Below are 55,524 nucleotides of genomic sequence, written 5' to 3' on the forward strand. Positions count from 1 at the left end.
CAGCAGCTGTCCCACCTCGAAGGGGATCTCGTCGTCGGCGATGTCACGGGCCGGGGAGCCCTCCGGCAGGTTGCCGATGATCATCGCGGGGCCGCGGCCTCCGAACAGGTCGTACCGCAGGTACAGGCCCTGGCAGGTGCCGTCGGGGGCGGGCAGCAGGCCGGCGTTCAGATTGCCGGGCCAGTCGCTCGGGTCCATGGCCAGGACGTCGAAGTCGGGCCCGGCGGGAGTGGCGCTGCGGCGGCGGAGGAACGACATGCCGCCATGGTACGTGGCCGCGCCCGGTCCGTGGCGTGTGGGCGGACCCTAGGTGATGTTCGTGAGGGCGGGCCACCCGGCCGTCTGTGGACCGTCGGCCCCCGCGATCACCGAGAATCGACCCGCCGGGTCGGTCCGGCGGGTCGGCTCGGCGGTCCGTCCGGCCGCGGTCCCGGCGATCAGGTGAGGTCGAACTCTCCTTCCCGCGCCCCCGACACGAACGCGCCCCACTCCGCGGGTGTGAAGATCAGGGAAGGGCTGTCCGCGCGGCCGCTGTTGCGCATCGCGATGAATCCCTCGACAAAGGCGATCTGGACATCCCCCAGGCCACGGCTGCTGGAGTGCCAGTCGGCGTTGCTGAGGTCCAGCTCGGGCTTGTCCCAGCCCATGAGCGGCTGCTGCTGGATGGTGGTCTCGGCCACGTCCGTGCTCCTCCCGATTGCGTCCGCGGTCAGCCTAGCGACCGGTTCCGGGCGCCAACAGGCCACGTGAGGGGGACCTTTCAGGAGTCGGGTGGCCGTGACCCCACCAGCCACATCGCGAAGAACTGGGATCCGCCGCCGTAGGCGTGTCCGAGTACTCTGCGCGCCCCTTCCACCTGGTGTTCCCCGGCCTGTCCGCGTACCTGGAGTGCCGCCTCGGCGAAGCGGATCATGCCGGAGGCACCGATGGGGTTGGTCGACAGGACACCGCCCGACATGTCGACGGGCAGGTCCCCGTCGAGTTCGGTCACCCCGGACTCGGTGAGTTTCCAGCCCTCGCCCTCGTCGGCGAAGCCGAGGTTCTCCAGCCACATGGGCTCGTACCAGGAGAACGGCACGTACATCTCGACGGCGTCGATCTCCCGGCGCGGGTCGGCGATCCCGGCCTGCCGGTAGACGTCGGCCGCGCAGTCCTGGCCGGCCCGCGGCGAGACGGCGTCCTTGCCGGCGAAGAGGGTGGGTTCGCTGCGCATCGCGCCGCCGTGCATCCAGGCCGGGGGGCGGGGCGCGCGGGCGGCTCCGGCGCGGTCGGTGAGGATCATCGCGCAGGCGCCGTCGGAGGAGGGGCAGGTCTCCGAGTAGCGGATGGGATCCCAGAGCATGGGCGAGGCCTGGACCTTCTCCAGGGTGATGTCGTGTTCGTGGAGGTGCGCGTAGGGGTTCTTCAGCGCGTTGCGCCGGTCCTTGTACGCGACGAGGGAACCGACCGTCTCGGGCGCGCCGCTGCGCCGCATGTACGCGCGCACATGCGGTGCGAAGAAGCCGCCGGCCCCGGCGAGCAGGGGCTGCTGGAAGGGGATCGGCAGGGACAGGCCCCACATGGCGTTCGACTCGGACTGCTTCTCGAAGGCGAGGGTGAGCACGGTGTGGTGGACGCGGGCCGCGACCAGGCTCGCGGCGACCAGGGCGGTGGACCCGCCGACGGAGCCCGCGGTGTGCACCCGCAGCATGGGCTTGCCCACCGCGCCGAGCGCGTCCGCGAGGTACAGCTCCGGCATCATCACGCCCTCGAAGAAGTCGGGCGCCTTGCCGATGACGACGGCGTCGACGTCCGCCCAGGTCAGCTCGGCGTCGTCGAGGGCGCGCCGGGCGGCCTCCCGGACCAGTCCGGCGATCGACACGTCCCGGCGCGCCGCGACGTGCTTGGTCTGGCCGATGCCTACGACGGCCACGGGTTCCTTGCTCATCGCGGATCCCCTTCGAGTACGGCGACCAGGTTCTGTTGCAGACAGGGGCCGGAGGTGGCGTGACCGAGGGCGCGGTCGGACTCGCCGCGGTGGACGCGTGCGGCGGCCTCGCCGATGCGGATGAGTCCGGCCGCCATGATCGGATGGGCGGCGAGCGCTCCTCCGGACGGGTTCACGCGCACGTCGTCGCGCAGCCTGAGCGCCTTGCGCAGGACGACCTCCTGCGCGGTGAAGGGCGCGTGCAGTTCGGCCGTGTCGACGGGCCGGTCGAAGGCGCCGGCCTTCTCGGCGGCCAGGCGGGTGGAGGGTGAGTCGGTCAGGTCCCGCACACCCAGACCGTGTGCCTCGACGCGGTGGTCGATGCCGCGGATCCAGGCGGGCCGTGCGCACAGTTCCCGGGCGCGGTCCCCGGCCGCGAGGATCACGGCGGCGGCGCCGTCACCGATGGGCGGGCAGTCGCCGGTGCGCAGCGGGCGTACCACGTACTCCCCCCGCGGCACCGCACCTCGCAGCTGGGCGTGGGAGTTGGCCGCCGCGTCCTCTCGGCTCCGGGCGGCGACGGCCGCGAGCCCGGGCTCGTCCGTGTCGCCCGCGTCGATGAGGGCCTGGGCCTGGAGGGCGGCGAGGGCGACGGAGTCGGGCCACAGGGGGGCCACGTAGTACGGGTCGAGCTGGCGGGTCAGCACGTCACGCACGGAGCCGGGCGAGGACTTGCCGTAGGAGTACACGAGCGCGGTGTCGGCGTCGCCGGTACGCAGCTTGGTCCAGGCCTCGTACAGGGCCCACGCCCCGTCCATCTCGACATGCGACTCGGAGATCGGCGGCCAGGCGCCGACGCCGTCGAGGGCGAGGGTGAAGGAGAAGGCACGCCCGGCGAGGTAGTCGCTGGAGCCGGAGCAGGTGAACTCGATGTCCGCGGTCTTCAGGCCGGTCTGCGCGAGGACGTCGTGCAGGACCGGCATCAGCATCTCGACCTCGGAGACGTCGTGCGAGGTACGCCGGTGGTCGGTCTGCGCGAAGGCGACAACCGCAATGTCTCGCGTCACAGCAGCTCCCGGTAGGTGTCGTAGTCCGCGTCGGGTTCGCCGGTCGGCCGGTAGTGGTCGGGGTAGCGGGAGTCGTCGCTCCACACGGCTTCGACGCGCAGGCCCATGCGTACCTGGTCGTAGGGAATGCCGCCGATCCGGCCGTGCAGGGCGAGGTCGGCGCCGTCGAGGGCGATGTGGGCGTAGACGTACGGCACCTCGATGTCGAGGTTCTTCGCCTTGATGTTGACGATGCAGTACGTGGTCACCGTGCCGCGCGGACCCACCTCGACCTGTTCGGATGTGGCGACACCACAGGTGGGGCACGCGCCCCTCGGAGGGACGTACACCTTGGTGCAGGACGGGCAGCGTTCGCCGACCATGCGCCGGTCGCCCAGTGCGTGGATGTAGGCGGACTGGGCGCGGCCGGGCGAGTAGGTGTAGTCGAGGCGGGCGGCGGCGACGATGCCGGTGACCGGGTTCTCGAACTCGCCGCTGTGACCGGTGGGTTCGTGCTGGTCGGTGCCGTCGTACGGCTCGAAGCAGGCGATGTCCGTGATGGCGCCGGAGCGTTCGTCGGCCCAGCGGACCCGGACCCGCATGCCGGTGTGCACGGCGTCCGGGCCGGGGGCGTCGAGGGCGTGCAGGAGGGCGGTGTCGGCGCCGTCGAGGCGGACCAGGGCCCAGGCGAACGGGGTGGCCAGGGGCTGGCCGCGGCGGGGGGCGGGGTTCCAGGCCCAGGTGGTGACCGTGCCGGTGGGGGCCACCTCGACCAGGTCGCCGATCTCCTCGGCGGTGACGGGGTCGTACTCGACGGGCGGGACGAGGACGCGGCCGTCGCCGGTGCGTACGCCCAGGACGACGCGCTCACGCAGGCCGGTCAGGAAGGCGCTCTGGACGGGGCCGAGGGAGCGGGTGAAGGGGAACTCGACGACGAGCGGGGCTTGGAGGACTTCGGGCATCCCGGATGTCTCCTTTCGAGGGAGGGTCGGGTGCGGTCCGGGCATGAGGTCAGGCGCGCTTGTACTCGGGCGGTCGCTTCTCCGCGAAAGCGCGGGCGCCTTCCTTGGCGTCGGCGGTGTCGAAGACGGGCCAGCCGCGCCCGAGTTCGGCGGCGAGGCCGTCGGTCTCGGTCAGTTCCGCGGTCTCGTACACCGAGGCTTTGACGGCCTCGACGGCGAGCGGGCCGCAGGCGTTGATCTGTTCGGCGATCTCCAGCGCCTTGGCGAGCGCGTCGCCGTCGGGGACGACATGACCGATCAGGCCGATGCCGGCGGCCTCGCGGGCGCTGTAGGGGCGGCCGGTGAGCAGCATCTCCAGCGCGTGGGTGCGGGGGATCTGGCGTTGCAGCCGGACCGTGGAGCCGCCGATCGGGAAGAGGCCGCGTCTGACCTCGAACAGGCCGAAGGTCGCGGACTCGCCCGCGACGCGGACGTCGGTGCCCTGGAGGATCTCGGTGCCGCCGGCGACGCAGTACCCCTCGACGGCGGCGATCACCGGCTTGCGTGGGCGGTGGTGGCGCAGCATCGCCTTCCAGTGCAGGTCCGGGTCGGCCTTCAGGCGGTCCCGGAGGTGCTCGCCCGCCATGCCCTTACCGGCAAGGGCCTTGAGGTCCATGCCCGCGCAGAACGCCCCGCCGGCGCCGGTGAGCACGATCGAGCGGATCTCGTCGTCGGCGTCGGCCTCGATCCAGCCGTCGTACAGACCGACCAGCATCGACAGCGAGAGCGCGTTCTTGGCGTCGGGCCTGTTGAGCGTGAGTACCAGTGTGGCGCCTTCGCGCCGCACCGTGAGGTGTTCCGTCCCAGCCATGGGCCATCTCCCCTCTGACAGAACGAGAACAGGTTGCAGGAGTGGCCGGGGCACTTCAAGGGTTTTCTGACACACAGTCAGATTTCTTCGGTGCGGGCCCTTCACAGTTGCGGCGCCCTTTGCTCTGATGACGGCGAACCGACCGAAGCCAGGCACCCGGGGTCAGGAGGAGCGGTGGAGTACAACCTTGCCGACCTGTTCGAGTCGGTCGTCGACGTGGTCCCGGACCGCGAGGCACTCGTGTACGTCGACCACCCCGGCACCGGCGCGGAGCGCCGTCTGACATACGCGGAGCTGGACGCGGCCGCCAATCGCGTCGGCCACCATCTTCTCGACAGCGGAGTGCGTCCGGGCGAGCACGTCGGGCTGCACCTGTACAACGGTGTCGAGTACCTGCAGACCGTGCTCGGCTGCCTGAAGGCGCGGATCGTGCCGGTCAACGTCAACTACCGCTATGTGGAAGACGAGTTGGTCTATCTCTACCGGGACGCCGACCTGGCGGGCCTGGTCTTCGACGCGGAGTTCACGGACCTGGTGGCGGCGGCGCTGCCGCACACGGACGCGCTGCGGCACCTGGTGCGTGTCGGAGCGCCGGCACCGGCGGCGGCCGAGGTCGCGGCGGTCACCTTCACGGACGCCGAGGCGGCGGCGTCCGCCGAGCGCGGCTTCGCGTCCCGCTCGGGAGACGACCAGTTCATCATCTACACGGGCGGCACGACCGGGATGCCCAAGGGCGTGATGTGGCGTCAGGAGGACCTGTTCTTCTCCGGGCTCGGCGGCGGCGCGCCGACCGGTGAGCCGGTGAAGCGGCCCGAGGAACTGGCCGAGCGGGTCGCGGCCGGCGGGGCGGGGATCACCTTCCTGCCCGCTCCGCCACTGATGCACGGCACCTCCACGCTGACGGCGTTCATCGGCTTCAACTTCGGCCAACGGGTGGTGCTGCACCGCAAGTTCGTGCCGGAGGAGGTGCTGCGGACGATCGAGAAGGAGAAGGTCACCAGCATGTCGCTGGTCGGCGACGCGATGCTGCGTCCGCTGATCGACGCGCTCGAAGGTCCGCTGAAGGGCGTCGACATGTCCTCGATGTTCAGCGTGTCGTCCTCCGGGGCGATCATGTCGGACACGGTCCGCCGGCAGTTCCAGGCGCTCGTCCCGAACGTGATGCTGCTCAACAACTTCGGCTCCTCGGAGTCGGGCTTCAACGGCACCGCCACGGCGGACTCCGGCCCCGAGCGGGGCTTCCGCGTCCGCGTCAACTCCCGTACGCAGGTGGTGGATCCGGCGACCCGCGAGCCGGTCGCCGTGGGCGAGATCGGGCGGGTCGCCCAGTGCGGTCATGTGCCGCTCGGCTACTACAACGACGTGCGCAAGACCGCCGAGACCTTCTTCGAGAAGGACGGCGAGCGGTGGGTGCTGCTCGGCGACATGGCCACCGTCGACGAGGAGGGTGTGGTCACCGTGCTCGGGCGGGGCTCGCAGTGCATCAACACGGGCGGGGAGAAGGTGTATCCGGAGGAGGTCGAGCAGGCGCTCAAGTCCCATCCGCACGTGTACGACGCGCTGGTGGCCGGGGTGCCGGACGCGAAGTGGGGACACCAGGTGGCGGCCGTGGTGCAGTTGCGCGGCGGTGCCCCGCGGCTGTCCCTGGAGGAGGTCCAGACGCACTGCCGTGCCCGGCTGGCCGGTTACAAGATCCCGCGTCGGCTGGTGATCACCCAGACGCTCCGGCGCTCGCCCAGCGGCAAGGCGGACTACCGGTGGGCCCGGGAGGTGGCCGCGGCGGCGGAAGAATGAATTCCGGGTCCCTCGGTTGAACCGATGACGACGTGTGGACGTACTGGTGGTGGCAGGTTCGGCCCTCGGGCCTTGTTTGCCATGCCATTGCACGACTGCACGGAAGGACCGCCGGGTGTCGCTCTTCACTCGCCATCGTCAACTGCCCGACACCGAGGGTGAGGCGGTCCCGGACGGCGGCGGCTCCGCTGTGACGGACGGGCCGAGAGAGGACGAGGCGGCCGAGAAGACGGGCGGGGACGCCGACACGGCGGAGGGGACGGCCGCCGAGACGGAAGAAGCCGCACCGGACGAGGACAAGCGGGCAGCAGCACCGGCCGACGAGGGGAAGGCGGCCACGCCGGAGGCGTCGGACGACACCGCCGCCGATCCGGCGGAAGCGGCGGAAGCGGCGGAAGCGGCGGAAGCGGCGGAAGCGGCGGAAGCGGCGGCCGAGGATCACCCCGAGGACCAGCCCGACCCCGGCGAGGCCCTCGACTCCCCGAAACCCGGCTGGTTCGGTTGGCGCCGCCGCTATCCCGGCGCGGCGCGCGGTGTGGCGGTAGGCACGAGTGTGCTGGCCGGTGCGGTGGTGCTCGCCGCGCTGCTCATGCCCAACCGGCTCGACCGGCTCTCGCTGCTCTCCTTCGTCCGTCTGCCGGTCGAGGGGATCGTCCTGGCGTGTCTGCTGCTCGCCCTTCCCGAAAAGCCGCGGCGGATCACCGCCGTGGTATCAGGCATCCTGCTCGGACTGTTCACCGTCCTGAAGTTCATGGACATGGGCTTCAACCAGTTCCTGGCCCGGCCCTTCGACCTCGTCTTCGACTGGATCCTGCTGGACGACGCCGCTGACTTCGTCAGGGAGTCGTTCGGCCGCGCGGGCGAGGTGCTCGCGGTGGTCGGGGTGATCGTCCTGCTGATCGCCGTCCTCACGCTGAGCACGCTCGCGGTGGTGCGGCTGACGAACGTCCTGGCCCGGCACCGTCCGGCGGCCGTCCCCACCACCCTTGTCCTCGGCACCGCGTGGATCACCTGCTTCACGCTGGGTGTGCAGGTCGGCGGAGTCACGATCGCGACCAAGGGCAACACCGAGTTCCTCGCCAACCGGGTGGAGAGCGTGCGCAACGGCCTGGGCGACGCCAAGGTCTTCGAGAAGCAGGCCGCCGTCGACGCCTTCGCGGCCACCCCGCCGGACCAGCTGCTGACCGGACTGCGCGGCAAGGACGTGATGTTCACGTTCATCGAGAGCTACGGCCGTGTGGCCCTCGACGACCCGGCGATGGCACCGGAGTTGGACGCGACCCTGAAGGAGGGCACGAGCCGGCTCAAGGCGGCCGGTTTCGAGTCGCGCAGCGCCTGGCTCAGGTCGCCGGTGGCGGGCGCCGGCAGCTGGCTCGCCCACTCGACGTTCCTGTCCGGCCTGTGGGTCAAGAACCAGCAGCGGTACCGCGCCCTGACCACGGGCGACCGGGCGACCCTCACCAGCTACTTCCAGAAGACCGGTGCCTGGCGCACGGTCGGCATCGTCCCCGGTGTGCGCAAGGCCTGGCCGGAGGGCAAGTACTTCGGCCTCGACCACATCTACGACTCCACCCACCTCGGCTACAACGGCCCGTACTTCAGCTGGACGCCCGTACCGGACCAGTTCAGCCTGGAGGCCTTCGAACGCCTGGAGCACGGCAAGAAGAACCGCGATCCGATCATGGCGGAGATCATCCTGGCCTCCAGTCACAACCCCTGGTCCCCCATCGCCCACATGACCGACTGGGACAAGCTCGGCGACGGATCCGTCTTCGAGCAGATCAAGAAGGAGGGCACCGACCCCACGGAGGTCTGGCAGAAGCCGGAACGTGTGCGCACCGAGTACCGGAAGGCCATCCAGTACTCCCTGCAGAGCCTGACCGAATGGGTCGAGCGCTACGGCGACAAGAACACGGTCCTGGTCTTCCTCGGCGACCACCAGCCGGTCCCCACGGTCACGGCAGGCGACAACCGCAAGGACGTGCCGATCACGATCGTCGCCCACGACAAGAAGGTGCTGGACCGGATATCGGACTGGGGCTGGAGCGACGGGCTCAAGCCTGCCGAGAACGCACCGGCCTGGGGCATGGACAAGTTCCGCGACCGCTTCATGACGACGTACGGGAAGTGACGCCCGCCTGACGCAAGGCGCGCCTCAGGCCGTCAGAAAGTCCTCCAGGACGGCCAGGAACTCCTCCGGTCGCGTCTCGTGCACCAGATGTCCGGCGTCGATGGTCACCAGCCGGGAGTCCGGGATCAGTTCGGCGAGAACGGCGATCTGATCCTGCGGGATGAGGCTGGTGGCCCCGCCCCCGATCAGCAGTGTGGGCATGGTGATCCGATCCATGTGATCCCACCACACGGGATCGGGGGCGTTGCGCTGTCCGTCGGTGGCCCGCACCATGGCCCAGTCGAACGGCAGGTCGCCGTCGGGTCGGGCGGCGGGCGGCCGGGGCGGGTCGAGCGGTATCGGCGCGGGTACGTCCTCCAGGACGAGACGTCGTACGACCTCGGGTGCGCGTTGTGCGAGCAGGTAGCCGACGGCGCCTCCCAGCGAGTGCCCGATCACGTCGACACGCTCGATACCGAGGGCGCCGAGGAAGTCCAGGACGTCGGCGCACATCGCCTCGTACGCATACGCCTCGGGGCCCGCGCCCGGTTCGGTGCCGGGCCAGTCGCTGCGGCCGTGACCGCGCAGGTCGGGGGCGTACACACGGCGGGCCGGGACACCCGCGGCCAGCCGCGCGGCGATAGGTGCCCAGTCCGCGCCGTCGGCGCCCCGGCAATGCAGCAGGAGCAGCGGCGGCGCGCCCTCAGGGCCCCAGGCACGGTACGCGAGGGTGATGCCGTTCGCCTTGACGGTGCGGGGTGCGGGGTCCATGCCGATGACCGTATCCGCGGGGCCGACGGGCCACGGCCCGTATCTGCCGACAGCAGAGGCGGCGCGCCGGCCCTGAAGGGGTGACAGTTCGGCGTGTCGGGGATCCGGGTGACCGGGCGGGAGGGCCGCTACGGGGTTGCCTGGCAGAAAGTGCGGGCCCTCCCCTTGCCCCGCCGGGGGCCGCCTGGATTACTGATCCCGAACACGTCGACCGAATGATCGGTCGTCCGGATCGTGCGGTGCGGAGGGAGAGGTCGGCATGACGGACGCGACGGACCTGCTGGACCCGGGGGAACGGCTCGACGCGCAGGCGCTGCGGACGGTGCAGCTGGAGCGGTTGCGGGCCTCGCTGCGGCACGCCTACGACCATGTGCCCTTCTACCGGCAGTCCTTCGACAAGGCCGGAATCCGCCCGGACGACTGCCGCTCGCTGGCCGACCTGGCCCGTTTTCCCTTCACCACCAAGGCGGACCTGCGGGAGAACTATCCGTACGGGATGTTCGCCGTGCCCCGGGACCGCGTCCGGCGCCTGCACGCGTCGAGCGGCACCACCGGGCGCCCCACGGTCGTCGGCTACACCGACGGCGACCTCTCCCTGTGGTCCGACATGGTGGCGCGCTCCATCCGCGCGGCGGGCGGGCGGCCCGGAGACACGGTGCATGTGGCGTACGGCTACGGGCTGTTCACCGGCGGACTCGGCGCGCACTACGGCGCCGAACGTCTCGGCTGTACGGTCATTCCCGCGTCCGGCGGCATGACGGCCCGCCAGGTCCAGCTGATCCAGGACCTCCGGCCCGAGATCATCATGGTGACGCCGTCGTACATGCTGACGATCCTCGACGAGTTCGAGCGGCAGGGCGTCGATCCGCGCGGCACCTCGCTGCGGGTCGGGGTCTTCGGTGCCGAACCGTGGACCGAGCAGATGCGGCGGGAGATCGAGGAGCGGTTCGCGATCGACGCCGTCGACATATACGGGCTGTCCGAGGTGATCGGCCCGGGGGTGGCGCAGGAGTGCGTGGAGACCAAGGACGGGCTGCACATCTGGGAGGACCACTTCTTCCCCGAGGTCGTCGATCCCCTCACCGGCGAGGTGCTGCCGGACGGCGAGCGGGGCGAGCTGGTGTTCACCTCGCTCACCAAGGAGGCCATGCCGGTGGTCCGCTACCGGACGCGGGACCTGACCCGCCTGCTGCCGGGCACGGCCCGCGTCTTCCGGCGGATGGAGAAGGTGACCGGCCGCAGCGACGACATGGTGATCCTGCGCGGGGTGAACCTGTTCCCCACCCAGATCGAGGAGATCGTGCTGCGCACGCCGGGCGTCGCACCCCACTTCCAGCTCCGGCTGACCCGCGAGGGCCGCCTGGACGCCCTCACCGTCAGGGCGGAGGCCCGCCCCGGTGCCACGCCCGAGGACCGGGAAACGGCCGCGCGGGCCATCACGGCGGCCGTGAAGGACGGTATCGGCGTGTCGGCCCTGGTCGAGATCGTCGATCCGGAGTCGCTGGAGCGGTCGGTGGGCAAGATCCGCCGGATCGAGGACCTGCGTCCACGCCAGTGACCGGCGCCTCCCTAACCGTGCGAAAACCTGTCCCTGAGCTCCCGCTTGAGGATCTTCCCGCTGGCGTTGCGAGGGAGTTCGTCCACGAACACCACCCGCTTCGGAGCCTTGAAGTGGGCGAGTTTCTCGCGCGCGTGGGCGAGGAGGTCCTCCTCGGTGACCTCGCCGCGCGGGACGACGACCGCGGTGACGGCCTCGATCCACCGGTCGTCGGGCAGACCGATCACCGCGACCTCCGCGACGGCGTCGTGGGTGTAGAGCGCGTCCTCGACCTGGCGTGAAGCCACCAGGACCCCACCGGAGTTGATGACGTCCTTCACCCGGTCGACGATGGTGAAATAGCCGTGCGCGTCCCGCACCGCGAGGTCGCCGGAGTGGAACCAGCCGTCGCGGAAGGCCTCGGCGGTCTCCTCGGGCTTGTCCCAGTAGCCCTCGCACAACTGCGGGGAACGGTAGACGACTTCGCCGGGGGTGCCGTCGGGCACCTCCTTGCCGTCCTCGTCGACCACCCGGGCGTCCACGAACAGGACGGGCCGGCCACAGGAGTCCATCCGGCCCTTGTGCTCGTCGGGCGCGAGGACGGTCGCCAGGGGGCCGATCTCGCTCTGGCCGAAGCAGTTGTAGAAGGCCAGCTTCGGGAGCCGCTCCCGCAGCCGTTCCAGGACGGGCACCGGCATGATCGACGCGCCGTAGTACGCCTTGCGCAGTCCGCCGAGGTCGCGGGTGGCGAAGTCGGGGCGGCCGGACAGGGCGATCCAGACCGTGGGCGGAGCGAACAGGCTGTCCACTCGGCCGGACTCGATCAGGTCGAACAGGCGGTCGCCGTCCGGCGCGTCGAGGATGGTGTTCGTGGCGCCGACCGCCAGGTACGGCAGCAGGAACACATGCATCTGGGCCGAGTGGTACAGCGGCAGCGAGTGCACCGGGCGGTCGCCCGCGCTGAGGTCGAGAGCGGTGATCGCGCTCAGGTACTCGTGCACCAGGGCACGGTGGGTCATCATCGCGCCCTTGGGCAGGGCCGTGGTGCCGGAGGTGTAGAGCAGCTGCACCAGGTCCTCGCCGCGCGGCTCCGGGCCGTCGTACGCGGGTGCCGAGGCCAGCCGCGCCAGCAGCGAGTCCTCGGTGTCACGCAGCGGCAACGTCCGTACGCCGTCGGGGAGTTGACCGGCGAGGCCGGGGTCGGTCAGCACCAGCGCGGTGCCCGACTGGTTCACGATGTACGCGAGGTCGTCGCCGGTCAGGTTCTGGTTGACCGGCACATGCACCAGGCCCGCGCGGGCACAGCCGAGGAAACCGATCAGGTAGGCGTCGGAGTTGTGGCCGTAGGCGCCGACCCGGTCACCGGGAACGAGTCCCTCCCCGAGGAGCAGCCCGGCCGCGCGGGAGACGGCCTGGTCCAGTTCGTCGTACGTCCAGGCGCGGTCGGCGTACTCCACCGCCACGCGCGCCGGGGTGCGTCGGGCACTGCGGCGCAGCACCCCGTCAACGGTACTGCCGTGTCCAGGCGTCATGACACATGATCCTCGGTCCGTCGCGGAAGGAGGTCAAGCACCGTCGAGCACCCCGGCTCGGGACACCTGTCACTCCGTAGGTGACAGCTCGCCGGGGCGGCCGCTGGTCACACCGGTCGGGTGCGGCCCTCCCAGTAGGGGTCCCGCAGCCGCCGCTTGTACAGCTTGCCGTTGGGGTCGCGGGGCATCTCGGCGATGAAGTCGACGCTCTTGGGCCGCTTGTACCCGGCGAGCCGCTCGGCGCAGTGGTCGAGGAGGGCGGCCGCGAGGGCGGGGCCGGGCTCGTGGCCGGGTGCCGCCTCGACGACCGCCTTGACCTCCTCGCCCCAGTCGTCGTGCGGGATGCCGAAGGCGGCGGCGTCGGCGACCGCGGGGTGGGCCAGCAGGACGGACTCGATCTCGGCGGGGTAGATGTTCACGCCGCCCGAGATGATCATGTCGATCTTGCGGTCGCGGAGGAAGAGGTAGCCGTCCTCGTCGAGGCAGCCGAGGTCGCCCACGGTGAAGAAGTCACCGATGCGGTTCTTCCGTGTCTTGGCGTCGTCCTTGTGGTACGAGAAGCCGCCGGTGTTCATCTTCAGGTAGACGGTGCCGAGTTCGCCGGGGGGCAGCCGGTTGCCGTCGTCGTCGAAGATCGCGAGCTCGCTGATGGGCCAGGCCTTGCCGACCGTGCCGGGCTTCTTCAGCCAGTCCTCGGCGGTCGCGAAGGCTCCGCCGCCCTCGCTGGCCGCGTAGTACTCCTCCACACAGTGGCCCCACCAGTCGATCATGGCCCGCTTGACGTGGTCGGGACAGGGCGCGGCGCCGTGGATGGCGTGCCGCATGGACGACACGTCGTAGCGCGCCCGTACGTCCGCCGGCAGGGCCAGCAGGCGGTGGAACTGGGTGGGGACCATGTGGGTGTGCGTGCACCGGTGGGTGTCGATCAGGCGGAGCATCTCCTCGGGCGTCCACTTGTCCATCAGGACCAGGCGGTGGCCGATGTGCAGGGACGCGCCCGCGAACTGGAGTACGGCGGTGTGGTAGAGCGGTGAGCAGACGAGGTGCACGTTGTCGTCGAACGGGCGGATGCCGAAGATGCCGAGGAAGCCGCCGAGGTACGCCTCCTCGGGTGCCTTGCCGGGCAGCGGGCGCCGGATGCCGCGCGGGCGGCCGGTGGTGCCCGAGGTGTAGTTCATGACCCAGCCGAGTGTGCGGTCGGTGGGCGCCGACTCCGGTTGTCCGTCGAGGAGTTCGGCGTACGGCCGGAAACCTTCGACCGCGCCGACCGCGTACCGGTGGGTGGCGGGAAGGCCGGCCTCGTCGGCGGCGTGGCGGGCGGGTCCGGCGAAACGTTCGTGGGCGAGGAGGACCTTGGCGCCGGAGTCGGCGACGATCCAGGCGATCTCGGGGCCGACGAGGTGGTGGTTGACGGGGACGAGGTAGAAGCCGGCCTGGCTGGCGGCCAGGTACGCGGTGAGGAACTCCGGCCCGTTGGGCAGGACCACCGCGAAGGCGTCGCCGCGTTCCAGTCCGGCCGCCCGCAGCCCGTGCACGAGGCGGTTGGTGGCGGCGTGCAGGCGTCCGGCGGTCCACGGTTCACCGTCGGGTGCGATGAGGACCGTGCGGTCCGGGTCGGCGGTGGCCTGGGCCCAGAAGCCGGTGGGGGGTGTGCTGGGGGTGGCAGCGGGAGAGGTGCTCACGACTGGCCGCTCCTTCCGGCGATGCGGTTGACGCGGTCGACGGCCCGTTCGAAACCCCGGGTGAGGTCGTCGAAGACGGCCTGAACGCTGCGTTCGCTGGTCATCCGGCCGACGATCTGACCGACCGGCGTACCCAGCAGCGGTTCGACCTCGTACGTCTGGATGCGGGAGACGGCCTCGGCGACGAGGAGTCCCTGCAGGGGCATGGGGAGGGTGCCGGGCCCGTCCGGGTCGTCCCAGGCGTCGGTCCACTCGGTGCGCAGTTGGCGGGCCGGCTTTCCGGTGAGGGCGCGGGAACGGACGGTGTCACCGGAACCGGCGGCGAGCAGCTTCCGGGTCAGCGCCGGCGAGTGCATGTCCGCCTCCGTGGTGGTCAGCCACAGGGAACCCAGCCACACTCCCTGGGCGCCGAGCGCCAGCGCGGCCGCCACCTGCTGCCCGCTGCCGATCCCCCCGGCGGCCAGCACCGGCAGTGGGTCGACGGCCTCGACGACCTCGGGCGTGAGCACCATGGAGGCGATCTCGCCGGTGTGACCGCCGGCCTCGTACCCCTGGGCGACCACGATGTCGATGCCCGCCTCCTGGTGCTTGCGGGCGTGCCGGGCGCTGCCCGCGAGTGCGGCGACGAGCACGTCCTGGTCGTGGGCGCGGTCCACCACGTCGGCGGGCGGCGAGCCGAGCGCGTTCGCCAGCAGCCGTATCGGATAGTCGAAGGCGACGTCGAGTTGGGTGCGGGCGACCTGTTCCATCCAGCCGGTGATGCGCCAGCCGGAGGCCTCACCCGCGGCGAGTTCGGGTACGCCGTGCTTGGCGAGGGTGTCCCGGACGAACTGCCGGTGCCCCTCGGGGATCATCGCCTCGACGTCGGCCTCGGTCAGTGGTTGGCCTCCCGGGGCCTCGACCTTCTTGGCGGGCATGACGACGTCGAGACCGTACGGCTTGCCGCCGATGTGTGCCTCGATCCAGTCGAGGTCGCGTTTGAGGTCGTCGGGTGCGGTGTAGCGGACCGCGCCGAGCACCCCGAGTCCGCCGGCCCGGCTGATGGCCGCGGCGACGGCGGGGAACGGCGTGAAGCCGAAGACGGCGTGCTCGACTCCCAGTGTCTTGCTCAGCTCCGTCTGCATGGGCGCAGGATGCCGCAGTCCTCCGGACGACGGAAGAGGTTTTCTGATGCTCCGTCAGTTTTCTTCGGTGGCCGCACGTCCCGTTGACACACCGCCCGCCTGACACGAAAGTTTCACCGCGCACGGTGATCCCGGAAAGATACTTTCAGTCAGCGGGAGGTTCACCCATGAAGGACGACACGGCGGACAGCGGGGCGAACGGCAGCGGACCGACCCGCCGTCAACTCGGGCGAGCGGCAGTGGCCTTGGGCGGCGCCCTCACCCTCGCCCCGTTACCGGCGGGACCGGCCGACGCCGCCGAGCCGGCCCGGCCGACCGGACGTCCCACCCTGCGGCACGGCTCCCCGCGACGCGCGGGGCTGCTTCCCGCGCACCTGCGTCAACTCGTCAGCGACGCCGAGGCCTTCCTCGGCCCCTCCCCCAGCCATCCCTGGTACGCGGGTGCCGTACTGCTCGCCGGGCGGGGCGGCACGGTGGCCCTGCACCAGCCCATCGGCATGGCGGTGCGCTACCGGTCGTACGACGAGACGACCGACACGGGCGTCGAGTTCCCGGCCGCCCAGCAGATCCCCATGGCCGAGGACACCGTCTTCGATCTGGCCTCCGTGTCGAAACTGTTCACCTCTATCCTCGCGGTGCAGCAGATCGAGCGGGGCGCGCTGGAGCTGGAGGGCCGGGTCGCGGGATACCTCCCGGAGTTCGGCCGGGCAGGCAAGCAGGACATCACGATCCGTCAACTCCTCACCCACACCTCGGGTTTCCGCGCCTGGCTGCCGCTGTACAAGGCCCCGTCGTACGAGGAGAAGCTCCGACTCATCTGGGACGAGGCGCCGCTCAACCCGCCGGGGACCGCCTACCTCTACTCGGACCTCAACCTGATCTCCCTGCACCTGGTACTGGAGAAGATCACAGGCCGCTCACTGGACGCCCTCCTCCACGACGAGGTCACCGCGCCGCTCCGCCTGCGTCACACCCGCTACAACCCGCCCGCGTCCTGGAGACCGGGGATCGCCGCGACGGAGGACGCCCGCGCCCCCTGGTCGGGGCTCGACAGAGGCCTCGTGTGGGGTGAGGTGCACGACGAGAACGCGTTCAGCCTCGGTGGCGTGGCCGGTCACGCCGGGGTGTTCTCGAACGCCTGGGACCTGGCCGTCCTCGGCCGGACGCTGCTCAACGGCGGCACCTACGGCCGTGCCCGCATCCTGCGGCCGGAGTCGGTGGAGCTGCTGTTCACCGACTTCAACACCGCCTTCCCCGGCGACGAGCACGGCCTCGGTTTCGAGCTGTACCAGCACTGGTACATGGGCGCGATGGCCACCCCGCGCACGGCGGGCCACACCGGGTTCACCGGGACCTCGCTGGTCCTCGACCCGACCACCGACTCCTTCCTGATCGTGCTCGGCAACTCGGTGCACCCGGTGCGTGGTTGGCGCTCGGGGTCCGCTCCCCGGGTGGCGGCCGGCAACGAGATGGCGCGGGCCGTCGCGGTCCGGCCCGCGCACGGACGCGCCGCCTGGTTCTCGGGCATGGCGAGCTCGACGACCGCCACGCTCAGCCTCCCCGGCCTCGACACGTCCTCGGACGCCGCGCGACTGCGCTGCGCGCTGTGGTGGGACACCGAGCCGCGGACGGATGTGCTCGTCCTGGAGGCCTCCACGGACGGCGGCGCGAGCTGGCTGCCGGTTCCGTTCACGACGAAACACCCCGGCGGCCGGCCGCTGCCCCACCCGGACGGCACGGCCACCGGCTGGTCGGGCCGCGTCTGGCACCACCTCACGGCCGACCTGCCGACCGCCCGCCACCTGGTCCTGCGCTGGCGGTACACGACCGACGGACGGTACGTCGGCCGCGGCGCCTACGTCGACGGGGTACGGGTCGAGGCGGCGACCGGTGTCCTGTTCGACGAGGCACGTCCGGCGGACGCGGCGCGCGTCGAGGCGGCCGGGTGGGTGCCGTCGGCGGACTAGAGTCCCCGAGGCGTCGGCCGTGAACCCGTACCGACGGCCCCTCAGTCGTCGCCGCCGTCCCGCTCCAGCACCGCCATCGCCGCGTTGTGTCCCGGTACCCCGCTCACTCCGCCCCCGCGCACCGCGCCCGCCCCGCACAGCAGCACGTTCGGGTGCCGGGTCTCCACGCCCCAGCGGCCGGTGCCCTCCTGGGCGTACGGCCAGGCGAGGTCCCGGTGGAAGATGTTGCCGCCCGGGAGGCGGAGGTCCCGCTCCAGGTCGAGCGGGGTCTTCGCCTCGATGCAGGGCCGTCCCTCGGCGTCGGTGGCCAGACAGTCGGCGAGCGGCTCGGCGAGGTGGGCGTCCAGTTGGGCGAGGGTGGACTTCAGCAGTTCGTCGCGGACGGCGTCGTTGTCCCGTTCGAAGAGCCGGGCCGGCGTGTGCAGCCCGAACAGGGTCAGGGTCTGGTAGCCCTGATCGGCGAGGTCCGGGCCGAGGATCGTCGGATCGGTGAGCGAGTGGCAGTAGATCTCCGAGGGCGGGGCGGCGGGCAGCTCACCGGACGCGGCCTGGGTGTGGGCGGCGGCCAGTTGCTGGTAGCCCTCGGCGATGTGGAAGGTGCCGGAGAACGCCTCTCGGGGATCGACGGTCTCGTCACGGAGTCTCGGCAGCCGTTCGAGGAGCATGTTCACCTTGAGCTGTGCGCCCTCGGCGGGCGCGGGGGCCCGGTCGCCGGTGAGGGCGGCCAGTTCCTGCGGGGAGGCGTTGACCAGGACGTGCCCGGCGGCGACGGTGCTCTCCCCGTCCGCGGTCCGGTAGGTGACCTCCGCGGTGCGTCCGTCCGTGTCGATACGGACGGCCTCGTGTCCGGTGGCCAGGACGGCGCCGGCCGCTCGTGCCGCATCTGCCAGCGCGTCGGTGAGGGCTCCCATGCCGCCGACGGGTACGTCCCAGGCTCCGGTGCCGCCGCCGATGACGTGGTAGAGGAAGCAGCGGTTCTGCCGCAGGGATGGGTCGTGGGCGTCGGCGAAGGTGCCGATGAGGGCGTCCGTGAGGACGACGCCCCGCACCAGGTCGTCGGCGAAGCGGTCCTCGATCGCCGCGCCGATCGGTTCCTCGAACAGGACCCGCCAGGCGTCCTCGTCGTCGATGCGGCGGCGCAGTTCGTCGCGCGTGGGCAGCGGCTCGGTGAGCGTCGGGAAGACCCGCTCGGCCACCCGGCCGGTCATGGCGTAGAACCGCTGCCAGGCCTGGTACTCGCGCTCCTGGCCGGTGAGCCGGGCGAACGCCTCCCGGGTGCGTCGTTCACCGCCGCCGACCAGCAGTCCGGTCGGCCGGCCGTCCCGCTCGACGGGGGTGTACGACGACACGGTGCGGGTGCGGACGCGGAAGTCGAGCCCGAGGTCCCGCACGATCTTCTTCGGCAGCAGGCTGACCAGGTACGAGTAGCGTGACAGTCGCGCGTCCACGCCGGTGAACGGGCGGGTGGAGACGGCGGCGCCGCCGGTGCGCTCCAGTCGCTCCAGGACCAGCACGGAGCGTCCCGCCCGGGCCAGATAGGCGGCGGCGACGAGCCCGTTGTGGCCGCCGCCGATGACTACGGCGTCGTACGTCCGGTGTCCCTCGTGTGCAGGCATGGTTCTTCGTAACACGGGGTGATCCACATCGGCCAGAGATGGGCCGCGGCCGGGTCAGTGGCCGCCGGTCATGCCCTGCTGTCGTGCCTCGGCCACCTGGCGGTACAGCTCCACGGCTTCCGCGCCCCGCCCGAGCTGCTCCAGGCAGTGGGCCTCGTCGTTCCGGCTGGCCAGGGTGTCGGGGTGACGTGCGCCGAGGACCCGCCCGCGGGCCGCGGCCACCCGGCGGTACTCGGTCAGCGCGTCCGGCCAGCGGCCCAGCCAGCCGAGACCGACGGCGACCTCACGACGGCTGACCAGGGTGTCCGGGTGGTCGGCGCCGAGGACGCGCTCGCGGATCGCGCACACGTCGCGGGACTCGGCGAGGGCCTCCTCCCAGCGGCCGAGGCGGCCGAGATTGACGCCCAGACCGTGGCGGGCACGCAGGGTCTCGGGATGGGCGGGGCCCTGGATCCGGGTGCGGTCGTCGATCAGTTCGCGGTAGAGCTGGAGCGCCTCCGTGCTGCGGCCGAGACGGCCGAGGCTGATGCCGACCTCGTAGCGGGCGGCGAGGGTGTCGGCGTGGTCGGGACCCAGGGCCTCGGCGCGGGCCTCGGCGACCTCGCGGTAGGTCCCCAGGGCTTCCGGCCAGCGGCCCAACTGGCCGAGCGCGTAGGCGACCTCGTAGCGGGTGACCAGGGTGTCGGGGTGGTGCGGGCCGAGCACCCGGGCGCGCGCGGCGGCCACGTCGCAGGCCATGCGGTACGAGTCCTCCAGGCGGCCCAGCCGACTGAGGTTGAAGGCGAGGTTGTGGCGGCAGCGCAGGGTGTCCGGGTGGTCGGCGCCCATGATGCTCTCCCGGGCGGCGAGCACGGAGTTGTAGACCTGGTGGGCGTCGAAGTGGCGGCCCAGCTGTCCGAGGACGTACGCCATTTCCTGGCGGGCGGCGAGGGTGTCGGGGTGGTCCGGGCCGAGCGCGATGCTGCGGGCGCGGGCGACGTGCTTGTACTCGCGCAGGGCGTCAGCGGCGCGGCCGGTGCGGCTGTAGGTGAACGCGACCTCGTAGTGGCTGGCGAGGGTGTCGGGGTGGTCGGGGCCGAGGAGGTGCTCGCGTTCGGCGGCGACCGCGCGGTGCACCTCACCGGCCTCGGCCCAGCGGCCGAGCCGTCCGAGGCTGAGCCCGGCGTTGTGTCGTCCGGCGAGCGCGGTGACCGCCTCCGGGGAGGGCGCGGGCGGCGTGTCCGGCACCGGTTCCTCGGGTCTGCCGCCGGGCGGACGGGGAATCCATTCGCCGGTGAGGCCCGCGCCCGCGTCGGGGGCCGTGACGCGCAGCGCGGAGCCGGTGGCCTTGTGGCCGGTGGTCATGCCCCGGGTCCAGGACGGCAGGCGGGCCGCTGCGCGCGAGGTGGCCGGCTCGGGCGGGCGCGGCGTCGGCTGCGGGGTCACGACGGTCGGCACGTACGTGGGTGTGGCGCGGCCGGCGCTGATCCGGCGGCCCAGCTCGCGGGCGTCGTCCGGGCGCTCCTCGGGACGCTTGCCGAGCAGGTCGAGGATGACCTTCTCCAGGTAGGCGGGCAGGTCGGAGCGGTGGCTGCGGGGCGGGCGGGGCGGTGTGTCGCGGTGGCCGATGAGGATCGCCCAGGGGTCGTCGAGGTCGAAGGGCGGGGCGCCGGTGGCGATCTCGTACAGCACGCAGCCCAGTGAGTACAGGTCGCTGCGCTGGTCGACCTCGACGCCACCGATCTGCTCCGGTGACATGTAGTGCGGGGTGCCCATGGCGATGCCGGTGCCGGTGAGGCGGGAGGTGAAGCCGATGTCGTGGCCGAGGCGGGCGATGCCGAAGTCGCAGATCTTCACCGTGCCGTCGGTCAGCCGCATGATGTTGGCCGGCTTCAGGTCGCGGTGCACGATGCCCTGTTGATGGGTGTAGGCGAGGGCGGCAGCGACCTGCTCGGCGATCTCCACGACATCGGGGACCGGCAGCGGGTGCTGCTTGTTGTCCTCCAGGAGCTGGCTGAGGTTGCGTCCCTCCAGGAGTTCCATGACGAGGTAGAGGACGCCGTCCCACTCGCCGAAGTCGTGGACGACGGTCACCCCGCGGTGCTGCAGCGCGGCTGCCACCCGCGCCTCGCGCCGGAACCGCTCCCTGAGAACCCCGGTGAAGGCCTGGTCGTGGTGCCCGCCCAGCGGCTTGAGGCACTTCACGGCGACCTGTCGGCCCAGTGACTCGTCGCGGGCCCGCCACACCTCGCCCATACCGCCCCGCCCGATCTGGTCGAGCAGCCGGTACCGGCCCTGGATCAGCCTGTTGTCCCCCATCTCCTGCGACCGCCCCCGTCGACTCCACCTCACCCACCCCTGGCGGGTCCAGTATGGCGAGCTATCGTCCGAGTTTGTACGGTGCCGGGCGAGCACCTGGTCCGAGTCGGGCCATGGCGCGCAGGATGTGTTTGGGCGGGAGTTGCCAGCGCAGACGTGCGGGAACGCAGCGCAGCAGGGTGCCTGTGGCACGCAGCCGCCGGGTGACGGTCGCCGGTTCCGGGGCCGGCCTGCCGTACAACTCGTGGGCGTACGGCGGCAGGGCGGCGTACGCCAGATGGGCCACGCGCCGCCACAGCACCTCTCGCGCCGGGACCAGGAGGGGATGCGTGGGAGGGCGGAGCAGGAAGTCGTCCACCGTGCGTGCGTCTTCTCCGGCGGCCAGGTCGGGCCGCACCTTCTCGAAGTAGGCGGTCATCTCGGCCTGGTCCGCCGGTACGGCGTCGGGGTCCAGGCCCACCAGACGGGCACTGACCCGGTGTTCGCCGATGTACCGGTCGGCCTGCGCGTCGGTGAGGGGGAAGCCGGAGCGGCGGGCGACGTGCAGGTACGAGTCGATCTCGGCGCAGTGCACCCACAGCAGCAGTTCGGGCTCGTCGACGGCGTAGCGCTCACCGGTGTCGGGGTCGGTGGCGCCGAGCATCCGGTGGATCTTGCGGACCCGGGCGCCCGCCCTCTCGGCGGCTTCGGTGGTGCCGTAGGTCGTGGTGCCGACGAAGTCGGCGGTACGCATCAGCCGGCCCCACGCGTCCTTGTGGAAGTCGGAGTTCTGCATGACACCGCGTACCGCGCGCGGGTGCAGGGCCTGGAGGTAGAGGGCGCGGATCCCAGAGACCCACATCATCGGGTCGCCGTGCAGCTGCCAGGTCACGGAGGAGGGCCCGAACAGCCCCGGGTCGGCCTCGCTCATGGGGACCACACTGCCACGGGCGGGGGCTCTGGTCGATACCGCCGGAAGGGGGCCCTGGGGCTGTTCTGATGGATCGCCGCCTCGGCCGAGCCCCGCGCGCGGTACCCCGTGAGTGTGGCACCGCCACTCAACACCGGCCCGGAAGCGGCGCGCCTGCTGATCGTCGAGAACTCGAAGCTGCTCGAGCAACTGGGCGTGCACCAGCGCCGGTCGGCCGGACTGATCGACTACACCGCCTACCAGGCCCAGCAGAGCCGCGAGAACACCGGAGAGAAGAAGTGACGTCACTGATCCCGCTGGAAGCCGTCTCCGGCGTTGTCACCGTGATGCCGACCCCGTCGACCGACGCCGCCGCCCAGCCTGATAGTGGCCCGACCGGCGATGGTCACACCGCGTCAGCGTCGCACCCTGGGCATGCCCAGTCCGATCCACGAGATGATCTCCCGCTGGATCTCGTTGTTGCCGCCGCCGAAGGTGAAGATCACCGCGGAGCGGTAGCCGCGTTCCAGTTCGCCGTGGAGCACCGCACCCGCCGAGCCCTCCTTCAGTTCGCCCGCGGCACCGACGATCTCCATCAGCCAGCCGTAGGCGTCCCGGCGGGCCTCGGAGCCGTACACCTTGACCGCGGAGGCGTCCTGCGGGGTGAGGGTGCCGTCCTCGACGGCGCTCACCATCCGCCAGTTCATGAGTTTGAGCGCGTCCAGCCGGGTGTGGGTGCGGGCGAGCAGGCGCCGTACCCACGGCAGGTCGACGACTCGGCGGCCGTCGGCGAGCTTGGTCTCCATGGCCCAGCGCTGGACGTCGTGCAGGGCGCGGATCGCCATGGTGCCGTGTGCGGCGAGGGTGACGCGCTCGTGGTTGAGCTGGTTGGTGATCAGCCGCCAGCCCTTGTTCTCCTCGCCGACGCGGTGAGCGGCGGGGACACGGACGTTCTCGTAGTAGCTGGCCGTGGTGTCGTGCGAGGCCAGGGTGTTGATGACGGTGCAGGAGTAGCCGGGGTCGGTGGTCGGCATCAGGAGCATGGTGATGCCCTTGTGCGGCGGGGCGTCCGGGTCGGTGCGGACCGCGAGCCAGACCCAGTCGGCGGTGTCGCCGTTGGTGGTCCAGATCTTCTGGCCGTTGACGACGTAGTCGTCGCCGTCCCGCACGGCACGCGTCTTCAAGGACGCCAGATCGGTACCGGCCTCGGGCTCGCTGTAGCCGATCGCGAAGTCGATCTCCCCGGAGAGGATCTTCGGCAGGAAGTACGCCTTCTGCTCGTCGGTGCCGTACCGCATGATCGTCGGGCCGACCGTGTTCAGCGCCATCAGCGGCAGCGGGACGCCGGCCTGGGCGGCCTCGTCGAAGAAGATGAACTGCTCCATCGCCGTCATGCCGCGCCCGCCGTACTCCTCGGGCCAGCCCACACCGAGCCAGCCGTCCGTACCGAGGCGGCGGATCGTGTCCCGGTAGAAGCGCTTCTGGGCGGCGCGGTCGGTGAAGCGGGCGTGCGCGTTGTCGGGCACCAACTCGGCGAAGTAGGCACGGAGTTCGATGCGCAGCCGTTGCTGCTCGGGCGTGTGATCGAGGTGCACGGCGCCTCCAGGCTCCCAGGCCGGTCCTGACGGCGCACACCGTAGAACGTGTTGCAGAAATTGGGAATGGGCGTGCGGAGCGGGGCACGTGAAGCTCATACGCCGGCCCCTGTGCCCGCCGACCGTTCGACGGGCGCAGGGCCACGGTCCCGGCCGGCCGGTCCGGCCTCTCAGACGAGCGTGGCCATGAAGTCCGAGCACGCCTGGGCGCACTCCCGGCACGCCTTCGCGCCGTCCTGAGCTCCCGGGTACCGGTCGAAGGCGTGCGCGGTCTCCAGGCACACCGACCGGCACCACTCCAGTTGCGCGCGTATGCCGTCTTCGTCGAGCCGGTTCTGCTCGGACAGCACACGGCAGGTCGCGTCGCAGACCTCCGCGCACATGATGCCCTTGCGTCGTACGAGTTCCTGTTCCTCGGTTGCGTCCGGATCCACGAGGCTGGCACGCAGGGCACACGCCCGTGCGCACTCGGTGCACGCCTGGGCGCACGTGAACCTGTCCTCCAGGAACCGGAAGAGCTCCTGCTGGGATGTTGTCGTCGTCACATCGGGCGGGTAGCCGTCGCCCACCGCGTCAAACCCGGTGTTCTCGAGGGGGCGGCCGGTCTCGGGGCCCGCCTTCCGGGTGACGGCCGGGGCCTGCGGGTTCGCCGTCGGTGCCAGGGGTACTCGCGCGCCATGAATACCTCATGGATGGACATTGCCGCGGGCCGGGGCGCTCTGGCCGGCGGTCTGATCGTGGCGGGCGTGGTGGTCGTGGCGGTGCTGATCGGCGCCTTCTGGCTGGGCGTACGGGTCAAGAGGCGCGAGCCGCCACGACCGACGCCCGCGGAGCAGCCGCGGCCCCCTCAGGGCGGTGCGGTCCGCGAGGTCAGGGAGAACCGGGAGCCGGACGAGGTGCCGCAGAGCGATCAGCGGCTGACCCCGCACCAGATGCCCGGACACGGCACCGCCGGCACCCGTAGCGGCACGTCCGAGGGACGGCCGCGCTGGGACGAGGGCAGCAGCGGTTCCTTCGGCAGCGGTGGCGCGGGCGGGCGCTGAATCGGTCGAATTCGCGGTCACGGTGTCGACGGCGTCTCGGTTGCGATCGCGGTCTCCGTGTCGATCGCGGTCTCGGTCGCGGTCGCGGTTTCAGTCGCGGAAACCGTCGCGGGGCTGGTGCCGGGGCCTTCCCTCACCCGGCACCCCAGCCCTGCGGGCGGCACCCCGTCGCGGGGCCAGGGTGCGACCTCGATCAGTCAGGCACCGACGTAAGCCGCGAGGTGTTCGCCGGTGAGAGTGGAGCGGGCGGCGACGAGGTCGGCGGGGGTGCCCTCGAAGACGATCTTGCCGCCGTCGTGTCCGGCGCCGGGGCCCAGGTCGATGATCCAGTCGGCGTGTGCCATGACCGCCTGGTGGTGCTCGACGACGATGACCGACTTGCCCGAGTCGACGAGCCGGTCGAGCAGGCCGAGCAGTTGCTCGACGTCGGCGAGGTGAAGGCCGGTGGTGGGCTCGTCGAGGACCAGAACCCCGCCCTTGTCGGCCATGTGGGTGGCCAGCTTGAGCCGCTGCCGCTCGCCGCCGGACAGCGTGGTGAGCGGCTGGCCGAGGCTGAGGTAGCCGAGACCGACATCGGCGAGCCGTCCGAGTACGCGGTGCGCGGCGGGGGTGTGCGCCTCGCCCGCGCCGAAGAACTCCTCGGCCTCGCTCACCGACATCGCGAGGACCTCGCTGATGTCGCGGCCGCCCAGGTGGTACTCCAGCACCGAGGCCTGGAACCGCTTGCCCTCGCACTCCTCGCAGGGGGTGGCCACGCCGGCCATCATCGCCAGGTCGGTGTAGATGACGCCGGCGCCGTTACAGGTGGGGCAGGCGCCCTCGGAGTTGGCGCTGAACAGCGCCGGCTTCACCCCGTTGGCTTTCGCGAATGCCTTGCGGACCGGTTCGAGCAGGCCCGTGTACGTCGCCGGATTGCTGCGTCGGGAGCCGCGGATCGGGCTCTGGTCGATCGACACCACGCCCTCGTCGGCGGGAATCGACCCGTGCACGAGCGAGCTCTTGCCGGAGCCGGCGACACCGGTGACCACACAGAGCACCCCGAGCGGGACGTCGACGTCGACGCCCCGCAGGTTGTGCGTCGTCGCGTCGCGGATCTCCAGCGCCCCGACGGGCTTGCGCACGGTGTCCTTGAGGGCGGCCCGGTCGTCGAAATGGCGGCCCGTGATGGTGCCACCGACCCGCAGCTCCTCGACGGTGCCCTCGAAGCAGATGGTGCCGCCCGCCGTGCCGGCGCCGGGGCCGAGGTCGACGACGTGGTCGGCGATCGCGATCGTCTCCGGCTTGTGCTCCACGACGAGCACCGTGTTGCCCTTGTCCCGCAGCCGCAGCAGCAGGTCGTTCATCCGCTGGATGTCATGCGGGTGCAGGCCGATGGTGGGTTCGTCGAAGACGTAGGTGATGTCGGTGAGCGAGGAACCGAGGTGGCGGATCATCTTGACGCGCTGCGCCTCACCGCCCGACAGCGTGCCCGACGGCCGCTCGAGCGAGAGGTAACCGAGACCGATCTCCACGAACGACTCGAGGGTGCCCCGCAGCGCGGCGAGCAGCGGCGCCACCGACGGCTCGTCGAGACCGCGGACCCATTCCGCCAGGTCCCTGATCTCCATCGCGCACGCGTCGGCGATGCTGATCCCCTTGATCTTCGACGACCGGGCCCCCTCGCTGAGCCGGGTGCCCTCGCACTCCGGGCAGGTGGTGAAGGTGACCGCCCGCTCCACGAACGCCCGGATGTGCGGCTGCAATGCCTCCTTGTCCTTGGACAGGAACGACTTCTGGATCTTGGGGATCAGTCCTTCGTAGGTGAGGTTGACGCCGTTGACCTTGACCTTGACGGGCTCCCCGTAGAGGAAGGCCTGCATCTCCCTCTTGGTGTAGTTGCGGATCGGCTTCTTCGGGTCGACGAAGCCGGACTGGGCGTAGACCTGCACCGTCCACTGGCTGTCCGACTTCCAGCCGGGGATGGTGAACGCGCCCTCCTCGAGCGACTTGGAGTCGTCGTAGAGCTGGGTGAGGTCGATGTCGGAGACCGATCCGCGGCCCTCGCAGCGGGTGCACATGCCGCCGGTGCGGTGGAAGGTCGCCTTCACGGTCTTGGTCTTGGCGGCGCCGCGTTCGACCGTGATCCCACCGCTCGCCCGGACCGAGGCGGTGTTGAAGGAGTACGCGCTGGGCGGGCCGATGTGCGGATCGCCCAGCCGGCTGAAGAGGATGCGCAGCATCGCGTTGGCGTCGGTGGCGGTGCCGACCGTGGAGCGGGGGTCGGCGCCCATCCGCTGCTGGTCGACGCTGATCACGGTGGTCAGCCCGTCGAGGACGTCGACCTCGGGCCGCGCCAGCGTCGGCATGAAGCCCTGCACGAAGGCGCTGTAGGTCTCGTTGATCAGCCGTTGCGACTCCGCAGCGATCGTGTCGAACACCAGCGAACTCTTGCCGGAGCCGGAGACCCCGGTGAACACCGTCAGCCGGCGCTTGGGGATCTCGATGCTGACGTCCTTGAGGTTGTTCTCGCGCGCGCCGTGCACACGGATCAGGTCGTGGCTGTCGGCGACGTGCGGTGCCGGCGAGGGCGAGTCCGTTCTGGTGGCCATGCTCATCGTGTCTCCGGTTCTACTTCGTCCTGCGCGGTCGCGGCAACGGTCTGTCGGCCACCTGATCCACGGTCGGCCAGGGGCGCACTCAGCGCTCTGGCCGTCACGCTAGCCGCGGTCGACGGACGCCGCTTCTCAATTCCTGATCGGTCTGTTCGCGGTCTCCGCACACAGGACAGTGTCCCCCTACGGGACGGCGCCCCCGCGGCCGCGTACGTCGCACCGTCGCCCGGCGCGGGGACTGACCGGGGCCGGCTTCCTGCGTCATGTCGTCGACGGCGTCAGCGTGCCGGCGCGGTGGGGCTCCTGACGGTCGGAATCCGGTCGGGGCGCGGCCGCCGACGAGGGCGCGGGAGTCAGGCGCGCGGAACCGTTCCGGTAGCCACCCGGTGAGACGGCCGTGTCTGTCAACGGGGCGGCGACGTGACCCGGCTCGACGGCAGCGTCAGGCCCAGTTCGCGCAGGATGCGGGTCAGGTCGGCCGGGGCGGCCGCGAGGCGGACCAGGGTGCCCGCGTCGTCGAGTTCGGCGATGTGCCAGCTTCTGGGGACGGTGTCGCCGTCGCTGCCCCGGGGGCGCCGCAGGTCCCTGAGGGTGAGCCGCTCCGTCGGGATCGGTTTCGCCGCGAACCGGTCCGGCCCCGGGTGGGGCGTCACCGCGGGGGGACCGCCGCCTCCGAGGACGATGTGGGTGCCGAAGCCGTACGGGTTGTAGTCGGTGTGCTCCAGGAAACGGGCGGCCAGGAACACCTCCTCCTGACCCGTCTCCTCCGACTTCTCCGGCGTGCCGGAGTCCGTGGGCCTGCGGACTCGGGTGGCGCGCCAGGCTCCGACGAACAGGCCCGAGCTGGCGAGTGCCCCCGCCGCCGCCCAGGAGATCGCTGTGCGAGAGGTGAACAGGGTCGTGGGATGGAGGTAGCACAGCGGCAGCAGCCACAGCGCGGTCCCGACGAGCGCGCCCGCGAACGGGAGCGCCGAGGGGAGGATGTCGTCGTCGGGCAGCCGACGCCACCGCAGACGCAGCAGCGCCTGGACCGCGGGGTAGCCCGCGGCGAGCGCGAACCCGGCCGCGATCACCGCCAGGTCCCCGGCGCCGGGGATGTGCTCGCGCCACACATGGCCGGAGCCGGCGACCTCCCTGACCTGGCCGCGCCAGAGGGTGAGTTGGACCTTGTCGCCTGGCTGGAACTCCTGCGCGGCCTCCCGCGAGACCCCGAGGCGCCGCAGCGGCCGGCTGTCGGAGAAGTACAGCCAGCTGCTCTGCTTGGGCTGTCTGACCTCGGTACGAGCGATCACGGCCGGCTGGGTGCTCAGGCACTCCCCGCGCTCCGCGGCGGGCGTCTCCGCGGTGCACGGGGCCGCCGACCTCCACTCCCGCTCCTGGGACGCGGTGTGCGGCACGAACACGGCGGTCACTGCGGCGGCCGCCAGCAGCAGCACGCACAGGCTCAGCGACCCGGCCCAGCCACGGCCGACGGTGCGGGCCGAGATGACGGGGACATGGTTCGACTCCGGGGCCCCGTACCGGCTGTGCAGTGCGCGCAGCGCGGCCAGTGTCCCGTCGAAGTCCGGGTCGTCGGGGGACCAGCTGTGGGGCAGGGGCAGGAGCTGTTCACGTCCGTCGCGCAGCAGCAGGCTGACGCGTCGGGTCTCCTGGACCCGGGGGGTGGTCGCGTACTTCAGGCGCACGCGCAGGTCGGCGATGTCGGACCAGGGCAGGCTGCGGCGGCGCAGCACCGTCCGTATGCGCACGCCGTACGCGTCGGCGTCCACCCGCACGGTGACCGCGTGCAGGCACAACATCCCCACCAGGGCGATCAGGGTGCCGAGGAACGTCCACAGGTCCGGGAGTCCGCCCCGGTACGCGATGCGCGCGACGGCCAGGGCCGCCCCCACCGCCCCGAGCCCGACGAAGAACCATAACGTGCGCTTCTGGTGGGCACGGCACCTCACTTCCCCCACATCTGTCATGCCGGGATTTTGGCATCGGCGGGTCGGCCGTGGCATGTGCGGAATCCGGCAGCCTGAGGACCGGCGACGCTGCCGGGGTCGTCCGCCCCCGGGCCGGCTCCTGGAGGCGGAGCGGCCCTTCGTGACGGGTGAACGTACGCTGATCCACGTGCGAGGATCCGAGCGGTGGAGCTGCCCGAATCCGAGCCCCGCCTCGAGTACGACCGGCACGTTTCGCGTACCGCGACCGACTCCCCCGGCGACCAGGAAGACGACATGAACCAACGCGCCCATCGACGAGCCGGAGGTCACGACATGAACGACAGCGGCGTCAGTGACATACGGATCTCGCGACGCGCCCGGGCCGTCGCCCCGTTCTACGCCATGGAGTTCGGCAAACAGGCCGCGCTGCTGGAGGCCCAGGGGCACCACGTCGTCAAACTCAGCCTCGGCGAACCGGACTTCGGCGCGCCGCCCGCCGTACTGGACGCGATGCGCGAAGCCATGGACGGACGGCCGCTGCCCTACACCGCGGCCCTCGGGACGCCCGCCCTGCGGCAGGCCATCGCAGGGTTCTACGGGGATCAGCACGGCGTCGACGTCGATCCCGCCCGGGTCGTGGTGACCGCCGGAGCCTCGGCCGCGCTGGTACTGGCCACCGCGGCCCTCGTGGACACCGGCGACGAGGTGCTCATCGCGGACCCTTCGTACCCGTGCAACCGGCAGATCGTCGAAAGCTTCGGCGCCGATGTCACGCTCGTACCCACCACCGCCGCCACCCGCTTCCAGCTGGACGCCGCCTCGGTGCGGTCGAGTTGGACGGACCGGACCCGGGGCGTCATGGTCGCCACCCCGTCGAACCCGACGGGGACCTCGGTCCCGGCCGACGAACTGGCGGCGATCTGCGCGTTCGCCCGCGAACGCGACGCGTGGCGCATCGTCGACGAGATCTACCTGGACCTCAGCGACCACGGCACCCGGGGCGGCCCACCACGCAGCGCGCTGTCGTCGGACCCCGACGCCGTCGTCATCAACAGCTTCTCGAAGTACTTCGGCATGACCGGCTGGCGGCTCGGCTGGTGCGTCGTCCCCGAGGCGCTGGTGCCGGCGATGGAGCGCCTGGCCCAGAACTACTTCCTCTGCGCGTCCGCCCCCGCCCAGCAGGCCGCTCTGGCCTGCTTCACCCCCGAGTCGCTCGCGGTCTGCGAGGCCCGCCGCGTCGAGTTCGGCGAGCGGCGCGCGCTCGTCCTCGACGGCCTGGCACGCGTCGGACTGCCCGTCCCGGTCCCCCCGGACGGTGCCTTCTACGTCTATTTCGACGTCGCCGGCACCGGGCTCACCTCCTGGGAGTTCTGCGAACGAGCGCTCCAGGAGGCGCACGTCGCCCTCACCCCGGGCCGGGACTTCGGCGTGCACACCGCCGAGACGCACGTCCGCCTCTCCTATGCGGCCTCGGCGGACCAGCTCCGCGAGGGGATCGCCCGGCTGGGGAAGTTCGTGGCCACGCTGCGCTGAAGTACGGACCGACCCCGTCACCCGCGATCACCGCCTGATGAGCCGTACAGAACCGTCTCCGAGCGGCTACTTCTGAGATGCGGAAAACGTTTTCCGCCATGCTCCGGTCAGGGTGTTCTTCCAGGGCGCGCTGTCGCTGGCGCTCGGCAGTACCCTGATCACACAGGTGCTGTGAGGCGGCGGAGGCCTCCGCCAGGGCGGGTTCCTACCCGGCCGCGGCGCCCGTCGTCGGTGCCCCCGTCGGCTCCTCCCCTGCCGCGACCACCCTCAGCTCGTCGCGTCTCCTGCCGCAGTGTGATCGTGGCGCACCGGAGCACCTGGGAACTCGGGTGACGCAGGTGAACGCTCTCCGCGGCCCTTCGTGCGAGGGCGGTGAAAGTACAGCCCGGACCACGCGTCCAGGCCGCGTTCACCATCCGGCAACACTCATACTGACCGGTAGAAACACAGGGCACAGACTCATCTGCCGGGCTTCATCAGGAGGTACCCATGAAGATGCTCATCAACGTCGCCGAGACCGTGGTCGCCGACGCGCTGCGTGGTATGGCGGCGGCCCATCCCGAGTTGACGGTCGACATCGAGAACCGGGTGATCGTACGGCGGGACGCCCCCGTGGCCGGGAAGGTCGCGCTGATCTCCGGTGGCGGATCGGGGCACGAGCCGCTGCATGGCGGGTTCGTGGGGCTCGGGATGCTCTCGGCGGCCTGCCCGGGCGAGGTGTTCACCTCGCCGGTGCCGGACCAGATGGCGCGGGCCGCGGCCGCCGTGGACAGCGGGGCCGGAGTCCTGTTCATCGTGAAGAACTACACGGGGGACGTGCTCAACTTCGACATGGCGGCTGAACTCGCCGAGGACGAGGGCATCCAGGTCGCCAAGGTGCTGGTCAACGACGACGTGGCGGTGACGGACAGTCTGTACACCGCCGGACGGCGCGGCACAGGTGCGACGCTGTTCGTGGAGAAGATCGCCGGGGCCGCCGCGGAGGAGGGGCAGCCTCTGGAGCAGGTGGCGACGGTGGCCCGCCAGGTGAACGAGAACTCCCGTACCTTCGGTGTCGCGCTCAGCGCCTGCACCACGCCCGCCAAGGGCAGCCCCACCTTCGACCTGCCGGACGGGGAACTGGAGCTGGGCATCGGCATCCACGGCGAGCCTGGCCGGGAGCGGCGGTCCAGGATGACCTCCCGGGAGATCGCCGACTTCTCGGTCGGCGCGATCCTGGACGACATGACCCCGCGCAATCCCGTTCTCGTCCTGGTCAACGGCATGGGGGCGACGCCGCTGCTCGAGCTGTACGGCTTCAACGCCGAGGTGCAGCGGGTGCTGTCGGAGCGCGGGGTCGCCGTCGCCCGCACCCTCGTCGGCAACTACGTCACCTCGCTCGACATGTCCGGCGCCTCGGTCACCCTGTGCGAGATCGACGAGGAACTGCTGAGGCTCTGGGACGCTCCGGTGAAGACTCCGGGACTGCGCTGGGGCATCTGACCGGACGGGGCAGAAGATCGCAACGTACCGACCACGCAAGGAGATCCTGTGCTCGACGCCGACTTCTTCCACCGTTGGATGACGGTGACCGCCGCGACCGTCGAACGTGAGGCGGAACGGCTCACCGCTCTCGACTCTCCCATCGGTGACGCCGACCACGGCATCAATCTGCGGCGCGGATTCACCGCGGTGAAGGCGACGCTGGAGAAGGAGGCGCCCGACACGCCCGGTGCGGTGCTCACGCTCGCCGGACGGCAGCTCATCTCGACCGTCGGCGGGGCGTCCGGGCCGCTCTACGGGACGCTGCTGCGCCGCACCGGCAAGGCCCTCGGCGACGCCGCCGAGGTCAGCGAGGAGCAGTTCGCCCAGGCGCTGCGCGCCGGGTTGGACGCCGTCATGACGCTCGGTGGTGCCGCACCCGGCGACAAGACCATGGTCGACGCGCTGGTACCGGCCGTCGACGCGCTCCCCGACGGTTTCACCGCGGCCCGGGCGGCCGCCGAGGCGGGCGCCGAGGCGACCATCCCGTTGCAGGCCCGCAAGGGCAGGGCGAGCTACCTCGGGGAACGCAGCATCGGGCATCAGGACCCCGGCGCCACCTCGTCGGCGCTGCTGATCGCCGGACTCGTCGAGGTGTCGGAGGCGGCCGGTGAGTGACGTGAACCCCGTCGGGATCGTGCTGGTGTCGCACAGCGCGGACGTCGCCGCGTCGGTGGCCCGGTTGGCGAAGAGTCTCGCCGGCGGCGGCACGGACGTGCCCGTCGCTCCGGCGGGCGGCACCGAGGGCGGCGACCTCGGGACCAGCGCGGAGCTGATCGCCGCGGCGGCCGCCTCCGTCGACCGGGGTGCCGGAGTGGCCGTCCTGACCGACCTCGGCAGCGCGGTACTCACCGTGAAGGCCCTGCTCGCGGAAGGTGACGAGCTCCCGGACGGTACCCGTCTGGTGGACGCGCCGTTCGTCGAGGGCGCGGTGGCGGCCGTGGTCACGGCGGCTGCCGGAGCGGACCTCGATGCGGTGGAGGCGGCGGCCTCCGAGGCGTACACGTACCGGAAGGTCTGACTGACCTCAGGGCCCCGCCCTTCGCCCCTACCTGAGCCCTTCCGCCGCGACGGTGAACGCCGAGCGCAGGGTCGCCACCAGCTCGGCGTCCGCCGTCGCGGCGTCGGTCGTCCCGGCGTCCGCCGTCGTCGGGCCGGCCGTCGTGTCGGTGCGCCACGCGTAGTGCTCGACGGCCGCGCGCAGGGCAGCGTTGAACATCGCCGCCCGGATCGTCGTCCGCAGGTCGTCGGCGGGCGGCCCGGCCCGCTCGGCCAGGGCTCGGGCGAACACCGGCTCGGCCTCGTCGTACATCTGGAGCCATACGGCGCGCAGACCCGGCTCGGTGCGGGTCAGCCGGACCAGGGCTCCCACGGTGGCGCGGTCGGGACCCGCGGGGACGTCGTGGGCGTCGGTGAACTCGTCCTCGAAGAGCTGCTCCAGGGGCTGGCCGGGGAGCCAGTCGCGCAGTCGGGCGGCGACCAGGTCGATGCCGGCCGAGAGCAGTGGCCGTACGCAGCTCTCCTTGCTCGGGAAGTACCGCCACACGGTCCGCGCGGAGACCCCGACCGCCTGCCCGATCTGTTCGCCGGTGGTCGCCACGACGCCCTGGGCGACGAACAGCTCCACCGCGGCCCGGGCGATCCGCAGCCTGGTCTCGGCCTTGCGTTCCTCGGTGAGGGGTGGTCGTCCCGCGCGTCCGCGAGGGGGTGCGGTCATGGGTTCCTCCGGCTCGTGGTGATCACGCCTCCGGAATTCTCCCGCACGAGTTTATGTCACTCGAAGACATTAAGTCTTAGGGTGGGACCGCCCCGGGCACCGCGTCCGAGGACATACGGAGGGAGCACCTCATGGTCGGCGAACACCTCGTGGACGACGCCACGGACGGACGCAGTGTCATCGTCACCGGAGCGGGTTCGGGCATCGGACGGGCCACGGCACTGGCCTTCGCCGCGCTGGGTGACCGGGTCCTGGTGGCCGATCTCAACGAGGCGGGCGCCCAGGCGGTGGTCAAGGAGATCGAGCAGGCGGGCGGCACCGCCGTGGCCGTGACCGGCGACCTCAGCGAGCAGGCGGTCGTCGACCGGGTGGCCGGGACCGCGACGGAGCGTTTCGGCGGGGTGGACGTCCTGGTGAACAACGCCGGGATCATGGATCGCATGTCGGCACTGGCGGACGTGAGCGACTCGGAGTGGGAACGGGTCATCCGGGTCAACCTCACCGCGCCGTTCCTGCTCACGCGGGCGGTGCTGCCGCACATGCTGGCGGCCGGCAAGGGCGTCATCGTGAACACCGCATCGGAGGCGGGCCTGCGGGGCAGCGCGGCGGGCGCCGCGTACACGGCCTCGAAGCACGGCATCGTGGGGCTGACCAAGAACCTCGCGGTGATGTACCGCAAGCAGGGCATCCGGGCGAACGCCATCGCACCGGGCGGCACGGCGACCGCCATCGCCGTGGACGTGGAGGCGGGCGCGCACGGGCCCACGGCCATCCAACCGCACTTCGTCAACATGGGCCGACTGGCCCAGCCCGAGGAGCAGGCCGCCGCCATCGTGTTCCTCGCCTCCGACGCGGCCGGCAACATCAACGGCGTGGTCCTGCCGGTCGACGACGGCTGGTCGGCGGTCTGAGCCGCAGCCGTGGCGATCGGGGCCTAGCAGACCGGGGTGGCAGGTTCCGCCGGTCGTGGGAACGCGTCACCTGAGCGGCGGCGGTGCGGGTGCGCGGGGGGCCGTGAGCGCATTGGCTCTCCCTGAGGCAGCACGGCGTTCCCCGACCCCTGGCGGCGCAAGGGATGTACCGCCGACCGTGCCGCCGGAGGGCAGACCCATGCAGACCACTCCGCACCTCCTCCGCTCCTGCCTGACCGGCGCGGCCGCCACCGTGCTTCCGCTCACCTTGGCCGCGGGGCCGGCCGCCGCCGCCCCGGGGATCTCCGTGAGCACCAACGGATCCACCGTCTCGGTCACGACCAGCGCGTGCACCAGCAACAACAACGGCTTCGGCAGGGCGTCCCTGCTCACCAGCAGTCAGACCAACTTCGCGCAGGGCCGCCAGGCCGAGCTGTCCGGCACCAACGCCCTCCAGTCGGCCCTGTGGTCCAACGTGAGTCCGGGCACGTACACGGTGATCGTGATCTGCAACCGGAACGGGGCGCAGGCGGGCAGCCAGGCCGTCATCGTCTCCGCGGCCCCCACGCCCACCGTCTCCCCCACGGCTTCGCCCTCGCGCGGTGTCATGGGCGGGCTGGGCGGCGCCGCGAAGGACTACGGCACCCTCACACTGGCGGTCGGCGGGGGCCTGGTGGCGACGGGCGTTGTGGCCACGGTCTGGTTCCTGCGCCGCCGTTCGAAGCCCTACCGGCTCTGATCGGCCGGCAGGTCGGCGAACTCCTCCAGGGCATGGGTGAGCCACTGCGTCCAGAACGTCTCGAGGTCGATGCCGGCCTTGAGCACGAGGTGCCTCAACCGGTCCTGCGCAGTGTCCTTGCCGGGCGGGAAGTCGCGCTGCTCGATCTCCTCGTACTCGGCCAACTGCCGCCGGTGCAGGTCGAGATGGCGGCGCAGGTCATCCTCGATGCCGGCGGTGCCCACCACGGCCGCCGCCCGCAGCCGCAGCAGCAGCACGTCCCGCAGCGGCTTCGGGTCCTGGGCGGCGGCGCTCCACCGGGCCAGTTCCGCGCGGCCCGCGGGCAGGACCTCGTAGCTCTTCTTCTGCCCGCGGGCCGGCTGCTCGGCGGGGAGGGTGCGGATATGCCCCTCGGCCTCCAGTCTGCTCAGCTCGCGATAGATCTGCTGGTGCGTCGCCGACCAGAAATAACCGATGGACCGGTCGAACCGGCGGGTCAGCTCGAGACCGGACGACGGCTTCTCGAGCAGGGCGACGAGGATCGCGTGCGGGAGTGACATGGGGTCATCCTAGGGACGGCGCCCCACGGCCCTACAGCGTCGCCGCCAGCTCGGTGCCCTGCTTGATCGCGCGCTTGGCGTCCAGTTCGGCGGCCACGTCGGCGCCGCCGATGAGGTGGACGTCGCGGCCGGCGGCGACCAGCGCGTCGTACAGGTCGCGGCGCGGCTCCTGTCCCGTGCACAGGACGACGGTGTCGACCTCCAGGACGGTGCTCGTGTCGCCGACGGTGACATGCAGTCCGGCGTCGTCGATACGGTCGTAGCGCACCCCCGGGACCATGGTCACGCCGCGCTGCTTGAGCTCGGTGCGGTGGATCCAGCCGGTGGTCTTGCCGAGGCCCGCGCCGACCTTGGCGGTCTTGCGCTGGAGCAGGTGCACGGTGCGCGGCGGGGCGGGCCGCTCGGGGGCGGCGAGTCCGCCGGGCGTCCGGTAGTCCATGTCCACGCCCCACTGGCGGAAGTACGTCCGCGGGTCCTCGCTCGCCTTGTCGCCGCCGTCGGTCAGGTACTCGGCGACGTCGAAGCCGATGCCGCCCGCGCCGAGGACGGCGACGCGGGCACCGACGGGCACGCGGTCGCGCAGCACGTCGAGGTATCCGACGACGCTGGGGTGGTCGATGCCGGGGATGTCGGGGGTGCGCGGGGTGACGCCGGTGGCGATGACGACCTCGTCGTACTCGGCGACCTGGTCGGCGGTGACGCGGGTGTTCAGCCGGACGCGCACGCCGTGTTCTTCGAGCTGGGTGCGGAAGTAGCGGATCGTCTCGTCGAACTCCTGCTTGCCGGGGACCCGGCGGGCCACGTTGAGCTGACCGCCGATCTCGCCCGCGGCGTCGTAGAGGGTGACTTCATGGCCGCGCTCCGCGGCGCTGACCGCGCAGGCGAGCCCGGCGGGACCGGCCCCGACGACGGCAACGCGCTTGCGCAGCCTGGTCGGTGACAGGACGAGCTCGGTCTCGTGGCAGGCGCGCGGGTTGACCAGGCAGGAGGTGATCTGGAGGTTGAAGGTGTGGTCGAGGCAGGCCTGGTTGCAGCCGATGCAGGTGTTGATGGCCTCGGGCCGGCCGGCCGCGGCCTTGGCGACGAAGTCGGGGTCGGCGAGCATCGGGCGGGCCATGGACACCATGTCCGCGCAGCCGTCGGCCAGCAACTCCTCGGCGACTTCGGGGGTGTTGATGCGGTTGGTCGTGACGAGCGGGATCGACACGGCGCCCATGACCTTCTTGGTCACCCAGGCGTACGCGCCACGCGGCACCGAGGTCGCGATGGTGGGGATACGGGCCTCGTGCCAGCCGATGCCGGTGTTGATGATGGTCGCGCCGGCCGCCTCGACGGCCTTGGCGAGGGTGATGACCTCGTCGAAGGAGGATCCGCCGGGTACCAGGTCGAGCATCGACAGCCGGTAGACGATGATGAAGTCCTCGCCGACCGCCTCGCGCACCCGGCGGACGATCTCGACCGGGAAACGCATGCGGTTCTCGTAGGAGCCGCCCCATCGGTCGGTGCGCTGATTGGTCTGCGCGGCGATGAACTCGTTGATCAGGTAGCCCTCGGAGCCCATGATCTCGACGCCGTCGTAGCCGGCCTGCCGGGCGAGACGGGCGGCGCGGGCGTAGTCGTCGATGGTCCGCTCGATGTCGGCATCGGTGAGCTCGCGGGGCACAAAGGGGCTGATCGGGGCCTGGAGCGGGCTCGGGGCGACGAGGTCCTGGTGGTACGCGTACCGGCCGAAGTGCAGGATCTGCATCGCGATCCGGCCGCCCTCGCGGTGCACGGCGTCCGTGACCACGGCGTGCTGCTCGGCCTCCGCGTCGGTGGTGAGCTTGGCGCCGCCTTCGTAGGGCCGGCCCTCCTCGTTCGGCGCGATGCCGCCGGTGACGATCAGGCCCACTCCCCCGCGTGCCCGGGCCGCGTAGAACGCCGCCATGCGCTCGAAGCCCCGCTCGGCCTCCTCCAGGCCGACGTGCATCGAGCCCATGAGGACACGGTTGGGCAGCGTGGTGAAGCCCAGGTCGAGCGGGGTCAGCAGGTGCGGGTAACGGGTCATCGGGCCCCTCCGTGCGCGGCGTTGTGGTGCCCTCTTGTTGTAGAGGACCGCGCACTCTTTGTGCAACTAGTTGCACAATCGGGAGGGAGTGATACGAGCCACGTCGCGGCACCTGGGTGAACGGGCCGCTCGGCGCCGGCTACCTGCTCTCGAGCCGTACGTGCAGTTCCTTCTCCTGGTCTCCGGAGGCCGTGGCCAGGTCGTGCACGGAGAACAGGGATCCCAGGGTGGTGCGGAAGCGGTCGACCGCCCAGTACCCGCCCTGGAGGTCGGCCTCGACGGAGGAGGAGAGCCGGCCGGGGGCTGCGCCCTCGTGTGCCTCGGTGACGTCGAAGGTGCCCAGCCACACCGTCGGACGGGTCTCCGAGTGGTCCTCGGGCACGTCCTCGGCGCACCGGTCGGACGCGAAGCACCCGCACAGGGCGTCGAACACGATCCGGGCGTCCTGCTTGCTGCACCCGCTGATCTCCACCGAGACCGATTCCGGATGCGGTCGGTGACCGTCCATCGTGATCGCTCCTCTCACGGCGGCGGCGCGGCGCACGGACGCTCCACGTGACGCCCCACCCCCAGACAACCACCAGCCGTGGCGGAGCACTACCGGCAGAGCACCGCGGCGCTGCGGCGCGGCGGAACCGCGGAGCTGCGGCACCGCCGGCAGGGCACCACAGCACCACTGACGGAGCCGAACCGCCGGTAGGAATCCGGTGCGGCCCCACCGGCCCCTTCCCCTGACATCTGCCCCTGCTGCACCGGTTCGGCGTCCACAGAGCTGCGTGACGGCCCGCCTCGGCGCATGGTGGTGTCATGGACGAGGACCCGCCCGTGATCGTGCTCGCGCCTTCGCCGGACGGCGGGCGGCAGGTGACCGTGCGCGGCGAGCGCGCAGGCGTCGCGTACAGCCTTTTCGACGTGCTGGAGTTCCTGCACGGGGCAGGCCTGCCCGCGCAGGACACGGCCATCGACGACCCCACGCTGATCGAGTGGCGCGGCGGCGGCCCCTACGACTGGAACGGCGCGGACACCGAGTAGCCCCACGCCCGGCCACCGCGCGCCGCGGGGTGGCCAGGACCTCCCCGGTCTCAGGGGACCCGCTCGCCGGTCCGCACCGGTTCACGCACCTGAGCGACCGGGGGCGCGGGGCGTGGCCCCCGTGCGCGGTGCAGCGCGCGGACGAGCAGGTGCGCGCGTCCGGCGGCCACAGGGCCGAGGACGGCGAGGACGAGGACGTATCCGGCGATGAAGGGTCCGAGGCGTTCGTCGAGCCCGGCGCCGGCGGCCATCGCGGCCAGGATCAGCGCGAACTCCCCGCGTGCCACGAGGGTCGTGGCGATGTCCGCGGCGGGCTCGACACCGTAGCCGTAGAGGCGGGCGACGAGCAGCCCGGCGACCACGTTCATGACGAGGGTCAGCACGGCAGCGGCGGCGACGGGTCCGGCGACGGAGGCGATGACGCCGGGGTCGATGGACAGCCCGAAGGCGAAGAAGAAGATGGCGGCGAAGGCGTCGCGCAGGGGATGCACCAGGGCGCGGATCCGCGGCCCGGAGGGGGTGCCGGCCAGGATCAGGCCCACCATGAACGCTCCGATCGCGTCGGCGACCCCGAGGACCTCGGAGACGCCGGCGACCAGGACCGCGGCGCCGAGGAAGCTGATGACGAGCAGCTCGTTGTCGCGGACCTGGATCAGGCGTCCGACCAGACGGGTGCCGTAGCGGGCGGCGGCGGCCAGCGCCAGCAGGAACACGAACGCCTTGCCCGCCTGCAGGGCCACCTCCCCGACGCCCTGGGCGCCGCCGATGACGGGCTGCAGGGCGGCGAGGTACAGGGCCAGGAAGATGTCCTCCACCACGATCACGCCCAGGATCAGCCGGGTCTCCGGGCGGCCGATGCGGCCCAGGTCGATGAGGATCTTGGTGACGATCGCGGAGGAGGAGATGCCGAGGACACCGGCGAGCACCAGCGCCTCCCGCACCCCCCAGCCCAGCACGAACCCGAAGCCCAGGCCCGCGCCGACGTTCAGCAGGAGATAGATCCCGCCCGCCGCCAGCAGCCGCCGGCCCCCGCTGCGCAGGTCGTCGAGGTGGAACTCCAGGCCGAGGTAGAACAGCAGCAGCACCAGCCCGAGCGCGGAGAGCATCTCGAAGTCGTGGGCGTCCTCCACCAGCACCAGGCCCGGGGTGTGCGGGCCGAGCAGGATGCCGGCGAGCATGAACAGCGGGATGGTCGGCAACCCGATCTTGCCGCCGAGGCGAGCGAGGAACGCGGCGGCGAGGAACGCGCCGCCCATGGCGAGCAGGGTGTCGGCGTGTCCCACGGTCAGATCACCGCCTTCCGTCGCGTCGGCGGCCGGACGGACTGCGCTGCACGGGGGTGGATGCGGATTCTCCTTCGTCCGAGTGCGGGCGGGCGCCGCCGATCGTCGGTCCTCGAGGGATCCGGGTTCTCGGCGGTCCATGCCACCGTCGCATCCGCCCCACCCTCGCCGCCATCGGTGCCGGCACTCATTTCGGAGGGCCGGTCACCGACCGCGCGACGGAGCTCAACTCCGGGTGAGCCGGTATGTCTTGCTGTCCGTCAGCACACAGAATCCCGGCGAGACGACGATCACGCGCAGGGTGCCGGTGCGGCGGTCGTAGTCGATGCCCTCCGCCTCGAACGAGCCGGAGCAGGAGCTGCGCAGCGGGAGTTGCCGCAGCGCGGTGACGTGGCCGGTGACATCGGCCGTGCCGTTCGGTGCGGCCGAGAGGTCGATCTGGAGCAGTGGCTTGGTGATGCCGAACAGGCTGCCCTCCGGGTCGTCGGAGGAGCACAACAGCCGGGTGGCGCTGAGGAAGTCGCAGCCCTGTACGTCCCGTACGGCGTGGTCGAGACGGACGGTCGAGGCCTGTGGGAGGTTCGCCGACGGTGAGGTGCTCGGGTTGACGCCCGGCGTGGGGAGGACCAGCAGCCGGTTCATGGTGCCCCACTCCCCCGACAGCATCCACTGGCCGTCGGGAGCCACCGCGGCCCAGGAGTTGTTCAGCGCCTCCCCGGAGCTGAGCGTGTGCACGTATTCGGACCAGGTTCCGTCGGGCGCCTGGACCCGGAACATCTTCGTGGTGCCGGAGTCCCGCTGGTAGGGCTCGATGTAGTGACCGTCGTAGGAGGCGTCGGGGTCTCCCACATGGTTCCAGCCCCGGCTGCTCAGGGCGAGGGGGATGGTGCCGATGCCCGTGTACCGGTTGGCGGCGCCGGCCGGGACCTCGACGGAGGCAAGGCCCTGACTCTCGGTCAGCGGGTCGGCGCGGTCGGATCCCACCTCGGTCCAGGTGTCGGCGGCGGAGGCCGGCGGAACGGAGGCCAGCAGGGTCGCGGCGGTCAGGGAGACGAGGGTGGCGAGGACCGTGCGACGACGGCGCCGGGCGCGCAGGGGCATGGGAGACGACTCCTCGGTGGGGGGTGGGGCGGGTTCGGCGGACAGTCTGGCCCGTGAAGATAGTCATGTACAGACCAATAGGGGAACAGTGGCTGTCGGCCCCGCCACTTCCGCGGTCGCCCACCCGACGGTCGTCTCCGTGTTGAGGGATGGTGGAAGAAGCCGACTTCGGCGACGCGGTGTCGGTCGAACGCGATAGAACAGGGAAGTCGGCACGGGGGGAACGGTGTGCCACGGAGACGGGCGAAGGCGGTGCGTGGCATGGGAGCGACCGGAGGGGCCGGGATTCCAGCGCCGGAGGGCGACGGGCCGGTGCGTCCCCCGGTGCGGCCGAGCGGTCTGCTCGACGTGCTCGGCATGGCCTCGGTGGTGCTGGACACCGAGGGACGGATCGTGCTGTGGAGCCCGCAGGCCGAGGAGCTGTTCGGCTACCGGGCGCCGGAGGCGCTCGGCCAGTACGCGGCCCGGATCATGGTGCACGAGCAGCACGTCGACCTGGTCGTCAAACTGTTCGCCGACGTGATGGCCACCGGCCAGGGCTGGGCGGGCGCCTTCCCCATCCGGCGCAAGGACGGCAGCACGCGACTCGTGGAGTTCCGCAACATGCGGCTCCTTGACGACCACGGAGACGTCTACGCCCTGGGGCTCGCCGCCGACCAGTCGACCGTGCGGCGGCTGGAACAGGACGTGGCTCTGTCGACCCGGATGGTCTCGCAGTCCCCGATCGGGCTGGCCGTCCTGGACACCGATCTGCGGTACGTCTCCGTCAACCCCGCGCTGGAACGGATCAACGGACTGCCCGCCGAGGAACAGATCGGGCGCACGATGCGCCAGGTACTGCCGCAGGTCGACGTCGACGCCCTGGAGTCGGCCGCCCTGCGGGTGCTGGAGACGGGGCGGCCGGCCGTCGACCAGCAGGTGGCCGGCCTCACCCCGGCCGACCCGGACCAGGAACACGCCTGGACGATCTCCCTGTACCGGCTGGAGGACTCGCTGGCCCATGTGCTGGGGGTGGCCGTCTCGGTCGTGGACGTCACCGAACAGCACCGGGCGGCCGTCGAGACGGAGGCCGCGCGGCGGCGCCTCGCCCTCGTCGCCGACGCCTCCGCCCGGATCGGCACCACTTTGGACCTGGAGCGCACCGCGCGGGAGCTGGCCGACGTGGCCGTGCCGGAACTCGCCGACATCGCCGCGGTGGACCTGCTGGAGGCGGTCGTCCAGGGCAGGCCCGGCACCCTCGGTCCCGCCGAGCCGGCCGCGATCCGCACCCTGGCCGTCGAGGCGGACCGCGCCCCGGACGCCCTCGCCGCCGCCGACCCGCCGGGACGGGTCACCCGATACGCTCCGGACCGTCTGGTCACCGAGTGCGTACGCACCGGCGGGCCGATCCTGGTGCCGCAGGTCGGCGCCGAGGTCCTGCCGCGTATCGCACGCACCCCGGAGGCGGCCGAGTCGCTGGCCCGGGCGGGCGTCCACTCGTATCTGGTCGTGCCGTTGATCGCACGCGGCGAAGTGCTCGGCGCCCTCGATCTCAAGCGCACCCGCAACCCCCTGCCGTTCGGCGAGGACGATCTGGTGCTGGCCCGGGAGCTGGCGTCCCGCGCGGCCGTGCAGATCGACAACGCCCGCTGGTACCAGAACGCCCGCGACACCGCCCTCACCCTGCAGCGCAGCCTGCTGCCCAGTCACCCGCCGGTCACCGGCGGTCTGGAGGTCGCCTCCCGCTATCAGCCCGCGGGCTCGACCGCCGAGGTCGGCGGCGACTGGTTCGACGTGATCCCGCTGGACGGCGGCAAGACAGCGCTCGTCGTGGGCGACGTGATGGGCAGCGGCATCAACGCCGCCGCGACCATGGGCCGGCTGCGTACCGCCACGAACACCCTGGCCTCCCTGGACCTCGATCCCACCCGGCTCCTGGAACACCTGGACCGGATCACCGAGAGCCTGGACAGCTCCATCGCCACCTGTGTGTACGCCGTCCACGACCCGCGGCTGCGGCAGTGCCGGATCGCCAACGCCGGGCATCTGCCACCGGTCCGGCTGCGCGCGGGCCGTCCGCCGGAGTTGCTGGACCTGCCCACCGGCGCGCCACTCGGCGTGGGCGGCGTCGCCTTCTCGACGACCACCGTCGATCTCGGGCCCGGCGACCGGCTGGTGCTCTACACCGACGGTCTCGTCGAGACCCGGCAGCACCCGCTCGACGAACGCCTCAACGCGCTGCTGGCCCTCCTGGAGGGCCCCCACCGTCCCCTGGAGGAGGTCTGCGACCTGCTGCTGCGCACCCTGCACCAGCCGGACAACTCCGACGACGTGGCACTGCTCATCGCGCGGGTGCAATCGGAGGACTAGGGCCTGTTGCGAAAGTCCCGCCTGCCCCGTCAGGCGCCGGCGCCACCGTCGACCGGCAGGATCGCGCCGGTCACGTACGAGGCGCGGTCGCTGAGCAGCCAGGCGGCTGCCTCGGCTATCTGCCGGGGCTCGGCCATCCGGCCCAGCGGGGTCGATTCGGTTATCTGCTTGACGATGCCGGGCGTGGCGGCTTCCCAGGTGTCGATCATCTCGGTGGAGGTGCCGCCGGGGGTGATGCCGTTCACCCGGATGTTGGCGGGGGCCCAGTTGACCGCGGCGGTCTCGGTGAGGCTGTTGAGCGCGCGCTTCATGGCCCCGTAGGCGGGCAGGGCGGGGTTGGCGCGGCGGCTGCCGATGCTGGAGGTGTTGACGATGGCCCCGCCGCCGCCCTGTCGCATGAGGGCGGCCTCGGCGTTCATGGCGGTGAAGTGCGCGCGGAAGTTCACGGCGAACTGCTCGTCGACGTCCTCGTCGGTGGTGGCGTCGACCGGTCCGAACTGCTGCTGGGGAATCCCGCCGTTGTTGAAGGCACCGTCGAGCCGACCGTGCAGTTCCTGGACGCGGCCGATGGCGGCACGGATGCTCGCGCTGTCGGCGAGGTCCAGAGCGACCGCGTCGGCGACGCCGCCGTCGGCGCCGATCTCGGTCACGATCCGGTCGAGGGCGTCGATGCTGCGGGCGGCCAGCACGACCTTGGCGCCCTCGGCGGCGAAGAGCCGGGCCGCGGCAGCGCCGATACCGCGGCTGGCCCCGGTGATGAACACGACCTTGTCGTTCAGCAGGCCGATGGGAGCGATGTCTGTGGTGGTGGTCATGGCAGCAGTGTTTGCCGGTTTCCGGACCCGATACAGGCACAAGCTGTACCAGGATCCCCGCCCTGCGCAGCGTGCAGACTCGGCGTATGGACAAACAGGAGTTGGGCACATTCCTCCGCAGCCGCCGTGAACGGCTGCGGCCCCAGGACGTCGGTCTCCCCGCAGGCCCGCGACGGCGGACACCGGGCCTGCGGCGCGAGGAGGTGGCGGTCCTCGCGCACATCTCCACGGAGTACTACATCCGGCTCGAACAGGGCAGAGCCGCCTCAAGACCCTCCGGGGACGTCCTCGCCGGCATCGCAGCCGCACTGCTGCTCACCGACACCGAATCCGATCACCTCCACATCCTGGCGGGCACCGCGCCGAACCGTACCGGACTGCACCGGCGCGACGTCCGCCCGAGCATCCTCGCCCTGCTCGAGCGGCTGCCCCAGACGGCTGGCTTCGTCGTGTCCGCCGCGTTCGAGGTACTCGCCTGGAACGACCTCGCAGCCGCCCTCATGGAAGACTTCGCCCAACTCGACCCCAAGAACCGCAACCTCGCGCGCCGGGTATTCCTCGCACCGCAGCACGACGATGCGCCGCCGTACGGGATCTCCGACGCCGCCGAGTTCCGCCACCACGCGGTCCGGCAGCTCCGCGCCACCCTCGCCCGCTACCCGGCGGACCCCGCGGTGACCGGCCTCGTCGACGAACTCCGCGACGGTAGCCCCGACTTCGCCCGGCTCTGGGAACGGCACGACGTGCAGGCCGCACCGACGCTCACCAAGTCCTTCCGCCACCCGGCCGTCGGAGAGATAACCGTCGACTGCGACTCACTCGCACTCATCGACCGCGACCAACACCTCGTCCTCTACAGCGCCCCCCAAGGATCCCCGAGCGCCGAAGCACTGGCTCTCCTGGGCGTCCTTGGAACCACGGCCGCGGAGTACCACCAGTCAGCCCAGTAGGTCCGAGTCGACGGCCGGCTCGGGCAGGGCGGCCCGGCGCAGGTGCTCGGCGAGGGCGCCGGCGGACGCGGGCCGCTCCTTGACGCCCCAGGCCAGCAGCAGACGGCGACCGGCCCAGGCGTCCTGCAGTTCGCACACGTCGAGTGGCCGGTCCGGGTCGACGGCACGGCGCGGTACGACGGCGAGCCCGACACCGGCGGCCGCGAGGGCGACCAGGACGTTGAGGTCGGCGACGGTGGTCCGGTACCGGGCCACCGGGGCGTGCGGTCCGAGATGCTCGTCGATCCAGCGGCGCAGCGAGGAGTCCGCGTCCAGCCCGACGAGCGGGTGTTCCGCCGCCTCGCGGTACCCGACCGTGGTCCGCCCGGCGAGGATCCCGCCGCGTCGGCCGATCACGACCAAGGAGTCGTCGCCAAGGGGTTCCATGTCGAGTCCGCAGTCGCGTGCCTCGTCGTCGACGACGACCCCGAGGTCCGCCTCGCCGTCGGCGAGGGTCCGCACGGTGTGCGGGGTGCGGCTCTCGCGGACCGTGACGTCGACGTCCGGGTGCGCCCGGAGGAACGACACCAGGGCCCGCGGCACCAGCCGGTGCATCGCGGAGCCGCCGCTCAGCAGGGTCAGCGCGGCGGTCGGGGACCTCGTGTAGCTCGCCACGGCGCTGTCGAGGCGTACCGTCCGGTCGAGTACCTCGCGGGCGTGCCGGGCCAGGGTCGTGCCCGCCGGAGTGGGCCGTACGCCGCGCCGACCACGGATCAGCAGGGTCACACCGGCGTGGTGCTCCAGCGCGCGCACCCGGGCGCTCGCCGACGGCAGGCTCAGATGCGTCCGGCGCGCACCCGCCGTGATCGATCCCTCCGCCACGACGGCGAGGAAGAGTCGCAGATCGTCCAGGTCATAGCGCACCCCGCTGAGCCTATGGCACAGCCTTAGGCAGGTTGTGTCGATGGCGCATTGTGAGCCCGCCGCTCAGCGGGCGATGCTCGGCGGGTGTCCGAGATTCTGCTCGTCCTTTCGGCCGGTGCCGTCGCCGGCGCGCTGAACGCCGCAGGGGGCGGCGGCACCTTCGTGGCGCTGCCCGCGCTGGTCGCGGCCGGCCAGTCGCCGGTGACGGCGAACGCCACGTCGACCGTCGCCCTCGTCCCCGGCGCGGTGGCCGGCGCCTGGGTCTACCGCCGTGAACTCGCCCCGGTCGGAGCGGCATCCACGCGTGCGCTCACCACCGCGAGCGCGGCGGGAGGCGTGCTGGGTGCCGCACTGCTGCTGGCACTGCCGTCGGAGTCCTTCGACGCGGCCGTGCCGTGGCTGCTGGCACTCGCCACGGTGCTCCTCGCCTTCGGACGCCCTCTCTCCGGTGCGTTGAGTGCCGCGTACGGCGGGCGTGCCGGGCTGGGTCCCCGGGCCGTCGTGGCGTGTCAGTTCCTCCTCGCCCTGTACGGCGGATACTTCGGCGGAGCCGTAGGCATCATGATGCTGGCCCTGTGGAGCATCGGCCTCCACATCGACACCGCGGCCGGAAACCCGATGCGGGTCACCCAGGTCGCGGCCGTCTACCTCGGCGCGACCGCGTTGTTCCTGGTCGCCTCGGACGTGCTGAGCGCCCCGCTCGTGCTCACCGCGCTGCTGGTCGGCGCGGTGGCCGGCGGGCTCGGCGGCGCGCACCTGGTCCGGCGACTTCCCGCCGGGCTGCTGCGGGGCGTCGTCCTGAGCACCGCCGTAGCGATGACGGTCCTGTACTTTCTGCGCGCTTGAGTCATGTGCGGGTTGTGGGGGCGTGCGTGACGATGCCTCGGCGGCCTGACCCGGACGGGCCCGGCCGCCGTCCACGGCACTTCTCAGGGCGTGGTTCCGATCACGACGTGGGCGAACCACTCCTCCGACACGGCCAGCCGGGTCTCGAGGCCGCCGCGTTCGAACGCCTCGACGGCGGCCGGGGCCTGGCGTTCGCTGGTCTCGATCAGGAGGCAGCCGCCCGGCGCGAGCCACCCGGATGCCTGTGCCGCGACCCGGCGCAGGACGTCCAGGCCGTCCGTGCCACCGTCGAGGGCGAGCAGCGACTCGTGTTCGCGTGCCTCGGCGGGCAGCAGCCCGACCTCGTCGGTGGGGACGTACGGCACATTGGCCGCGAGGATGTCGACCCGGCCGCGCAGGTCGCCGGGCAGCGCCTCGAACAGGTCGCCGGTGTGGACCTGGCCGCCGGCCGCGCGGACATTGCGGCGGGCACAACGCACCGCCGCCGGGTCGAGGTCGGCCGCGTGCAGTTCCACGGGACCGAGCCCGGCGGCCAGCGCGGCGCCGACCGCGCCCGTGCCACAGCACAGGTCCACGACGACGGACGCGTCCGGGACCTGGGCGAGGGCCCGCTCGACGAGGAACTCGGTTCGGCGGCGCGGCACGAAGACGCCGGGTTCCACCGCGACGCGCAGTCCGCGGAACTCGGCCCATCCCAGCACCAGTTCGAGGGGCAGGCCGGCGACCCGGCGGTCCACCAGGTCCGCCAGCTCGTCCGGGGTGTCGGCGGCGGCCAGGATCAGCTCCGCCTCGTCCTCGGCGAAGACACAACCGGCGGCACGCAGTGCGGCGACGACCCGGGCGCGGGAGGACGGCGAGGAGGAGGGCGGGGTGAGCGGAGACAGAGGAGGCATGGAAGCCAAAAGCCTTTCGGGAGCCGTGAGGTGCTCCCGCGGTCACCTAACGGCGGTGATCCGCGCCGGTTCGAGGGGAGAGCACCCGCGCTGACACAGCGGTAATGGGTCTCACCTCCTCGACACGGGCCGGGACCACCCCCGACCGAACGGTCACACTACCCCAGCGGCCCGCCCCGCCCGGCGTGCACCCGATCAAGTTGTATTATGCAACCAGTACTCACGGGTGAGGGAGGTGCCGTGAACGGAACCGAGGCGGCGGTGGAGACCATCCAGCGCGAGATGACCGCGTTCGCCCGCCGGGCCCGGGCGTCCGCCGGGCGCATGCATCCCCAGCTGTCGCTGGTGTCGTACACCCTGCTCGGACACCTGGAGGAGAGCGGCGGCTGCCGTGCCACCGACCTGGCCGCCCACTACGCGCTGGACAAGTCCACCGTCAGCCGCCAGGTGACCGCCCTGCAGCGTGCCGGGCTCGTCGAGCGACGCCGCGACCCGGAGGACCACCGCGTCCAGGTCCTGCATCTGACGGAGGCGGGCCGGAGCATCCTCGCCGAGGTCACCGTCAGCCGGCGGGCGGCCGTCCGGGAGCGGCTCGCGGACTGGACACCGGACGACCTCGAACGGTTCGCCGCCTGCCTGGTCCGCTACAACGCGGGCTCGGGCACGGGGACCGAGGGCGACTGAACGCCCCGGCCCTGGACACGGCCCGTCGCGCTCCTACGGCACCGGCACGGCCGCAGGTCGATCCGGCAGCCGTTGTGGCGCCCTGGCCGCCCCGAACGCCGTCGTGCGGCGCAGCCGGAAGCCCAGGGACTCGTAGAGCCGGATGGCGTGGGTGTTGCCGGCCGCGGTGTGCAGGAACGGGGTCTCACCGCGCTCCCGGATGCCGTGGGCGACGGCCAGGATCAGCCGGGTCGCCAGACCCTCGCCGCGGGCCGCGGGGTCGGTGCAGACCGCGCTGATCTCGGTCCAGCCAGGAGGGTGCAGCCGTTCCCCCGCCATGGCGACGAGGGCGCCCTCCCGCCGTATGCCCAGGTAGGTGCCGAGTTCTATGGTGCGCGGCAGGAAGGGGCCGGGCTGCGTGCGGGCGACCAGGTCGAGCATCTCGGGCACGTCGGCCGGTCCCAGCAGGACCGCCTCCGGGTCCGGGGCCGCGGCCAGTCCGTCGTCGACGAACTGCACGCCCTCGACCTGGAACGTGACCTCCCAGCCGTCGGGGATCCGTCCCTGGAATCCGAGCAGCGGGACGTCGTTGCCGGGACCCACGAGCGTCGCGGCGTCCGCCCAGTCGTCGGCGTCCGGGTCGTCGGGAAGGGCCAGCCACGGCGTGACCTCGACGGGATAGGCCAGCACACGGCCCCGCCGCTCGGCGAAGTGGGCGTGCGGGCCGGTCAGCGCGGCGCGGGCGGGGCTGTCGAGGACGTGCGGGGTGGTGTCCGTGCTCATCGGACGACCTCGATCACGACCTTGCCGCGGGCGTGGCCGTCCTCGACCGTGCGCAGGGCCTCGCCGGCCCGGTCGAGGGGGAACGTCCTGGTGATGTGCGGGTCGAGCTCGCCGTTCACCACGAGCTGGGCCACCGCCTCCAGGACGGCCGCGTTGCGTTTCCGGGCCACGCGGGCGCCGCCGTACCGCTGCGCCTCCTCGGCCGGGGCTCCGGCGGTGATCAGCCGGGCCGGGTCGGTGACCAGCCGGGCCGCGTCGGCCAGCACCTCGCCGCCCACGAGGTCGTAGACCGCGTCGACACCGTCGGGCGCCGCCGCCCGCACCCGCTCGGCCCAGCCCGGGCCGGACGGCACGTGCACGGCTCCGAGCGCCTCGACGAAGTCCCTCTTGCCCTCGCTCGCGACGCCGACGACGCTCAGTCCGACGGCCCGGGCGATCTGGACGGCCGCCGCGCCGACACCGCCGCCCGCGCCGGTGACCAGCAGGGTCGCCCCGGCGGGCAGGTCGAGCTGGTGGACGCCGTCGTAGGCCGTGGCGGCGGCGACGGGCAGGGTCGCCGCGCGGGCGAAGGACAGCTGGGCCGGCTTGTGGGCGGACACCCCGACGGGCAGCAGGGCGTACTCGGCGTACCCCCCGGCCACCGTGTTGCCGAAGACCTCGTCGCCGGCCGCGAACCGGTCGACGCCCTCGCCGGTCGCCTCGACGATCCCGGCGACCTCGTTGCCGAACACGGCCGGGAACTCCCGCTCGCCGCTCTCACCGGGGCGGCGGTAGCCGGTGCGCTGCTTCCAGTCGACCGGGTTCACGCCCGCGGCACGCACCGCGACCAGGATCTGGCCGGGACCGGGGACGGGCCGCTCCACCTCGGCGAAAGCCTCGACCTCCGGGCCGCCGTACCGCCTGAACACGTACGCCTTGGGCACTGTCCCACTCTCCTTCGCTGTCTCCGGGACCATGGTGTCGTACCGACCACCAGACGCTCGTACGGGCCACCGGGCGCCGCACCCATCGGCAAGGAAGATCGACACCGCGCTATTCCCGGGGCGCCGGAGAGTTCACCGGGCCGTCACGATCCCGGGGCGGGCGGTGGCCGGGGCAGGTCCGACGGGCACGTACGGTTGAACGCGTCAGCATTCACTCCTGTCCCGCTGGAACCGTATGAACGTCACCCGAGGCTTCACCGGACGCGCCCGCATCGACCATCCCGGACTGCCGCCCGGCCAGTACGACGCCGGCGACGACTGGCCCGTCCTGTCCGCCGAGGTCACGCCCGAGCTGGCGCCCGGCGACTGGACCTTCCGCGTGGACGGGCTGGTGGAGCGACCGCGTACCTGGGACTGGGACGAGGCACACGCGCTGCCGGCCTCCGTCTACGAGGGGGACATCCACTGCGTGACCAGCTGGTCGAAGTTCGGCGTCCGGTTCGGGGGCGTGTCGTTGGACGCGTTCCTGGATGTGGTGGGGCCCCATGGGTCCGCCACACATGCCGTCGCCTACTCCCACACCGGCTACACCACGAGCCTCCCGCTCGCCGACCTCACCGGTGGGCGGGCCTGGATCGCCTGGGAGTACGGCGGGAAGCCGCTGCCCTCCGAACACGGCGGGCCGGCCCGGCTGTTGGTGCCGCACCTGTACTTCTGGAAGAGCGCCAAGTGGATCGCGGGCCTGCGTCTGCTCGACCACGACGAGCCGGGCTTCTGGGAACAGAACGGCTACCACGCGCGTGGCAACCCGTGGGAGGAGCAGCGGTACTCCGGTGACTGAGACGACCACTTCCCCCACCTCCCCCGCCTCCTCCGCCTTCGTGCCGCCGAGCCGCTTCGCCGTGCCCGGGCGGATCGCCGTGAGCGAGCAGGCCGCCGCGGTGTGGCAGACCGCCACGCTCACCGAGATCCGACGCGAGACCCCGCACGCGGCCACGTTCCGGTTCGCCGTGCCCGCCTGGGCGGGGCATCTGCCGGGCCAGCACCTGATGCTGCGGCTGACCGCCGAGGACGGCTATGTCGCCCAGCGGCACTATTCGATCGCGTCCGCGCCCGACGACTCCGGGCACATCGAGCTGACCCTCGACCATGTCGAGGACGGCGAGGTCTCCGGCTGGTTCCACTCGGTGGCCGAGCCCGGGGACGAGGTCGAGCTGCGCGGCCCGCTGAGCGGCTTCTTCGCCTGGCCCGGGGACCGGCCCGCGCTGTTGATCGGCGCCGGCTCCGGGGTCGTACCGCTGATGTCGATGGTGCGGCATCACCGCTCGCGCGGCCTGTCCGTGCCGTTGCGGATGCTGGTGTCGGCCCGCAGCCCCGAGGACCTCATCTACGCGCGGGAGCTGGGAACGGAGACGACGCCGGTGTTCACGCGGAGCGCGCCGTCGGGCGTGCCAGTGGGACGTATGTCGGCCGCACATGTGGCGCCCCTCCTGGCCGAGCAGCCTCCTGGTGGGTGGGAGGCCTATGTGTGCGGATCCAACGCCTTCGCCGAACACGCCTCACGGCTCCTTGTCGCGGCCGGTCAGCCCGTGGACCGCATCCGGATCGAACGCTTCGGCTGACGGGCGCGGGGGCGGACCTCTCCCCGGCCGGTTCGCCCTCTCTCCGCCCCGCCCGGCCGTTTCGCCGTGTCCCCCCTGGGCACTGGGAACCAGCGGTCTGTGGACGGGCCGCTCCTTGCCGATGGAGGGATACTGGATCCGTGTGGGCACGCGCAGGTGTGCGCGGTGCGGAGGTCGACATGCGAACCCGGGCGCGCGGCTGGCGCTGGCGGCGCAATCCGCTGCGGCGCCGGTCGGACATGGTGGAGGCCTGGACGGTTCTGGCCGTCGCGGTGCTGCTCTTCCTGGGCGCGCCGCTGGCCGGAGCGGTCGCGGGCTGGTGGGCCCATGACGCGGCGCGCGCGGTCGCCGTGGCACAGCGCGCTGAACGTCATCAGGTGAGCGCGAAGGTCATCGGCAAGACACCCGACGCACTGCCCTCGGTGAGCGGCAGAGAGCACACGTACCGGGTGAGCGTGCGCTGGACCGAGCCCGGGAGCGGGCCCCGGACGGCGACGGCCTCGGTCCCGGCGGGCACTCACCGCGGGGAGACGGTCAAGGTGTGGTTCGACTCCCGTGGCCGGAACGTCCCCCCGCCACCTGACGAGACCACCGTCTGGCAGCACACCCTGGCCATCGGCGGATGCGCCGCGGGCGGCGCGGCCGCCGTCGTGCTCCTCGGCCACTCCGCGGTCCGCGGCGCCGCCGCCCGGCGCAGGATGGCCGAGTGGGAACGGGACTGGGCCCTGACCGAGCCGCAGTGGACACACCGCAAGGCCTGACCCACCACGCCGCCGCGTGACGCCGCATCCGCCTCGCGATCACCCTGCGCGTCCACACCGCGTCCGCCTGCCCGGGGCAGCAAATGGTCTGGCGAGGCGTCCCACCCCGCACGTACGGTGTGATCATCCGCACTCACTCTTCACACAAGGCGGTCCCCCATGGCCCTGTTCGACCTTCCCCTCGACGAACTCCGGGAGTACCGCAGCGCGTCGACCGCGCCCGCGGACTTCGACACGTTCTGGTCCAAGACGCTCGACGAGGCCCGGTCGTACGATCTGGACGCCCGCTTCGAGTTCGTCGACACGGGCCTGTCCACGGTGAAGGTGTACGACGTGACCTTCGCCGGGTTCGGCGGCCACCCGGTGAAGGGCTGGTTCACGATCCCCGCCGAGGTCTCCGCGCCCGTTCCGGTGGTCGTGCAGTTCATCGGGTACGGCGGCGGGCGCGGACTGCCGCACGAGCACCTGCTGTGGGCGTCGACGGGCCGGGCGCACTTCGTGATGGACACCCGCGGCCAGGGCAGCGCCTGGGGCGGCGGTGGCGGCACCCCGGACCCGGTGGGCGGCGGGCCCGCCTACCCCGGTTTCATGACCAGGGGCATCGACGCCCCCGAGAACTACTACTACCGCCGGGTGTTCACGGACGGGGTGCGGGCGGTGGAGGCGGCCCGTTCGCACCCGCTGGCCGACCCGGCGCGCACGGTCGTCCTCGGCTCCAGCCAGGGCGGCGGCATCTCGATCGCGGTGGGCGGCCTGGTTCCGGGCCTCGCGGCGGTCGCGCCCGATGTGCCGTTCCTCTGCGACTACCCGCGCGCGGCGACAGTGACGGACCGTCCCCCCTACCGTGAGATCGGCCTGTACCTCAAGACGCACCGCGGCCACACCGAGGACGTGATGCGCACCCTCTCCTACTTCGACGCCGTCCACTTCGCGGAACGTGCCCAGGCCCCGGCGCTGTTCTCCGCCGCCCTGGAGGACCAGACCTGCCCGCCCTCCACCGTGTTCGCGGCCTTCAACGCCTGGGCGCACGACGAGAAGGCGATCGAGGTGTACGACTTCAACGACCACGAGGGCGGCGGCCCCTACCAGGAGGCGGCCAAGGTGCGCTGGCTGCGGTCGTTCGCCTGAGACCTTCCCTCCAGTCCGACCAGTCGGTATGTTCGGGACGCCCGGTCCGCGCCGCAGCGGGCCGGGGTCCCGGCGGACGACGGAGGGTCCATGTCCCAGCGCGATTCCGAGGTGCACGGCCACTGCGACGAACGTTTCGCCGCGGTGCGCACCGCGTTCGAGGAGAACTTCCGTGACCGCGAGGAGCTCGGCGCCGCGGTCACCGTCGTGGCCGAAGGCGAGACCGTGGTGGACCTGTGGGGCGGTCGGGCCGACGCGGCGGGCACCCGCCCCTGGGAGCGGGACACGCTGGTCAACGTGTGGTCGACGACGAAGGGACCGGTCGCCCTGTGCGCGCACATCCTCGCCGACCGGGGTCTGCTCGACCTCGACGCGCCGGTGGCCACGTACTGGCCCGAGTTCGCCGCCGCCGGCAAGGAGAAGGTCCTCGTCCGTCATCTGCTGTCGCACCGTGCCGGTCTTTCCGGCCTGCGTGAGCCGCACTCGCTCGCCCAGCTGTACGACTGGGAACTGACCACAAAGCGCCTGGCCGCGACGGAGCCCTGGTGGGAGCCGGGGACACGCTCGGGGTACCACGCGATGACCTACGGATTCCTGGTCGGGGAGGTGGTACGGCGGGTCTCGGGGCTGCTGCCCGGCGCGTTCCTGCGACGGGAGGTGACCGGTCCGCTCGGGATCGACTTCAGCATCGGGCTGCCGGAGCAGGAGGCGGGGCGAGCAGCCGAGCTGGTACAGCCGCCCGTCGCGGCGAGCAGCGAACAGGCGGCGGTCTTCAGCCAGTTGGCGCCCGCCGCACTCGCGGCCCTGACCAACCCCGGGCTCGACGCGGCCGCGGCCAACTCACCCGAGTGGCGGGCCGCAGAGCTCCCGGCCCTCAACGGCCACGGCACCGCGCGGGCCGTCGCCGCGCTCTACGGAATCCTCGCGGGAAGGGGCGTGTACGGCGGTCGTCGCGTCCTGTCCCCCGAGGCGGCCGAGCGGGTGCGCGAGGGGCAGGGCAGCTGCCGGGACCTGGTGCTGAGCGCCGGTTTCGAGAGCGAGACCGAGGCCGGGCTCGGTCTGTGGCTGAGCGGGCCGAACGGTTCGTACGGGCCCAACCCACGCGCTGTCGGCCATGACGGCTTCGGCGGCTCCTGCGGTCTGGCGGACCCGGACGCCGGAGTGTCCCTGGGGTACGTGATGAACCGTATGGGACCCCGTATCGCCGACGACCCGCGGAAAATG

General features: G+C 71.9%; 50 protein-coding genes and 1 pseudogene (2 of these 51 running past the window's edge). 23 read left to right on the top strand and 28 right to left on the bottom strand.

The genetic code is table 11. From position 1 onward, the window contains the following. The 6 genes from ACFYRY_RS02360 to ACFYRY_RS02385 all read right to left on the bottom strand — a co-directional run. Window positions 1-258, bottom strand: partial view of a hypothetical protein gene (locus tag ACFYRY_RS02360; protein ID WP_356775198.1) — the 5' portion only. The gene continues 240 nt to the left of window position 1, outside the view; the window shows 258 of its 498 coding nt (coding positions 1-258); it begins with the start codon at window positions 256-258; its stop codon lies beyond the left edge, outside the window. Window positions 259-437: 179 nt separating this feature from the next. Further along, window positions 438-680 (bottom strand): DUF397 domain-containing protein, encoded by a 243-nt coding sequence (locus ACFYRY_RS02365; protein WP_356775196.1) that lies wholly within the window; start codon window positions 678-680, stop codon window positions 438-440. An 80-nt stretch (window positions 681-760) separates the two neighbouring features. Then, the gene (locus tag ACFYRY_RS02370) at window positions 761-1,927 is read right to left on the bottom strand and encodes a thiolase domain-containing protein (protein WP_389139165.1); all 1,167 of its coding nucleotides are present in this window, start codon (window positions 1,925-1,927) and stop codon (window positions 761-763) included. Continuing rightward, window positions 1,924-2,973 carry a thiolase domain-containing protein gene (locus ACFYRY_RS02375; protein WP_389139167.1) on the bottom strand — a complete coding sequence of 350 codons (1,050 nt, stop codon included), beginning with the start codon at window positions 2,971-2,973 and terminating at the stop codon, window positions 1,924-1,926. Before ACFYRY_RS02375 ends, ACFYRY_RS02370 begins: the two co-directional genes overlap by 4 nt. After that, entirely contained in the window at window positions 2,970-3,914 is a 945-nt protein-coding gene (locus ACFYRY_RS02380) for a Zn-ribbon domain-containing OB-fold protein (protein ID WP_389139169.1), read from the bottom strand. Before ACFYRY_RS02380 ends, ACFYRY_RS02375 begins: the two co-directional genes overlap by 4 nt. A 49-nt stretch (window positions 3,915-3,963) precedes the next feature. Then, entirely contained in the window at window positions 3,964-4,764 is an 801-nt protein-coding gene (locus ACFYRY_RS02385) for a crotonase/enoyl-CoA hydratase family protein (protein WP_389139171.1), read from the bottom strand. A gap of 174 nt (window positions 4,765-4,938) precedes the next feature. Between ACFYRY_RS02385 and ACFYRY_RS02390 the strand changes: the two genes are divergently transcribed. Next, window positions 4,939-6,558: an acyl-CoA synthetase gene (locus ACFYRY_RS02390; RefSeq protein ID WP_389139172.1), complete on the top strand. Its 1,620-nt coding sequence runs from the start codon at window positions 4,939-4,941 to the stop codon at window positions 6,556-6,558. A gap of 115 nt (window positions 6,559-6,673) precedes the next feature. Then, window positions 6,674-8,689, top strand: coding sequence for a sulfatase (locus tag ACFYRY_RS02395; RefSeq protein WP_389139174.1), 2,016 nt, complete (start codon window positions 6,674-6,676; stop codon window positions 8,687-8,689). A 24-nt stretch (window positions 8,690-8,713) separates the two neighbouring features. Here the strand turns inward: ACFYRY_RS02395 and ACFYRY_RS02400 are convergent, their stop codons facing one another. Next, on the bottom strand, window positions 8,714-9,439 hold the full coding sequence (locus tag ACFYRY_RS02400; RefSeq protein WP_389139175.1) for an alpha/beta fold hydrolase: 726 nt from the start codon (window positions 9,437-9,439) through the stop codon (window positions 8,714-8,716). A 259-nt stretch (window positions 9,440-9,698) separates the two neighbouring features. On the opposite strand from ACFYRY_RS02400, the gene paaK reads away from it, so the two are divergent. Continuing rightward, entirely contained in the window at window positions 9,699-10,997 is a 1,299-nt protein-coding gene (paaK, locus tag ACFYRY_RS02405) for a phenylacetate--CoA ligase PaaK (RefSeq protein ID WP_389139177.1), read from the top strand. Window positions 10,998-11,008: 11 nt separating this feature from the next. On the opposite strand, the gene ACFYRY_RS02410 is transcribed toward paaK, so the two are convergent. The 3 genes from ACFYRY_RS02410 to ACFYRY_RS02420 all read right to left on the bottom strand — a co-directional run bounded on the left by ACFYRY_RS02410 (window position 11,009) and on the right by ACFYRY_RS02420 (window position 15,314). Then, window positions 11,009-12,508 (bottom strand): acyl-CoA synthetase, encoded by a 1,500-nt coding sequence (locus ACFYRY_RS02410; protein ID WP_389139179.1) that lies wholly within the window; start codon window positions 12,506-12,508, stop codon window positions 11,009-11,011. Window positions 12,509-12,615: 107 nt separating this feature from the next. Further along, complete coding sequence (locus ACFYRY_RS02415; RefSeq protein WP_389139180.1) at window positions 12,616-14,190, bottom strand: acyl-CoA synthetase; 1,575 nt, start codon at window positions 14,188-14,190, stop codon at window positions 12,616-12,618. Beyond that, a complete protein-coding gene (locus tag ACFYRY_RS02420) occupies window positions 14,187-15,314 on the bottom strand; it encodes an NAD(P)H-dependent flavin oxidoreductase (protein WP_389139182.1) in 1,128 nt (375 codons plus the stop codon). The genes ACFYRY_RS02415 and ACFYRY_RS02420 overlap by 4 nt, the downstream gene beginning before the upstream one ends. Window positions 15,315-15,481: 167 nt before the next feature. Between ACFYRY_RS02420 and ACFYRY_RS02425 the strand changes: the two genes are divergently transcribed. Beyond that, the gene (locus ACFYRY_RS02425) at window positions 15,482-17,281 is read left to right on the top strand and encodes a serine hydrolase (protein WP_389139184.1); all 1,800 of its coding nucleotides are present in this window, start codon (window positions 15,482-15,484) and stop codon (window positions 17,279-17,281) included. A 41-nt stretch (window positions 17,282-17,322) separates the two neighbouring features. Here the strand turns inward: ACFYRY_RS02425 and ACFYRY_RS02430 are convergent, their stop codons facing one another. From ACFYRY_RS02430 to ACFYRY_RS02440, 3 genes are all read right to left on the bottom strand, one after another. Next, a complete protein-coding gene (locus ACFYRY_RS02430) occupies window positions 17,323-18,897 on the bottom strand; it encodes a phytoene desaturase family protein (protein WP_389139185.1) in 1,575 nt (524 codons plus the stop codon). Window positions 18,898-18,951: 54 nt separating this feature from the next. Next, entirely contained in the window at window positions 18,952-21,195 is a 2,244-nt protein-coding gene (locus tag ACFYRY_RS02435; protein ID WP_389139187.1) for a tetratricopeptide repeat protein, read from the bottom strand. A 61-nt stretch (window positions 21,196-21,256) separates the two neighbouring features. Continuing rightward, the gene (locus tag ACFYRY_RS02440) at window positions 21,257-22,105 is read right to left on the bottom strand and encodes an oxygenase MpaB family protein (protein WP_389139189.1); all 849 of its coding nucleotides are present in this window, start codon (window positions 22,103-22,105) and stop codon (window positions 21,257-21,259) included. Between the two features lie 114 nt (window positions 22,106-22,219). Between ACFYRY_RS02440 and ACFYRY_RS02445 the strand changes: the two genes are divergently transcribed. Beyond that, window positions 22,220-22,387: a hypothetical protein gene (locus ACFYRY_RS02445; RefSeq protein ID WP_389139191.1), complete on the top strand. Its 168-nt coding sequence runs from the start codon at window positions 22,220-22,222 to the stop codon at window positions 22,385-22,387. 113 nt (window positions 22,388-22,500) lie between these two features. Here ACFYRY_RS02445 and ACFYRY_RS02450 read toward each other — a convergent pair whose 3' ends face one another. Both ACFYRY_RS02450 and ACFYRY_RS02455 read right to left on the bottom strand, forming a co-directional pair. Next, window positions 22,501-23,679 carry an acyl-CoA dehydrogenase family protein gene (locus ACFYRY_RS02450; protein ID WP_389139192.1) on the bottom strand — a complete coding sequence of 393 codons (1,179 nt, stop codon included), beginning with the start codon at window positions 23,677-23,679 and terminating at the stop codon, window positions 22,501-22,503. Window positions 23,680-23,849: 170 nt separating this feature from the next. Further along, window positions 23,850-24,224 (bottom strand): ferredoxin, encoded by a 375-nt coding sequence (locus tag ACFYRY_RS02455; protein ID WP_389139194.1) that lies wholly within the window; start codon window positions 24,222-24,224, stop codon window positions 23,850-23,852. Window positions 24,225-24,356: 132 nt separating this feature from the next. Here ACFYRY_RS02455 and ACFYRY_RS02460 point away from each other — a divergent pair, with 132 nt between their 5' ends. After that, on the top strand, window positions 24,357-24,722 hold the full coding sequence (locus ACFYRY_RS02460; RefSeq protein ID WP_389139195.1) for a DUF6479 family protein: 366 nt from the start codon (window positions 24,357-24,359) through the stop codon (window positions 24,720-24,722). 197 nt (window positions 24,723-24,919) lie between these two features. Here ACFYRY_RS02460 and ACFYRY_RS02465 read toward each other — a convergent pair whose 3' ends face one another. Beyond that, window positions 24,920-27,316, bottom strand: coding sequence for an ATP-binding cassette domain-containing protein (locus tag ACFYRY_RS02465; RefSeq protein ID WP_389139196.1), 2,397 nt, complete (start codon window positions 27,314-27,316; stop codon window positions 24,920-24,922). A 401-nt stretch (window positions 27,317-27,717) separates the two neighbouring features. Further along, on the bottom strand, window positions 27,718-29,280 hold the full coding sequence (locus ACFYRY_RS02470) for a PH domain-containing protein (RefSeq protein WP_389139198.1): 1,563 nt from the start codon (window positions 29,278-29,280) through the stop codon (window positions 27,718-27,720). A gap of 318 nt (window positions 29,281-29,598) precedes the next feature. Between ACFYRY_RS02470 and ACFYRY_RS02475 the strand changes: the two genes are divergently transcribed. The 5 genes and pseudogenes from ACFYRY_RS02475 to ACFYRY_RS02495 all read left to right on the top strand — a co-directional run bounded on the left by ACFYRY_RS02475 (window position 29,599) and on the right by ACFYRY_RS02495 (window position 33,316). Next, window positions 29,599-30,774: a pyridoxal phosphate-dependent aminotransferase gene (locus ACFYRY_RS02475; protein WP_389141026.1), complete on the top strand. Its 1,176-nt coding sequence runs from the start codon at window positions 29,599-29,601 to the stop codon at window positions 30,772-30,774. Between the two features lie 112 nt (window positions 30,775-30,886). Next, window positions 30,887-31,043: pseudogene (locus ACFYRY_RS02480) on the top strand (Cmx/CmrA family chloramphenicol efflux MFS transporter); the annotation flags it as partial. A 220-nt stretch (window positions 31,044-31,263) separates the two neighbouring features. Then, on the top strand, window positions 31,264-32,256 hold the full coding sequence (gene dhaK, locus ACFYRY_RS02485; protein WP_389139200.1) for a dihydroxyacetone kinase subunit DhaK: 993 nt from the start codon (window positions 31,264-31,266) through the stop codon (window positions 32,254-32,256). A gap of 48 nt (window positions 32,257-32,304) precedes the next feature. Continuing rightward, the gene (gene dhaL / locus ACFYRY_RS02490) at window positions 32,305-32,913 is read left to right on the top strand and encodes a dihydroxyacetone kinase subunit DhaL (RefSeq protein WP_389139201.1); all 609 of its coding nucleotides are present in this window, start codon (window positions 32,305-32,307) and stop codon (window positions 32,911-32,913) included. Next, window positions 32,906-33,316, top strand: a complete 411-nt coding sequence (locus ACFYRY_RS02495; protein WP_389139203.1) for a PTS-dependent dihydroxyacetone kinase phosphotransferase subunit DhaM — start codon at window positions 32,906-32,908, stop codon at window positions 33,314-33,316. Before dhaL ends, ACFYRY_RS02495 begins: the two co-directional genes overlap by 8 nt. 27 nt (window positions 33,317-33,343) lie before the next feature. Here ACFYRY_RS02495 and ACFYRY_RS02500 read toward each other — a convergent pair whose 3' ends face one another. Next, window positions 33,344-34,012 (bottom strand): TetR family transcriptional regulator, encoded by a 669-nt coding sequence (locus tag ACFYRY_RS02500; RefSeq protein ID WP_389139204.1) that lies wholly within the window; start codon window positions 34,010-34,012, stop codon window positions 33,344-33,346. 131 nt (window positions 34,013-34,143) lie between these two features. On the opposite strand from ACFYRY_RS02500, the gene ACFYRY_RS02505 reads away from it, so the two are divergent. Both ACFYRY_RS02505 and ACFYRY_RS02510 read left to right on the top strand, forming a co-directional pair. Further along, window positions 34,144-34,923, top strand: coding sequence for an SDR family NAD(P)-dependent oxidoreductase (locus ACFYRY_RS02505; RefSeq protein WP_389139205.1), 780 nt, complete (start codon window positions 34,144-34,146; stop codon window positions 34,921-34,923). Window positions 34,924-35,122: 199 nt separating this feature from the next. Further along, a complete protein-coding gene (locus tag ACFYRY_RS02510) occupies window positions 35,123-35,662 on the top strand; it encodes a hypothetical protein (protein WP_389139206.1) in 540 nt (179 codons plus the stop codon). Here the strand turns inward: ACFYRY_RS02510 and ACFYRY_RS02515 are convergent. The 3 genes from ACFYRY_RS02515 to ACFYRY_RS02525 all read right to left on the bottom strand — a co-directional run bounded on the left by ACFYRY_RS02515 (window position 35,650) and on the right by ACFYRY_RS02525 (window position 38,756). Continuing rightward, a complete protein-coding gene (locus ACFYRY_RS02515) occupies window positions 35,650-36,201 on the bottom strand; it encodes a PadR family transcriptional regulator (protein WP_389139207.1) in 552 nt (183 codons plus the stop codon). The two genes, ACFYRY_RS02510 and ACFYRY_RS02515, sit on opposite strands and share 13 nt — an antisense overlap. Before the next feature lie 31 nt (window positions 36,202-36,232). Then, window positions 36,233-38,248, bottom strand: coding sequence for an FAD-dependent oxidoreductase (locus ACFYRY_RS02520; protein WP_389139209.1), 2,016 nt, complete (start codon window positions 38,246-38,248; stop codon window positions 36,233-36,235). A 139-nt stretch (window positions 38,249-38,387) separates the two neighbouring features. Beyond that, the gene (locus ACFYRY_RS02525; protein WP_389139210.1) at window positions 38,388-38,756 is read right to left on the bottom strand and encodes a hypothetical protein; all 369 of its coding nucleotides are present in this window, start codon (window positions 38,754-38,756) and stop codon (window positions 38,388-38,390) included. Between the two features lie 299 nt (window positions 38,757-39,055). On the opposite strand from ACFYRY_RS02525, the gene ACFYRY_RS02530 reads away from it, so the two are divergent. Next, entirely contained in the window at window positions 39,056-39,280 is a 225-nt protein-coding gene (locus ACFYRY_RS02530) for a hypothetical protein (RefSeq protein WP_389139211.1), read from the top strand. A 50-nt stretch (window positions 39,281-39,330) separates the two neighbouring features. On the opposite strand, the gene ACFYRY_RS02535 is transcribed toward ACFYRY_RS02530, so the two are convergent. Beyond that, window positions 39,331-40,563 (bottom strand): cation:proton antiporter, encoded by a 1,233-nt coding sequence (locus tag ACFYRY_RS02535; RefSeq protein ID WP_389139213.1) that lies wholly within the window; start codon window positions 40,561-40,563, stop codon window positions 39,331-39,333. A gap of 225 nt (window positions 40,564-40,788) precedes the next feature. Beyond that, a complete protein-coding gene (locus ACFYRY_RS02540) occupies window positions 40,789-41,664 on the bottom strand; it encodes a hypothetical protein (RefSeq protein ID WP_389139214.1) in 876 nt (291 codons plus the stop codon). Window positions 41,665-41,925: 261 nt separating this feature from the next. Here ACFYRY_RS02540 and ACFYRY_RS02545 point away from each other — a divergent pair, with 261 nt between their 5' ends. Continuing rightward, window positions 41,926-44,013 (top strand): SpoIIE family protein phosphatase, encoded by a 2,088-nt coding sequence (locus ACFYRY_RS02545; protein WP_389139215.1) that lies wholly within the window; start codon window positions 41,926-41,928, stop codon window positions 44,011-44,013. A 29-nt stretch (window positions 44,014-44,042) separates the two neighbouring features. On the opposite strand, the gene ACFYRY_RS02550 is transcribed toward ACFYRY_RS02545, so the two are convergent. Continuing rightward, window positions 44,043-44,828, bottom strand: a complete 786-nt coding sequence (locus ACFYRY_RS02550) for an SDR family NAD(P)-dependent oxidoreductase (protein WP_389139217.1) — start codon at window positions 44,826-44,828, stop codon at window positions 44,043-44,045. Between the two features lie 86 nt (window positions 44,829-44,914). Between ACFYRY_RS02550 and ACFYRY_RS02555 the strand changes: the two genes are divergently transcribed. Then, window positions 44,915-45,778: a helix-turn-helix domain-containing protein gene (locus ACFYRY_RS02555; RefSeq protein ID WP_389139218.1), complete on the top strand. Its 864-nt coding sequence runs from the start codon at window positions 44,915-44,917 to the stop codon at window positions 45,776-45,778. Here the strand turns inward: ACFYRY_RS02555 and ACFYRY_RS02560 are convergent. Next, window positions 45,767-46,681: a LysR family transcriptional regulator gene (locus tag ACFYRY_RS02560; protein ID WP_389139220.1), complete on the bottom strand. Its 915-nt coding sequence runs from the start codon at window positions 46,679-46,681 to the stop codon at window positions 45,767-45,769. The two genes, ACFYRY_RS02555 and ACFYRY_RS02560, sit on opposite strands and share 12 nt — an antisense overlap. 84 nt (window positions 46,682-46,765) lie before the next feature. On the opposite strand from ACFYRY_RS02560, the gene ACFYRY_RS02565 reads away from it, so the two are divergent. Beyond that, entirely contained in the window at window positions 46,766-47,527 is a 762-nt protein-coding gene (locus tag ACFYRY_RS02565; protein WP_389139222.1) for a TSUP family transporter, read from the top strand. Between the two features lie 83 nt (window positions 47,528-47,610). Here the strand turns inward: ACFYRY_RS02565 and ACFYRY_RS02570 are convergent, their stop codons facing one another. After that, complete coding sequence (locus ACFYRY_RS02570; protein WP_389139224.1) at window positions 47,611-48,420, bottom strand: putative protein N(5)-glutamine methyltransferase; 810 nt, start codon at window positions 48,418-48,420, stop codon at window positions 47,611-47,613. Between the two features lie 207 nt (window positions 48,421-48,627). On the opposite strand from ACFYRY_RS02570, the gene ACFYRY_RS02575 reads away from it, so the two are divergent. Then, window positions 48,628-49,104: a MarR family winged helix-turn-helix transcriptional regulator gene (locus ACFYRY_RS02575; RefSeq protein WP_389139225.1), complete on the top strand. Its 477-nt coding sequence runs from the start codon at window positions 48,628-48,630 to the stop codon at window positions 49,102-49,104. A 33-nt stretch (window positions 49,105-49,137) separates the two neighbouring features. Here ACFYRY_RS02575 and ACFYRY_RS02580 read toward each other — a convergent pair whose 3' ends face one another. Together ACFYRY_RS02580 and ACFYRY_RS02585 are read right to left on the bottom strand one after the other, a co-directional pair. Further along, window positions 49,138-49,866: a GNAT family N-acetyltransferase gene (locus ACFYRY_RS02580; protein WP_389139227.1), complete on the bottom strand. Its 729-nt coding sequence runs from the start codon at window positions 49,864-49,866 to the stop codon at window positions 49,138-49,140. Further along, entirely contained in the window at window positions 49,863-50,789 is a 927-nt protein-coding gene (locus ACFYRY_RS02585) for an NADP-dependent oxidoreductase (protein ID WP_389139229.1), read from the bottom strand. The genes ACFYRY_RS02580 and ACFYRY_RS02585 overlap by 4 nt, the downstream gene beginning before the upstream one ends. A 235-nt stretch (window positions 50,790-51,024) precedes the next feature. Between ACFYRY_RS02585 and ACFYRY_RS02590 the strand changes: the two genes are divergently transcribed. The 5 genes from ACFYRY_RS02590 to ACFYRY_RS02610 form a co-directional block, all read left to right on the top strand. Next, a complete protein-coding gene (locus ACFYRY_RS02590; protein ID WP_389139230.1) occupies window positions 51,025-51,630 on the top strand; it encodes a sulfite oxidase-like oxidoreductase in 606 nt (201 codons plus the stop codon). Continuing rightward, window positions 51,623-52,411 (top strand): ferredoxin reductase, encoded by a 789-nt coding sequence (locus tag ACFYRY_RS02595; protein WP_389139232.1) that lies wholly within the window; start codon window positions 51,623-51,625, stop codon window positions 52,409-52,411. The genes ACFYRY_RS02590 and ACFYRY_RS02595 overlap by 8 nt, the downstream gene beginning before the upstream one ends. A 179-nt stretch (window positions 52,412-52,590) precedes the next feature. Then, window positions 52,591-53,172, top strand: coding sequence for a hypothetical protein (locus tag ACFYRY_RS02600; RefSeq protein WP_389139233.1), 582 nt, complete (start codon window positions 52,591-52,593; stop codon window positions 53,170-53,172). Window positions 53,173-53,331: 159 nt separating this feature from the next. Continuing rightward, on the top strand, window positions 53,332-54,300 hold the full coding sequence (locus tag ACFYRY_RS02605; protein WP_389139234.1) for an acetylxylan esterase: 969 nt from the start codon (window positions 53,332-53,334) through the stop codon (window positions 54,298-54,300). Window positions 54,301-54,390: 90 nt separating this feature from the next. Further along, on the top strand, window positions 54,391-55,524 hold the 5' portion of the coding sequence (locus ACFYRY_RS02610; RefSeq protein ID WP_389139236.1) for a serine hydrolase domain-containing protein. 33 nt of this gene lie beyond the right edge of the window; 1,134 of the gene's 1,167 nt are visible here — the first part of the coding sequence; the start codon lies at window positions 54,391-54,393; the stop codon falls past the right edge of the window.

The organism is Streptomyces sp. NPDC005263 (genome assembly GCF_042872365.1).
Taxonomy (GTDB): domain Bacteria; phylum Actinomycetota; class Actinomycetes; order Streptomycetales; family Streptomycetaceae; genus Streptomyces.

Bases quoted from the DNA above. Each gene is read 5' to 3' on its own strand.
- ACFYRY_RS02370 (WP_389139165.1), bottom strand. From the start codon at position 1,927: ATGAGCAAGGAACCCGTGGCCGTCGTAGGCATCGGCCAGACCAAGCAC.
- ACFYRY_RS02380 (WP_389139169.1), bottom strand. From the start codon at position 3,914: ATGCCCGAAGTCCTCCAAGCCCCGCTCGTCGTCGAGTTCCCCTTCACC.
- ACFYRY_RS02385 (WP_389139171.1), bottom strand. From the start codon at position 4,764: ATGGCTGGGACGGAACACCTCACGGTGCGGCGCGAAGGCGCCACACTG.
- ACFYRY_RS02400 (WP_389139175.1), bottom strand. From the start codon at position 9,439: ATGGACCCCGCACCCCGCACCGTCAAGGCGAACGGCATCACCCTCGCG.
- paaK (WP_389139177.1), top strand. From the start codon at position 9,699: ATGACGGACGCGACGGACCTGCTGGACCCGGGGGAACGGCTCGACGCG.
- ACFYRY_RS02410 (WP_389139179.1), bottom strand. From the start codon at position 12,508: ATGACGCCTGGACACGGCAGTACCGTTGACGGGGTGCTGCGCCGCAGT.
- ACFYRY_RS02420 (WP_389139182.1), bottom strand. From the start codon at position 15,314: ATGCAGACGGAGCTGAGCAAGACACTGGGAGTCGAGCACGCCGTCTTC.
- ACFYRY_RS02425 (WP_389139184.1), top strand. From the start codon at position 15,482: ATGAAGGACGACACGGCGGACAGCGGGGCGAACGGCAGCGGACCGACC.
- ACFYRY_RS02430 (WP_389139185.1), bottom strand. From the start codon at position 18,897: ATGCCTGCACACGAGGGACACCGGACGTACGACGCCGTAGTCATCGGC.
- ACFYRY_RS02435 (WP_389139187.1), bottom strand. From the start codon at position 21,195: ATGGGGGACAACAGGCTGATCCAGGGCCGGTACCGGCTGCTCGACCAG.
- ACFYRY_RS02440 (WP_389139189.1), bottom strand. From the start codon at position 22,105: ATGAGCGAGGCCGACCCGGGGCTGTTCGGGCCCTCCTCCGTGACCTGG.
- ACFYRY_RS02460 (WP_389139195.1), top strand. From the start codon at position 24,357: ATGAATACCTCATGGATGGACATTGCCGCGGGCCGGGGCGCTCTGGCC.
- ACFYRY_RS02465 (WP_389139196.1), bottom strand. From the start codon at position 27,316: ATGAGCATGGCCACCAGAACGGACTCGCCCTCGCCGGCACCGCACGTC.
- ACFYRY_RS02470 (WP_389139198.1), bottom strand. From the start codon at position 29,280: ATGACAGATGTGGGGGAAGTGAGGTGCCGTGCCCACCAGAAGCGCACG.
- dhaK (WP_389139200.1), top strand. From the start codon at position 31,264: ATGAAGATGCTCATCAACGTCGCCGAGACCGTGGTCGCCGACGCGCTG.
- ACFYRY_RS02500 (WP_389139204.1), bottom strand. From the start codon at position 34,012: ATGACCGCACCCCCTCGCGGACGCGCGGGACGACCACCCCTCACCGAG.
- ACFYRY_RS02505 (WP_389139205.1), top strand. From the start codon at position 34,144: ATGGTCGGCGAACACCTCGTGGACGACGCCACGGACGGACGCAGTGTC.
- ACFYRY_RS02510 (WP_389139206.1), top strand. From the start codon at position 35,123: ATGCAGACCACTCCGCACCTCCTCCGCTCCTGCCTGACCGGCGCGGCC.
- ACFYRY_RS02515 (WP_389139207.1), bottom strand. From the start codon at position 36,201: ATGTCACTCCCGCACGCGATCCTCGTCGCCCTGCTCGAGAAGCCGTCG.
- ACFYRY_RS02520 (WP_389139209.1), bottom strand. From the start codon at position 38,248: ATGACCCGTTACCCGCACCTGCTGACCCCGCTCGACCTGGGCTTCACC.
- ACFYRY_RS02525 (WP_389139210.1), bottom strand. From the start codon at position 38,756: ATGGACGGTCACCGACCGCATCCGGAATCGGTCTCGGTGGAGATCAGC.
- ACFYRY_RS02530 (WP_389139211.1), top strand. From the start codon at position 39,056: ATGGACGAGGACCCGCCCGTGATCGTGCTCGCGCCTTCGCCGGACGGC.
- ACFYRY_RS02540 (WP_389139214.1), bottom strand. From the start codon at position 41,664: ATGCCCCTGCGCGCCCGGCGCCGTCGTCGCACGGTCCTCGCCACCCTC.
- ACFYRY_RS02545 (WP_389139215.1), top strand. From the start codon at position 41,926: ATGGGAGCGACCGGAGGGGCCGGGATTCCAGCGCCGGAGGGCGACGGG.
- ACFYRY_RS02550 (WP_389139217.1), bottom strand. From the start codon at position 44,828: ATGACCACCACCACAGACATCGCTCCCATCGGCCTGCTGAACGACAAG.
- ACFYRY_RS02555 (WP_389139218.1), top strand. From the start codon at position 44,915: ATGGACAAACAGGAGTTGGGCACATTCCTCCGCAGCCGCCGTGAACGG.
- ACFYRY_RS02570 (WP_389139224.1), bottom strand. From the start codon at position 48,420: ATGCCTCCTCTGTCTCCGCTCACCCCGCCCTCCTCCTCGCCGTCCTCC.
- ACFYRY_RS02575 (WP_389139225.1), top strand. From the start codon at position 48,628: ATGCAACCAGTACTCACGGGTGAGGGAGGTGCCGTGAACGGAACCGAG.
- ACFYRY_RS02580 (WP_389139227.1), bottom strand. From the start codon at position 49,866: ATGAGCACGGACACCACCCCGCACGTCCTCGACAGCCCCGCCCGCGCC.
- ACFYRY_RS02590 (WP_389139230.1), top strand. From the start codon at position 51,025: ATGAACGTCACCCGAGGCTTCACCGGACGCGCCCGCATCGACCATCCC.
- ACFYRY_RS02600 (WP_389139233.1), top strand. From the start codon at position 52,591: ATGCGAACCCGGGCGCGCGGCTGGCGCTGGCGGCGCAATCCGCTGCGG.
- ACFYRY_RS02605 (WP_389139234.1), top strand. From the start codon at position 53,332: ATGGCCCTGTTCGACCTTCCCCTCGACGAACTCCGGGAGTACCGCAGC.